We start from the raw sequence: 57136 nt of genomic DNA on the forward strand, positions 1-57136 counted from the left end.
AAACCCCCTTTTTCTTTTTATCATACCAGAAAAAGGGGATTTGTTCACAATTTATTTACTCATGCGTTTGTCCTGCAGCGGCATTGAAGCTCCCGAGGAATACGATGATGTTATGATCGTTCATCTGGAGGAGAGGGAACATCCGGGAAAAATGCGTCCCATGGGCGTAAACCGTCCCAATCTTCCGATGACAGCAGCCCATAACGAGGAGGAGGGCGTCTATGACGCCACTGTGGTAACGGAAGGCATAAAGGATGAAATTGAGAAGTCCGACAGGATCACCTTTACGGCAGAATCGTTTTCCTCTTATGTGATTACCTTTATTAAATCTGCAACGGAGTAACAGGCTGTGGATGTTTTCCTCATGGATACCCGGACAGGGGCCGAGTTTACAGCTGCTGCGGACAATCTTCAGATCACCGTCGACGATGACGGTATCGAAATCCTGAAGCTGGTGGAAGGAAACCAGATGGGACAGATTGCAAAAACTGACGAGGTGTCTCCTGACGGAGAAGCGGTCTATATGTCCTACGCCTATGCGTCCACGGATGAAGAGGGAAATGACCGTATTACCCATGTGAATTTTGCGGAGATTGAAGGGAAGGATCAAGCGGCGCTTTATCTTTGGTACGATCATCTGGGTACTCTCGAGATCCCCGTTGAAGTGTATCTGGAGGACAGTCCTGCCGATGAACAGTATGAATTTACGATCGTGGCAGGGACGATCCGAAACAATGCAGAGGCCGTTTTAAATGACGCAGATCTGACGGAAGATCTGGGAAACTACGCCTTTGAGAAGGCCGTTGTGCATAGGGAAGAGGATGGCGAGGAGCAGGAAATCGAAATCGTTTCCAGGATCGGAAACACGATCTATTACAGTACAAAAGTCAACAACGGCGTGGTTGGAAACTTTAAGGAAGGCAGCGGAAGAACGATCCGCCTTTATTATAAAGAGGCGTATAAGGTGACTCTTACTGTTACAGCCGCTTCCGGGACAGAAACTAATATTGGAAACACGGTGAATGGACAGTATGTGGGAGATACTATTGAGATCGACGTTGCGAAAAACGGAGCCTTCAATATCCCCATTACCATTGCCCAGGGATATACGGTAGAAGTAAATTGCGATGAGGATCCTGGACTGAACTATAATTCCGCAGCTGAGAGTAATCAGCAAAGGGAGTATACCATCACCGGCACAGGCCTTACAGGGAATAGGGATATCAATATCGCTTTTCATAAGCCGGAGCTGGCGTTTACGTATGATTTTTCAGAAGCGGCGTTTGGGAAAATTACAGTGAAAGCAGATACAGATGGAGACGGAAACTGGGAAACTGCGGATAAGCAAGGAACATTTAAGATTCCAGATGAAACGAAAATGCTTCAGTTCCAGTTAGAGCCTCAATCATCAACATTAGTCTGGGAAAATAGAATCCTTGATTCGTTTGCTATTAATGATCAGACTTTGACGATGCCGGCGGATCCGAGTATCATTTCTGAACCAGAAGCATACAGCCAATTGTTTGATATGGCTGGAGAACAGATCGCAGATGTTAAAATTAAAGCAGAAAAGAATTATAATTGGGGTGGCGCTAAATTCCAAAGGACTTATACGGTCACAATCAGCAATATTAAATGTCCTTTAACAATGACAGGAGGCGGTGTGCGTCAATACTTTGAAAATGCTATAATTTTATATGAAGTAGGAGACGGACTTAAGATATCCTGGGCTTACAACAATCAGGAAGAAAATAAAGTTGAGATTGACAAGGGCGATGCAGTTGAATTTTCGGATGATCTTACCTATTATATAGAACCTCAGAAGGGATATTATATCGATCAAGTGATCACAAGTGCTCAAAACGAAGGCGGTGAACCAGAGAATCTCACCAGCAGCCTTGAATCCATTGACCCGAATGGGCAATGGTATGAAGGAAAGAAGATTACCTTGAGTCCTAAAAACTGGTGGAGTCAAGAGGATGAAACGCTTGTGAAGATTACATCAAAAGAGACTAACTATCAGTTTGTATGGGAAAATAATAATAAAACAGTTCCCTTGAGCGACTCCTTTACCTTACCGGGAGAGGATGCCCTTTCCATGCCACTGTACAGTAATGTGGTTCCTGATGAAACAGCGATCCCAGAAGGGGCAGTATTCCAGGGATGGACATTGGGAGCGAATGATACACATATTCATTGGGGAAACGAGTCCATTTCCAGGCGGGAACTTCGGGAAGCTATGGAGGCAGGAAACCTTACAGTGGAGTATCCACTGACAGCGGATGAGGCTGTTAAAATCCCTCTTACTCCCAAATATGTGGCAGCAGATCTGGCTGATACCATTCCCTATTCGGTAAAGGTCTATCTTGGAAGCGAGAATACCGAACCAATCGAGTCTTTCGAGTATCGGGGTATAGCCGGTCCGGCTATTGAGGAAGGGGCCTACATTGAGCGGCCTGAAATCAAAGCGGTAATCGATCAGTATCAAGACGAGTATCCGGAGAAAGAAATCATAGGAATTGAAAGTCTTTCTAATACAGATAATGTGGTGAAGATCATCCTAAAAAAAGAATATGTGCAGATTCACACATTAGTAGAAGAAGAGGGGAGCGTAAGCCACGGAAATTATCAGTATGGCAGCGATACCTTCGACAATAAGGATTTGATGGTGCGGAGCGGTGATACGATCAGGTTAAAAATAGTTCCTGATGAGGGGTATACGATCGGGCAGCTGTTTATTGGCGGAACGCCCCAAACCATTGATCGCAGCAAAATCGATGAAGATGGAAACTATGAAATTGAATATACTGTTTCTGAAACTGCAACTATTTGGACTTCCTTTGCAGCGGACATAAACGGCAACGGAGAGCCCGATGAGACGGAAACCACATATTCTATCACCTACGCTGCCGGTACAGCTGGTACAAATGCGCAGAATATGCCGCAGAATAAGACAGACATCTTAAGCGGAACCACTCAGACTATCTCCGCTGCGGTACCGACCTGGACTGGCTACGTATTCACGGGCTGGACCAGTACAGACGTAACGGAGACTGCCGGAAGCTTTACGATGCCGGAGAAGAACGTAACCTTTACCGCCACCTGGAAAGAGGATGCAAATGGAGACGGTGAGCCGGATGATACGGAAACAAAGTATTCTATCACCTACTCTGATGGAGAAGCCAAGGGCGCAGCGCAGGGAATGCCTGCGAAGGCTGAGAATATCTTAAGCGGAACCACTCAGACTATCTCGACTGCGGTACCGACCTGGACAGGCTATGTATTTGCAGGCTGGACCAGCAATGAAGTACAGGCAACCAGCGGAAGCTTTATAATGCCGGAGGCTAACGTAACCTTTACTGCCACCTGGAAAGTGGACGCAAATGGAGACGGTGAGCCGGACGATACGGAAGCAAAGTATTCCATCACCTACTCTGATGGTGAAGCAAAGGGAGCAGCGCAGGGAATGCCTGCGAAGGCTGAAAATATCTTAAGCGGAACTACTCAGACTATCTCGGCAGCGGTACCGACCTGGACTGGCCATGTATTCACGGGCTGGACCAGTACGGACGTAACGGAGACTGCTGGAAACTTTACCATGCCGGAGAAGGACGTAACCTTTACCGCCGCCTGGAAAGTGGACGCAAATGGAGACGGAGAGCCGGATGAGAATGAGCAGAAGTATTCCATCAGCTACTATGACGGTGAAGCGAACGGAAATGCGGAGAAGATGCCACAGAATGAGACAGACATCTTAAGCGGAACAACGAAGACCCTCCCGACAACGGAACCGACGTGGACAGGCCATGTATTCACGGGCTGGACCAGTGATGAAGTACAGGCAACCACCGGGAACTTTATCATGCCGGAGGCTAACGTAACCTTTACTGCCGCCTGGAAAGTAGACGCAAACGGAGACGGCGAGCCGGATGATACGGAGACAAAGTATTCTATCACCTACTCTGACGGCGAAGCAAAGGGAGCAGCACAGGGAATGCCTGCGAAGGCTGAAAACATCTTAAGCGGAACTACTCAGACTATCTCGGCAGCGGTACCGACCTGGACTGGCTACGTATTCACGGGCTGGACCAGTACGGACGTAACGGAAACTACCGGAAGCTTTACGATGCCGGAGAAGGACGTAACCTTTACTGCCACCTGGAAGGTGGACGCAAATGGAAATGGAGAGCCGGATGAGAATGAGCAGAAGTATTCCATCAGCTACTCTGACGGCGAAGCGAAGGGAGCAGCGCAGGGAATGCCTGCGAAGGCTGAAAACATCTTAAGCGGAACAACTCAGCCTATCTCGGTTGCGGTACCGACGTGGACAGGCCATGTATTCGCAGGCTGGACCAGTACGGACGTAACGGAGACTACCGGAAGCTTTACGATGCCGGAGAAGGACGTAACCTTTACTGCCCTCTGGAAGGAGTATAGCAGTGGCGGATCCAAAGAGGAAGATGACGATGATGCGTCAGAAGAAAATGGCAGCGGCAGCTCCAGAAAACCCGTCGAGGCTCAAAAGGGCCAGGTTGTCAATGCGGCGGGAAAGACTGGGGAGTGGGTCCTGGAAGGAAACCAGTTCACAGAACAAAATGGGTATATTCCCTCGAGAGAATATCTGAAAATTGATGGAAACATTTACGGCTTCTACTCCAGAGGATATGCCATTGGATCTGAACATGGCCACTACTACACCAGTGAAGCCATTGCGGCAGCCGGAGGCTATCGAGATGCTCAGGGAGCCTGGAATCTGAACGGCTGGTGGGTCCGTTACAGTGATGGTACGTATCCACACGGACAGTGGGAGTACCTGACCTACAATGGACGTTCAGACTGGTATTACTTCGATGAAGACGGCTGGATGGAAGACGGCTGGTTCCAGTGGGAGGATCACTGGTACTATCTGCATACAGAGTATGACGGCTTCCGGGGCCATATGTATACAGGCTGGCACGAGATTGGCGGGAAATGGTATTATTTCCGCACAGATCAGGACGGCGGCACGCCTGGAGCTATGATGACCGATGCAAGGACGCCGGACGGCTTTTATGTTGGAGAGGATGGCGCCTGGATTCAGTAATGTTGAAGGTCTGGAACTGGTAAAACAGGCGGAAGAGGCCCTTTTATGGCAAAGAAAAGTCCATAAAGGGGCCTCTTCCCTGTTCCTGGTGATAAAAACGCCGTTTGTTTTTTGGGAAAAGTAGTTGACAACGCATTGGAAATATAGTATAGTTACATAGGTTGTGAAAGCAGCCCACAGGAAAGCAGGTATCCGCCTCACCCTGGCACGAGCAAGTGACCCGGGTTCATACAGAATTGGTTTCATAATCATGCAGCAGCATGCAGAACCGATGCAGTTAATGAGCGGATAGTTTACTATCTGCTTTTTCTTTTCTATTTTGTCGATATTAAAATGAGTATGGAGGTGCACGGCTATTAGCGAGTTAATGATTAACGAACAGATTCGTGATAAGGAAGTTCGTCTGATTGGTGAAAATGGAGAGCAGCTTGGGATCATGTCTGCAAAGGATGCCTATAAGATGGCCAGAGATGCAGAGCTTGATCTGGTGAAGATCGCGCCGACAGCAAAGCCGCCGGTGTGCAAGATCATTGATTACGGCAAATATAAGTATGAGATGATCCGTAGGGAAAAAGAAGCGAAAAAGAAGCAGAAGGTCATCGAAGTGAAAGAAGTCCGTCTTTCTCCTAATATCGATACCAATGATCTTAACACGAAGGTTGGTTCCGCAAGAAAATTCATCGAAAAAGGCAATAAGGTCAAGGTTACGCTCCGGTTCCGCGGACGTGAGATGGCCCATATGAATCAGACCAGATACATCCTGGATGATTTTGCCGAGAAACTTGCTGATATCGCAGTCGTTGACAAGCCTTCCAAGGTAGAGGGAAGAAGCCTGGTAATGTTTTTAACTGCAAAAAAATAGGGATAATTTTAAGGAGGAATTTACAATGCCTAAAATGAAAACAAGCAGAGCAGCTGCAAAGCGTTTCAAAAAGTCCGGAACAGGTCTGTTAGTAAGAAATAAAGCTTACAAGTCCCATATCTTAACTAAGAAATCTACAAAGCGGAAAAGAAATCTTAGAAAAGACATCGTTACTGACAGCACAAACAGCAAGGTAATGAAGAAGATTTTACCGTACTTATAATAGATTCGGGATTAAGAAGGAGGAAAATAAGCAATGGCAAGAATTAAAGGCGGCTTAAATGCCAAGAAGAAACATAACAGAGTGCTGAAGTTAGCCAAGGGTTACAGAGGCGCACGTTCCAAACAGTATAGAGTAGCAAAGCAGTCCGTAATGAGAGCTTTAACCAGCTCCTATGCAGGAAGAAAAGAGAGAAAGAGACAGTTCAGACAGCTGTGGATCGCCCGTATCAACGCTGCTGCCCGTATCAACGGTCTTTCTTACAGCAAATTCATGTATGGCTTAAAGCAGGCCGGCGTTGTTATGAACCGTAAGGTATTATCCGATATGGCTATCAACGATGCAGAAGGATTTGCAAAGTTAGCAGAGCTTGCAAAGAGCAAGCTGGCTTAATAAGAAAAAGAAATACGCCGTTTCCTTTTCCGGTGAGACTGGATCAGGAAGCGGCTTTTTTTAATCCTGTATTTCTTCAAAAAAATGTGTCCAGACACGGAAAAAGCTTTGGGGCATCCGCTCGAGGGGGCTCTCCGGGGTCCATAGGAGCCAGATGGTAAAATTTCCCTGTTCCTCCCGGATCGGAAGGCTCACCAGCTCTGGATCGCTGCTGGGGAGTTTTTTGTTCAGAAATGCGATCCCGGCGTTGTGTTTTAAAAGCCGGAGCAGACTGGAAAACTGGTCCACATGGAAGGCATAGGAAAATTCCTTTCCGCGTTTTTTATAAACGTACTTCAGAAGCTGGGTATTCAGATCGTCACCGGCGTATCCGATGACAGGGCAGGTGATCAGGTCTTCATAGGAAACCTGGCCTTTTTCTGCCAAAGGATGGCGGCGGGACATGGTGACATATCTGTGACGGCTGGTATGCAGCTTCAGGCTCCTCAGATCGGGATCCGGCGCATCGCGCATGGCCAGGACCGCGTCCAGGGAGGAATCGCGCAGCATAGATAGAAGAAGCGGAACTGTACGGTTAGTCGTCTGAAATTCCAGATCGGGAAGCTGTTTTTTTAACTCGAAGTAAAGATCCAGCCAGTAAAATTCGTTGAGCACCACTGGAACGCCCAGACGGAGAGGACGGCTGATGGAGAGGAATTGCTTCATCTCCTCTGCCAGCCGTTCGGTCTTTTTCAGGATCCCGCTGCATTGATCCAGAAAAAAGGATCCGGCGGCGTTGGGGGCAAGTCCTTTGGAGCTCCGGTCAAACAGCGGGATAGAAAGCTCTTTTTCCAGAGCCCGTATGGCCATGGAAATGGTGGATTGGGAAACGTTTGCCGCCTGGGCGGCCTTTAGGGTACTGCCGCAGCGGCAGACCTCCATAAAATACTGCATTTGTAAAAGAGTCATAGCGTTCCTTTTTGCCGGGAGAAGATCTGAATACATTTATTATACAGGAAAAAGCCTGTGGTATCAATAGAATTGATACTATTATGAATTATATATGTTTCACAAAGCCTGGGAAATATGAGATAATATGCACATAAACAAAAACGAAAAAGCATAAAAACTGTGCACTTTCACAATGCATGTACCCGGGGAGAAAGGAAGCAGCGGTTATGCAAAAAACAAAAGGAGAAATGTCATGATTGCTGTAATTGGCCTTATTATGTTTGCGGTGTCCTCATATCTGGCGCTGAGCAAAAAGATGCATCTCATGGTACCCTTTGTGGTCGTACCTGTGATCGCCGGACTTTTCTGCGGTTTTTCTCTCCCGGAGGTTTTGAATTTTGCCGCCGAAGGAGTTACGGGAACCTTCAATTCGGTCCTTCTTTGTATCTTTGCAGTCCTGTATTTCAGTGTGCTGTCCGAGACGGGGATGTTTGATATTATGGTAAACCGTCTGGTGGGGATCACCAGGGGGAATATTTACATCGTTATGGTGGTAACGGTCCTTGTGGCTTTCATCGGCCATCTGGATGGAGCCTACAATACCACATACCTGATCGCAATTCCGGCTCTGGCCCCGCTTTATAAACGACTCAATATAGACCGGCGGAGCCTGGTGCTCCTGGTATCCCTGGCGGCAGCGCCCATGACGGCCATGGCCTGGGGACAGCCGGCGAAAATGACGGTTTTTGATCCGTCCATCGATCCGGTGGTCATGGCTTCCAGCCTCTATCCGGTGGTGGCGATCATGCTGGGGCTTGCTGTGGTCACCTCTCTGGGCTTTGGCTATTACTATTCTAAAAAGAATGCCTCTGAGATCGCTCTGCTGAGAAAGAGCTTTGAAAATGGAGGCGGAAGCCAGAAGGTGGATTTTTCGGATAATCCTCTGGCACGTCCAAAGCTTTTCTGGGCTAATTTTGCGCTGTTTCTTGGCTCTCTGGCCTGCTTTATGTTCATGACCGGCGTAAAAACATATGTGCTGTTCATGGTATTCTCATGTGCGGCGCTGCTGCTCAACTACCATACCCAGAAGGAGCAGAGCCAGATCATCCGCAAGCATTCGGCTACCATGCTGGCCCCGGCGATCCTGTTTTTGGGGATCGGAATCATGGTCGGGATCCTGAACGGAACGGGAATGGTAACGGCTATGGTGGATGCTGTCCTTGGCATCGTTCCGGAATCCATGGCAAGATGGACGCATGTTTTATACGCGATCCTGATCCTGCCGCTGGAGATCTTCATCCCATATCAGGCCTTCCAGAGCATGAACCCGCTGCTTCTGGGTATTGGAGCAGGCTGCGGCCTGACTGGCTACCAGGTGTTAACGTGTATGAATATTTCCTATCTGAACCCATGTTCTCCGCTGGTGGCTGCGGCGAACCTGGCCTGCGAGCTGGCAGAGGTGGATATCATCAAGCAGGTGAAGTTTTCTGTACTGTTCTGCCTGGCCTTTAATACCATCGGAGTTCTGATCTGCGTGGCCCTTGGACTGGCGTAAAATATAATGAACGAATGTCCGGCCGGCGCTGCCGGCCGGGAAAAGAAAGGAATGATAACGATCATGAGTAAAGAAGTAAAGGTAACGCCAATGGATACTGTAAATAATGCCAGGACCATGCCCTGGAAGGTGGCCATCGAGCCGTTCCGGGTGGCTCCGAGGGTCTGGTATGTGGGGAATACCTGGGTAGGGAGCTTTCTGATCCAGACCAGCGAGGAGCTGGCGCTGATCGATACGACAGTGATGGAGGATCTGTATCTTCTGATCGATTCCATCCACCGCCTGGGCTTTGATCCAAAGGATCTGAAGCATATTTTTCTGACCCATGCCCATATGGACCACGACGGGGCGGCCAGGGCCTTAAAGGAGCTGACGGGAGCAAAGGTATGGCTGTCCAGAGAGGATGAGGAATGGCGTCACCGCCCGGAGGCGGATATGAGCGACACGGGATTTGCCATCGTTCCTTATGAAACAGACTGCTTTTATGAGGATGAAACGCCCATTGTCATGGGGGATGTGGTCATCCGCACCAGACTGTCCGCTGGCCACACGCCGGGAACCACTTCGTTTTTTGTAGAAATGAAGGACGAGGAGGGAAAAACGGTGGTATGGGGCATGCACGGAGGCGTAGGGATCAATACCATGAATACGGACTATCTTCAGAAGGTCCGCCTTCCCCTGTCCCTCCAGGAGGATTTTTTTCGGGGCTGCGAGGAGATGAAGTCCATCCATGTGGACATCTGCACACCCAGCCATCCATCCCATTCAGATATGCTGGAAAGGATCCCGGAGGATCGGAATGATTACCGGCCTTTTGTGGATGAGGGAAAATGGCCAGCCTTTCTGGAAGAACGGGCAGAATCCTTGAGAAAGGTCCTGGAACGGGGCGTTTACCAGAGATAAGGGCAGCCTGAGAGAGGAGAAGAAGATGGATACACTGCTGATCAGAAATGGAACGGTCGTGAACGCGGAGGATGGGACCATGGTCCAGGCGGATATCCTGGCCGAAGGAAGCAGGATCCGGAAGGCAGAGCCGGGGATCTGCGACCGGGCGGTCAGCGAGATCGATGCGACAGGCTGTTATGTGACTCCGGGACTGGTGGACCACCATACCCATATCTATCCCATGGCGTCCATCGGGATCTCTGGAGAGGCCGCCTGCTTTGGTTCTGGAGTCACAACGGCTGTGGATGCCGGGAGCACGGGCTGCGGGACCTATGAACGATACCGGCCCTGGATCCGTGCGTCCAAGCTGGCTGTCTGCCCTTACATCCATGTGAGCACCGGGGGGCTTTCCAGCCTTCCGGAGGCCATGGAGGATGTGGATCCGCACCATATGGACGCGGAGGGGATCCGGGAGCTGTTCCGGCGGTACGGGAATGAGCTTGCGGGACTTAAGATCCGGATCAGCCGGAATATCGTAGGAGATCTGGGATTGGATCCTTTAAAGCGGGCGGTGGAGATCGCGGAGCTGACGGGGGTTCCTTTGATGGTCCATATTACGGACCCGCCGGCACCGATAGAAGAAGTTCTTTCTGTCCTCCGGCCTGGGGATATCGTTACCCATATGTATCAGAACACCGGACCAACGATCCTGGATCGCGGCGCCGTCTCGGACGCCGTAAAGGCGGCGCGGGAAAAGGGGATCCTGTTTGAGGCGGCGGATGCCCGGGCCCACTTTTCCTTCGAGGTAGCGGAGCCGGCCATCGGAGAGGGATTTTATCCAGATCTTCTGGGAACTGATATCACCAGGCTCAGCATGCATCTCAGGCCGACGGCCTTTAATCTGGCCATGCAGCTCTCCAAATACAGCTGCCTCGGGATCCCTTTTGGGACGCTGATCCATATTGCGGCCTGGAAAAACGCAGTCAACCTGGGGCTTTCGGACCAGATTGGGAGTCTGAGGCCTGGAAAACAGGCGGATATCGCTGTATTCCGGCCCTGCCGGAGGCGGAATGTATTCGGCGACCGGCCGTTTTCCAATAAAGATGCGGAATTCCGGGAGGGGGATCTGATCTATGAACCGGTGCTTACGGTAAAGGTCGGGGAGATGGTGTGGAGAAGTGTGACTTTTTAAAAGAGGGAAATGAAAAGCCTGGCTGGGCGTGCGTCAAAACACGCTTCCTGCCAGGCTGATTTTTGTTTGAAGGTATGCTGTGGAGCGGGAGCGGATCTGAAAAATAAAAAGCCTGGACTCTTACGAATCCAGGCTTTATGCGGAAGATGGGACTTGAACCCACACGATGTAACCACCACAAGATCCTTAGTCTTGCTCGTCTGCCAGTTCCGACACTTCCGCGTATCGTTCTGAGCTTTTGTTGTTCAGCTCTCACCGACGTGTTATAATATACCACAGCCTGAAGGATTTGGCAAGTACTTTTTTGAATTTTTTTAAAAAATATTTTTTTGAAAAAGTTGTTGACAAAATGACAGTTTTATAATATAATTCAACATGTCGCTGAGAGATATAAACAAAGCGGCAGAGAAGAAATGCAGAAGTGGCGGAATTGGCAGACGCGCACGGTTCAGGTCCGTGTGGTAGCAATACCATGAGGGTTCAAGTCCCTCCTCCTGCACTGGCAAAGAAACCTGTTTCCAAAACCTGTTTCCAGAAGGGAGCAGGTTTTTTCGTATTCTGGACAGAGTGGACCTTTATACAAAAACGTCCCCTGAGGATCCGCTCGGAGCAGAAAAGGGACCTGCTGGAGGCGGATGAATTTACGCGTACTTGTACTGGCAAAAAAAATAAAAAAAAGAAAAGAAAAAAGCTTGACATTTTGAAAAAAATGTGTAAAATAATACGTGTCGAGTGAGAAAAACGGCAGAAAAGGAAATGCAGAAGTGGCGGAATTGGCAGACGCGCACGGTTCAGGTCCGTGTGGTAGCAATACCATGAGGGTTCAAGTCCCTCCTCCTGCACGAACAGAGAACGGAAACAGCCTCCCAGAAAGGGAGGCTGTTTTTGTATCAGGAGATCCGGACAATGGAAAGTCCGGTCCTGGCTTCGAGAAAACGGGAAAATTCCTCCGGCATCCCGCCTTTTAGTCTGGCCTTGTCGTAGGCCTGGGCATGGTTTTCTCCCAGTATCAGGATAAAATAGTCCGGAAGCTCAGCAATGGCTGCAATCCGGTCATAGGGCCAGTCTGTCTGCCCGCTTCTGGTTTCCGTATGGTAGGAGTCCTCCTTAAAGACGGAGACGGCTGATTCTGTACCGGGAAGCAGCCGCTTTCTGGCGAAATAGCCGTTGAGCCTGTCCTCAAAGAAAAAGGTTAAGAGGATGGCGAGGACAGCCGACAGTGTAAGGAGCGTCCTTCCATTAATGGAAAAGGAGCTGCCCGCCGGAGGAAGGAGAAGGAAGGTTCCCAGAAGGACCACGATCCATCCAAAGATATGGGCGCGGCGGCTCCTCTTTTTCCTTACGGTTTTCCGCAGGGCTCTGGCCATGGCGGTCAGAGTCTTCATGTCATAATCAGTGGTGGTGGTAAATTCCATACGATCATCTCCTTGTTTTTTATAAAGATATTATAGCGGATAGAGACGCCGGTTTTCAAGAGAACTGAAAAAATGAAAAGAAAGGGTAAGGAATCTTAAGATTCGTTTAATTTCACAGGGGCTTGTAAAATTCAGGGGAAACGCATCAAACCCCTGATTTTACAAGGAAAATACAACAAAACAAGAGGCTGAAAAGGATGGGGCAGGAGTGGATAAAACGGGACGGTTTGTCACACACTTGTCACAACCTTAATCCTCTCGATTTCTGCCCGGAGGGCAGACAGATCGCGGTGTCCATAGACCTTATTGGTTACGTCCTTAAAGCTATGTCCCATTAGCCGCTTGCGGTCATTATCACTGACCTTAGCGTCTTCCAGCAATGCCGAGAATGTGTGCCGGCAGTCATGGGGTGTGTGCTTGGGATCGCCAAGGATTCCCAGATTATCTAAAGCAGCAGTACATCTTTTACGATAGGTGTTTGTGGATTGGCACAATAACGCCCCATCCCGGGCTAAACGGCGTTTTACAAGTGGCAAAATTGCGGAATGAATGGGAACAATCCGTTCCCTGCTGGTTCTTGTTTTAAGGCCTCCGCGGAAGCAGTAGTCGGTCAGATCGACTTCAATAACCTTTAATTCCGATATACGGTGTCCAGAATAGCACATGATCAGTAAAAGTTCAATGATAGGATCTTCATTATGAGACCAGAGCATCTGGAGCTCCTCTTCGGTGAAGGGGACTCCGTGTTCATCATCATCGGGTGTCTTGATCGAGACAAATTTGGAATAATCCTTGTCACACCATCCGCATCCATCTGCGTAATGATACAGGGAATGGTACAGATTTAAAATCTGCTCAAGGCTGGAATGCTTGAGAGGACAGGCATCCAGAGTGTCCTGCAGATCTTTCGCAGTGATAGACCGGAACTCACGATCATGCAGATTGGCACTGTGCTTGAATCCCATACGGGCTCCGTATATGCAGGATTTAGAATACTGATGTCCTTCGTGGAATTTGTTTGCATAAAAAGCCTCATAGACTTCAGCATAAGTTGGGGACTTTGATTGTTGCTTTCCGGAATAGTCGGACAGAATGTGCTTGATGATGGTATCTGAGTTTTCAAGACTATCCAGGGAAGACTTCAATGTTCCCTCCATGCCAGGGACGTATGTACCGGCCTTGTAGGCCGTGAGGACGGCAAAGCCGACATACCAGTCATCCACATAGCAGAGAGCCCGCGGAACGACGTACATGCCGTTGACGGGGTTTTCATGGGCGGGTGGATGTACCGCGTAAGGATTCCTACGGCCAGATCCAAGATATCGGATGCTGCCATAGCCATTTGGTAACTTCGTGTGTTTTTTCCGTTTAGGCATAATATTCCTCCTTGCATTGGTTTGGGTATAAAAATAACACCTGCTTGCCAGATGCATAAGGAGTATGGTATAATCTGAGTGGTTAGGTCAGGTTATTTCTCCCGGCATCGGGTAGCAGTAACCGGTCTGTGGGCCGTCTCCAGTTGGCGCTGGGGGCGGCTTTTATATTTGGCATATCGAGTTAGTCTCTATTTCTAAAAATCCAATATAAAAATAAGAAACTTGCACAAAACCAGGCAAAGGCAGACAGGATAGAATAGGATCCGCCTTGAAGGTTGATGTCGTGCATAAAATAAAAACAAGTCAAAACAGAGTTAATTAAGCAAGTCATCAGAATCAAAGGTGTGTCCATCTGGCGGAAAACGCATATACAGATGATTGGGATGAACATATTGATAAAGAAAGTATACCCAAATTCTACTACGCCCATAATCGTAACAGAAGATGTACTAAAAAGTACGGCGTAAACAACAACAAAAATAAACACTAGAGCCATACATTTACCTGCATTTTTCTTGATACAAGGTCCTACTTTTTGGCGGATTTTATACGCTAGAAGGACAAGTAAAATATAAAACGATACTATAACAATACAAGCTAAAACTGATACAAGGATTGGATATAGAAAATACGATAACTTTTCCCATTGCGAACTGTTAGCGGTTTGAATGGGTGCAGCAGTTGTTTCTGTATTAGAGAAACTTTCTTCATAGGTCTCATCATCTCGTTGTGGGCTGTCGGTGGTTTGAATGGGCGCAGCAGTTGTTTCTGTATAAGAAGAACTTTCTTCATAAATATCTTCATCCCATTGTGGACTGTCAGCAGTTGTTTCTGTATAAGAGAAATTATATTCATAAATATCTTCATCATCATAGGGGCATTTCCCGTTAGGATGGTCATGTGCCGGTCGTCCATGATGGTAATGGTATTCGCCTGTGCTCCGGTCATAATGTCCACCGTCTGAATCCGTTCTTCCAGGGTGGGCATTTGCGTTGAATGCAAATACAAGAGTCAGTAGAATTAGTAATGCAACAGATATCAGCTTTTTCATTTGTGTATCCCCCCAAACACTGTCATGCTAAAGAAATACATATATTTTCCGGATCACAGAATCCGTGGAATATATTACAGATCGAACCGGACTTTATATATAAATCTTTGCTTTAAAAATAAAATCTATCTTTACATACTACAATAAGATGTTCAAATAGCCTTATGTGTGCTATCAGAAACTGGTGGATACTGGCTTTCCAGTTCCTCGGGAGTTTTTGGGATCATTCCTAAAAAAGCCCCCATAGTATTGTTTGTAAGAGATTCTATAAAGATGGTTACGGCCTCTCTTTCTTGTTTGCTTAATTTCAGATATTTTTCCAGAAAATTCCTTTCAAAGTCATTTAAATTAAAATTCTTAGCAAAAACATCGAATTCATTTTCTGGCTCAGGTGTAAACATTTCGCCTTGACCAGTTTTTATCCAATTCTCATTCACATTAAACTCTCGACAAATAGAGAGAATCATTTGATCGGTTAAATTTCTTTTTCCATTTTCAATGTTGGAAATGGCCGAACGAGTCACACCGACACGTTTGCCAAACTCTTCCATTGTTAGAGATAGAGTTTTTCTCAATAATGCAATTCGGTTATTCATTGTAAAGTTCCTCCTTTGATAAGAAAAGTATAATACATTATGTTGTCAAAGTCAACAAATGTTTTCAAAGAAAACAAATAATGCTTGACATTGTTTTCTTCGTGACGTATGATGATAACAGAGAATACAAAGAGAGGTGATTGCAGTGTCAAAAGAAACGAAAAAGGATTTAGGTAAAATTGAAGATTTAGAAAAAATAGTAGTAAAATTTCGCAATTTACCGCGAAATGAGCAGGCCATGGTATCCGGGTTTATTGCGGGCCTGGAGGCACAGAAAGCGCTTAACTCAGAGCCAGAGAAAAAAGGAGCCTAGTACCTGTTCAGAGAGGAAAGGAGAGAGAATAGATGAGTGAACCACTTAAACCATGTCCATTCTGTGGTGGAAAAGCCAAAATACATATGGAACATAAAAGAATAGGACTTACCTTATGGGGACGGTGTGAAAAATGTCTCGCGGAAACTGCTGGATATTGTCCCAAAGATGACCTGGAAAGTTTTGAAGAATGCAAAGAGCTGGCGATTAAAGCATGGAACAGACGGACAGAGGGTTCGAAACCGGAGAAAAAAGAAGCCTAGTACCTGGGGAAAGGAGAGAGAATGGAAACTTTATATTTAGCATTATGGAAGGTGATGTCGTTTTGTTTGGTGATCGGGATAGCTCTGTTTTTGATAGGAGTACTCAAGTTTTTCATATTCGGTGATCCCTGTCCGTTTGGAATCATAGGAGCCCTTTTAGTTTTAGGAGCAGTCATTTGCCTTGATCTTATAGTGGTAATGCAAAGGATCATGAAAGCTGGAAACCCACCCAAAGCAGTCACTGCTTTATATATTATGCTTGGCTGTGCGGTGATTAGCTATATTCTGCTTTGGGTGGGCGGTGCCTTGATTGAATATGGATTAGGTTTTTTGGTAGGAGTTGGCGCCATCGGACTGGTGATTAGCTATCTTATCGGATTTGCTGCTGTTGACATATCGAAAGAATCAATGATTCCCCCAGATGCTGCAAAGCTGAAGTATGAAGCTGCCGAGTGCAATGCATGTAGTTACAATCCATGGGAACCAGAAATTCCATCTGGAAATTGTTCTTTCACTGACCATGGTGGAGCCTTTGAGAGTCAGAAGGATTCCCATATTTGAATCAATAGACACAGAAAAGGTATACTGATCGGCTTTTATATCGTTTCGGACAGTGGAGGGAGAAAAAGGGACGTAGATGATAAGTCCTTCATCCTTTAAAAAGTCGATATGCTGACAAAGCCGGGGACGGCTGAATGTACCGACCGACCTATGGGCACCCCTAAAACGTTGCCAGGGCTTTCGACAGTGCTTTTCGATGCCATCAATCGTTGTGTAGGGATGCTTATAAATGAACCGGAGCAGATCCATCCGGTAATCGAAGGGGCCTATTATAAACATAGTACTGATTCCTTTCTATGGGATTTTAGGCATGCTGATAAAGCAATTATAAGGGTGTAGAGGGAGAAAGGCAATATCAAGCGAGGAGAAAGGAGGCTGCCATATGAAATTACAGATCACATTTCCGGACAGGACCCAGGAGGTCATATTTCTTTCGGATCAGGAAGTAGTCCTTGGAGAGGGACTATAAACACTACTACTTTATAATACAAGGAGTTGTGATTGCATGGCACCTAAAGAACTGACTGAAAAACTGCTGTCTGTCCTGGAAGGAGATATCCCATGCGAAGGAGAAGACCTTGCAGAGGCAGACAGCGTGATTGAAGGACTGATTGAAAATCTCATCCGGGGATGGGGACTGAACCAGTTTGAAGCAGGGGATGCGCCGGTACTGCTGATACTGTGTCTGATCTGCGCAAGGGGAGCATTGCAGCAGACGGGGATCATCGGTGAGGGGATTAAAAAAGTGAAAGAGGAAGTTCGCGGCTTCTGCGAATTGGAAGGAGGAAAATGGATTGAGAACGAAAATGAAAATGGTAAAAAGCCGGGAAGAGAAGTCCAATCAGATCACAGTGATAATACGGGCCTGTGACAATGAATCTGCGGAGACTCTTATGGAAGAGATCCAAGCGGCGCTTCGCAGACTGAACCGCCGCATGGAAAAAACGGTAGGATACGAAATTATCACTGTACCTAAACCTATTTACAGTGAGAAAGAAATTTGTTCAATTTGGCCTGAAGGTTACGCACATCCACAGAAGAGGCCTTGATATCGTCCCGTTCTTCTCTGGAACAGGATGGCTCCTTCAAATACGCTTTGAAAAATTCAAGGACATTGTCAATGGCGTAACGCGTAGTAAGTATTTCGTTGTAGGTAAAAAGAAGGTCAGAACAAACATCATTGCCAGAAAAAATGCGTTCAGATGTTTCCGGATCATAATCGGATGGGATATTTACCGACTCAACAGGATTATAGCCAATGGAAAAACCTCCTAAATCAATGGCAGAGAAATCCAGGGACGCGGGAAAGTCATCATTGGCTTCAAGAGATGTGAGATCCACATAATCATATCCATCAGAAGTAATTTGAACGAGCTGGTTGAGAATATCAGTAATCCTATAAATCGCCATATAGTACCTCCAAATAAAATTGATATCTGGTTGGGAAGAACCAGTAAATCAATTATAAGGGCAAAGAGAGGGAAAGGCAATATCGAGCAAGGAGAAAGGAGGCTGCCGTATGAAATTACAGATCACATTCCCGGACGGAACCCAGGATGCCATATTTCTTTCGGATTCAGAGGTCCGGAAGCTGGAATACCAGGTAAAAAAACAGCACCAGTACATGAAAGAACGGGGAATCCAGAAGAATTATACGCTGGTGGATGAGCTGTACTTTGCAATTCACATGTATGCGTTAGATCTCAAGGAGATTCCGGAAGAGGAGGAAACCAGATGAAGGAAAAAGAAACCCTGTCAGAGCGTGTGAGCGTGAATGAAGCGGCACGGATCCTGGGAATGTCACCGACTTCGGTGCGCTTCCAGATGAAAAAGAAGACATTGCCCATTGGACGGGCGGTGCCGCCGGAAAAGAACGGATCAACCCGATGGGCATTTTATATCTACCGGAGGATGCTGAACCAGGTGATCGGGAAGGAAGAAGATGAAAGGATATAAGTGCGACCGGTGCGGCTGCAGGATCTACGTGGATCCGGGAGAAAAGAGGGTCTGCGAGGCCTGTGAGGCGGAAATGGAAGAAAAGACGCCGGATATCCGGCTGGAATACTATGAAAGGTGGAAAAGGACATGGAGAAGATCACGTGCATCGTAATAACAGAAAGGAACCGGTTTCAGGAGGCCAGAAGGAGAAGGAACCGGAGAAGGCTGTTGGCAGCCGCTCAGGCGGCAAAGGAAATGGCCGTGTATGCGCTTATCCTGGCGATCCTGTTATTTTTCGGGGCCGGCCTGGGAGTGACCGTGCTGATCCTTACGGACCGAATGGGGATGAGTTTGGTTGTAGCTATCATGGGAGTGTTTCTGATCTCGGGAGTGCTCTCAGAAGCGATTCCACGGGTATTTTTCCGGGAAGACCGATAAAAGAAGGACAGAAAAAAAGGAGCCGGGGAAACGGCTCCATGGGGCATATGAACAGGAGTTCATATACGAATCATCGTTCTTGAAGTATAGCACATATGCTCCATAAAAGCAAGGAATTATCGCGTTTTCGGACTCGATAAAAGGATTAAACTTAGGAGCATACCATGCACAACAGGATCACATATAAGGCAGGAGCAACGAAGGAGATCATCCACTGCTATCCCAGGGAGGACCGGAAAAGTACCCAGCGGGAGCCAGTAAAGAAAAAGACGCCGGAGGAGATCCGGGAGGCCAATAAGAGGCAGGCGGCCAGAAAATTAGAACGGCTGATGAATGCCAACTTCCGGCCGGGGGACTGGCATATCACACTGACATACCGGAAGGAGATCCGGCCATCCCCGGAGGAGGCCAGGGAGGAGCTGAAGAAATTCCTGGGCTGCCTGCGGCGGAGATACCGGAAGGCCGGTCATGAGCTGAAATACATAGTGGCCACGGAATACCGGTCAAAGCATATCCATCATCATCTGGTGGTCAATGCCATCAATACGGGAGGGGAGATGACGGCCGCCATGGTCCGGGAACTGTGGGCGGTGCGGCGGGGCCAGGACGGGATCCGCGGCAATCCCAAATTCGTGATGCTATACGACAGCGGCGAATACAGCCAGCTGGCCGATTATCTCATAAAAGAGACAGAGAGAACTTTCCGGGATGAGGACAGCGCGGTCAAACAGCGGTATTCCTGTTCCCGGAATCTGACCAAGCCCAAAAAGACCGTGGAGCGGATGCAGGGCAGGACCTGGAGACGGGATCCGCGGCCGCAGAAGGGATATTACATATTGCCGGACAGCGTTTTTAACGGATATGACCGGATGGGCTATCCATACCAGCGGTATGTGATGGTAAAAATAAAGCCCAGCGATTCAGACTGGGAGCAGAGGGGCAGGCCCTCCGTGGGTATGTCACAGGATACCCGTTCACATAAAGACAGCCACCGGCCCCGCGCCGGTGGGGAAAGGAGAGGTCATGAAAGACATAAACGTAATGATCAATGAGATCACTGAGAACCTGATGGATGTTACGGGCTATGAAAAGGCTCTGGATATCCGGTCAGTGCTGTATATGCACCTGTCCGGTTACCAGCTGTCAGAGGCATGTACGGACGTATCTGCCGGAGGAGTGGCCTTTCCGGAAGCGGTCAGAGACTGGGGGATCGAGCTGCAGCTGAATGGCTGCACAGAGGAGACCCTGCGGACCTATGCCTATAATATGTCCCAGTTTCTGCTTGCAGTAAACAAGGATCTGAAGGATATCACGGAAATGGATATCAAGAGATATCTGGCAGAGGGAAAAATGATCCGCAAATGGAAGGACAGCACCTATAACCTGAGACTCCGTACCGTCCGGAGCTTCTTCCGGTACTGCGCAGATCAGGGTTATGTAGATGTGGACCCGTGCCGCCGGATCCGGGACACCAGGACTGCGTATATCATGCAGCCGGTACTGACTGCGGAGCAGCGGGAGCTGATCCGGACGGCGTGCCGGACCGAGCGGGAGCTGGCCCTTGTGGATCTCCTGTACAGCTCCGGGATGCGCGTCTCCGAGGTGATCCGGCTGGACCGGGCCGATATAGATCTGCGCCGCCGGAGGGCAAAATGCTACGGAAAAGGCCGGAAGGAGCGGGAGGTCATGTTTTCGGCCGAGTGCGGAGTCCATCTGGCCCGTTACCTGGAGGAGCGTACCGACACAGATCCGGCGCTCTTTGTCAGATCCAGGAGGCCGTATGAGCGGTTAAGCCGGGATGCGGTCGAGGGGATCCTGCGGACGATCCGGAAGAGGGAGCCGGGCCTGGCCCATGTCCGGCTGACGCCGCATACGTTCCGGAGGACCCGCGGGACCGATCTGATCAACCGGGGGATGCCGGCGGAGCTTGTTGCAAAAAAATTCGGGCACGAAAAGGTACAGACCACGCTGGACTGCTATGCGGCGATCAGCCGGGAGACGGTCTGGGCCGCAGAGGAGAAGTATGGATAGAAGGAGAAACATGAAAGGATATTATCAGAAAAGGATCCATCAGCTGGAGACAGAGCTGGAAAGAAGGCAGCGGGAAATCGCAAAGGAGCGCAAGGCCAGGGAAGAGGCTGAACGGTATATTTATGAGCTCCTGCGGCACATGGGAGGACATGCCCTCATCTGGACCAGGAATCTGGGCCGGCAGAATGGAAAGGTGATCTGCAACGTGGACCAGAGACGCGGAATCGTGCGTATGAAAATTGTATAAGATGAGAGGAAGGAGAATCAGAGATGTTTGAAAAATTCGGGGAATTTGACAGTGCTGAAGAGATAAACCGGGCAGCAGAGGCCCAGAAGCGGGAAGGTGATACTGAGGCTGTCCTTGTGATCGCGGAGGAAAACGGAATCGACCGGGAGGACGCAGAGGATTTTCTGGATGGAATCGTTCCGGAACTTGCCAGCCCTCTGATGGCTGCCATGGGAAAACTCCGGGTAGAGGAAGCAGACCTGGAGCCGGAAGGAATCATGAAAGACTGGCTCTCTTATATACAGATCCAGTGTACGGAAGACGAAGGAATGGCAAAAGCCGTGCGGAGAAAGGGAAAGAGCCTGAAGAAATGCATCGGGGCCCTGCTTAAATGGAGTTTTGAAAATGCCAGGGAGATCAACAAGGAGGTGGCCGGGTATGCAGGTATCCCGAAAAATGTCCGGGTGACGCTCGGGATCCCGGATATGGGGACTGCAAAACGGATAATTATGGAGTATTACGGATCATGATTGTATACAAAGGAATGCGGGGAAATATGACGTGTACCATGGGGAAGGGAATATACCAGTATGAGGTCGGGAAAACGTACAGGGAGGAGCAGTCAAAGGCTGCAAACACCGGTTTCCACTCGGTCGAAAACCCGCTGTATGTCCTGCACTGGTACGGGACAGGAGACAGCCGGTATTTTATGTGCGAAGCAGGCGGAAGCATTGATGAGGCGAAAGAGGACAATAAGATCGCCAGCACCGAACTGACAATCTTAAAGGAACTGACCATCAAGGAACTGGCCGGCCACGGGATGATGTGGATGGTCAACCATCCATCCAGGGCATGGGAGCATGATATCTGTTGCTGTCAGGTCAGAAAAGACCAGGCAGAAATGAAATTGAAAGGCGGAGTTGCCATAGCCAGAGGGGAAAATCCCAGGGTGCGCGGTGTGGCCGGAGCTGTCCTGGGACTGATCCGGGAGGAGGAAGGGGTGATAACCGGGGCCAGGCTGCTCGAAGTAACTGGGGGTGTCCGGCCATGGACATGGTATGTCCTGGATGGGGATACGCCCAGAGAAGAAAAGGAGACGGGGAAACATGAAGAGGAAATTGGTCATGCAGCAGAAGCCAATATGGCCGAAGGAAGCGAATTGGAAAAGCCAGATCACAGCCCAGAAGGCAGGAGATATCCTGATCCTGGACTGGTTTAAAAAAGAAAAATGGAAGGGGCGTCATTGCCTGAACTGCACATCCGGAGAGTATGAAGCCTATGATCCGGAAACGGGAGAGTGGACCAGGGACAAGCTGGAAACGATGCTGAATGAAAGAAAAAACTGGTATTATTGCGGGATCTTGCCAGATACGCACATCGACAGCAAATTTAAGCCTGTTATCGTAAATACCATGGACTTGAAACCAACCACATCATCTCTGTTGCGGGAAATCCAGTGGAAGGAGGATGAATACTCCAGGGATAAAAAACAACGGGCATATTATAAACGGGTACGGCGGATTGAAGAACTGATGGCACAGGTCCCGGATCTGCCAAAGGAACTTGAAGACGGGAGCTGGCTGCACCGGCTCCTGGATCCGGATGGATATTATGCTTTTTACAAAAAAGGGGAGCTGACAGGGAAGACGTGTTGCTCCGAAGAAGCAGAGCCATATAGAGAGGATGGAGGAAAAAAGATCCGACATAACGATATACTGGTATGCCCGGCCTGCGGGAAGCGGCTGACAGCCAAGACCAGAACCGATGCGGTCTGGAAAAAATGCCGGATCCATGTGCTCCAGAAGATAGACGGAGAAAAGAGCGTGGCAAGGCACTTTACAGCCGAGTTACAGCAGAGGGGAAGTAAGATAACATCCTTTATGGACGAACAGGTACGGCTGATCCTGTACCGGGATCCCGCGAAGAACTGTAGAATCTATTACCAGATCGCCAATATGAACCGGTATGAGGACTGGTGGGACCAGAATCCGGAAGGCCGGCACATAACAACATGTTATCTATATGACAAAGGCATATCAGAGGCATTGGAAGGGACCAAGTACAGTGACTGCAGCAGGATCTTTGAGCGAATGGCGGCCGATGGATTTCTGGCAGACTATAACATGATCATGCGGTGGTCGAAAGATTATGCAGGCCCGCTGGAATATCTCTACAAAGGACGGTTTTATCGCCTGGCAAAGGATATGGTGGACAACATATCCGGATATAACGGAAGTTATTGCGGAAAGGGCTTAGATCCATTTGGGGAAGATATCCATGAGATATTCGGCCTGGAAAACTGGCAGAGGATCAACCGGATCCGGGATATGGATGGAGGAGAAAAAGAACTCCGGTGGCTCCAGGAGGAAGAGGAGAGCGGGGAGAAGATCAGCCAGGAAACCTTGAAGTGGATGTGTGCATATAAGATCAATCCGAGAGATATCGAGTTTATCCGGGACTTGATGCGGCCGCAGCAGGTCATGAATTATCTGATCAGGCAGAAACAGGAGTCGTATCCTTCATTGGGGTATAAGGAGATCCTGGAACAGTATGCAGACTACATATCCATGAGCCTGGCAGCACAAAAGGATCTGACAGATCCGATGGTGTACCGTCCAAGAGAATTAAAACGGAGACATGATGAGCTGATCGCGTACAAACAGAAAGCACAGATCCTAAAGGACCTGGATAGGGATCCAAAAGGGGCAGCAGAATATGCGGCGCAGATGAACGAGAAATTCCCTGGGGCAGAAGAAGCACTTGCGGAAGCCCGGGAGAAGTATACATATCAGAGCGAGAAGTACATGGTGATGGTCCCGGAAACGCTGATGGATATCGTGCGGGAAGGGAATGCCCTGCATCACTGCGCAGGATCCTCAGAACGGTACTTTGAACGGCTGATGAGTCGAGAAACATGTATATGTTTTCTGCGGCGCGTGGATGAGCCGCAGATCCCATATTACACAATCGAAGTGGAGCCGAATGGGACTGTGCGGCAGAGCCGGACATATCTGGACGAGGAAACCGGGATTGAAGAGATCCGACCATTTTTAAAGGAATGGCAGAAGCATGTGAAAAAGAAACTGAAGGCGAGCGACCTGGAAGCCCAGAAGGCAAGCGCAGAAAAGCGGGAAAAAAACCTGGAAGAGCTGCGGCAGAAAGGAAATACCAGGGTACTGAAAGCCCTGATGGAAGATTTTATGGAGGCGGTGTAGATGGAGGAGCTTGATTTAAAAAAAGAAATGGGAAACCCATGTGTGTCATACCGGGACCTTAAGGTGGCTATGGATGCGGAGATGGGCCGCGCAGCGGAGAGCTTTGTGCGGATCGGATATCTGTTCAAACTGGCCAGGGATACGGAGATCCTGAAAGAATCCGGATACACGGACTATCTGGAATTTGCCAGGGCCGAATACGGCATGGATAAGTCGCAGGTATCCAGGTTTATCAATATCCATACGGAGTTTGCGGACAGAGAGGACCCGACGAAGCTCCGCGCGGAGTACCAGGGATTTGGCTATGCAAAACTGGCCTTGATGCTGACGCTTCCGGACACGGTGATCGAGGAATTGTCCCCGGAGTACAGCAAGGCAGAGATCCAGGCCGTGAAGGATGAGATTGAGGCAGAAAAGCAGGTATCAGACCTGGAGGTACTTGCGGAGCAGGCAGAGGGACCGGAAGAGACAGCCCCGGTGTTTGTCCAGGCAGTCCGTCTGATGCTGGATGGGGACGTGTATCTGCGGCTCAAGATCCGGAAGGCCCTGAAAGAGGAGCGGCAGATGGAGGCAGTCCAGGAGGCCCTGGCGCCGGCAGGAGAATCCATCTATACGGTCAGGATCCCTGGAACCGGAAGGATGATGATATCCATCAAAGGCATTGATCGGGAGATTGCCTTGATTAACGTCCGGAACCAGGAAAAGGAGATGTATCCATGGTCCTGCCTGCTGGAGGAACTGGAGATCTATCTGGAAAAACCGGAAGAAGAGCCAGTTGCACCGGTGCAACCGGAGAAAAAGAAGGCAGAAAAGAAACCGGCCAGGGTTGTCAAAGCAAAAGAACCGAAAAAGCCAGAAAAAGAGCAGAAAAAAGCCGATGAGAAGCCGCAGGAGAAGGCAGCGGAAGCACTGGATACGATGCCGGATGGGGATGGGTGCCAGATGGAGATCGGGGACTTTCCAGAGGTGCTGCCGGATGATTATGTGGTAGCGCATGATGGAAGTGAGGTCCTGGCCAGCGAGCAGGAGAGGATCAGAAACGAGAAGCGGAAATACATCGAGCGGCTGTGCGCCGGAGCATATGCCTACCTGCAGGGCAACCGGGATGCGATCCATGAGGTAAGGATCACCATAGAGGGAATTGAGGTGAAATAAAATGAAGAAAAGTATAGTGGAGCAGAATCCCGCAGAGGAATGTTACCTTTGCGGGTCCCGGGGATATCTGGAGAGGCATCATATCTTTGGCGGGCCAAACCGGAAGCTGTCAGAAAAATATGGTCTGACCGTGCACCTGTGCTGGATGGATCATCAGGATTCCCGGGAGGGCGTCCACTATAACCGGGAAAAGATGCGGAAGCTGCAGAAGATCGGGCAGCAGGCATTTGAGCAGACGTATCCAGGAAAAGATTTCCGGCAGATTTTCGGGAGGAATTATTGAGGCGGAAGATACTGGGGAGGTTGATTTTTTTGCAAAAAGCCACCTGGGCATGACCCGGGTGGCTAAAGATTAAGAAAGGACAGTTAAAAGAGCATCCTGAAGGACTTTGGAACAGTTGATCCCACGTTTATCAGCAAGACCGGCCATCCAGGCCGGAAGAGAAACGTTTTTGCGGACAGCCTTTGTATCAGTCCTGGCACGATATAAGATTGTGTCGGCCTGGATGATCGTAAGGATATCATCTGGGGTATGAGGGATATCTGCCTGTGAAGTTGGAGGCTTCGGACAGATATCCTCATCCTCTAACCCTACAAGACATAGATTCAAAGCATCCGTAATAAGGCTGATTGCCTCTGGGAGGCTGTTTCCAGTCGTAATGCATCCATCAATATCCGGAACCTTTGCATAAAAGATTCCATCAGATTCAGTGATGACAGCAGTGTAAGCATATAACATAAAAGATCACCTCCTTAGGAGCAGGAGTTTCAGTCCCTGTCCTGTTTAATGTTGGCTTCTTTGAAGATATATTTCATATCATTCTCATTGAAGTCATGCCGCTTTACGGGAATTGTCTTTTGAAGTTGGGGATTGTAGTATAGATCATGGTTTGCTCCATGACGTTTAAATACATATCCATTTTTTTCCAGCTCCTTGATAGTGATTTTTCTTGGATGCATGGTAGAACTCCTTTCTCAATCTTATTATACACAAAATTGTGTATAATGTCAAGAATCTAATACACAAAAATACACAAAAACATGAAGGCTGGTGTGATAAATGGAACGATTAACAGAATATCATTGCGGAGTAGCGGTGATCCGAAATAAGGATCGGTTGTCCGAGGCCATGAGTAGGCTGGCGGCCTATGAGGATATTGGACTGGATCCGGTACAGGTAGGAAAACTGGCAGAATTAAGGACAGCGAAAGCGCCTGTGTTGCATAAGAATGAGCGCAGTATAGTGTTTGTTGACTATAAAGACGGACATGGAGAGGCACAGGAACAGCGTAATAACTGGTGGAGGTGTCCGAATTGCAGTGCAATAGTGGGAGAGAGAGTCTTTTTGAGGGGGAGAAGTCATGATCAGAGAAAACGAAGGAGCTGTGAAAAGTGTGGGCAGAAGATTATGTGGTGGGGGAATGAGCCGAACAAACTTTAACACGTTTATTTATGGCAAACCGGCCGGAGGATCCGGAAGGTTTGCGGGCAGCAGGAAAAAGAAAAAAAGGATAAAGAGAGGGAAATAACATGAAAAAGTACATAGGATGCAAATTACTGAAAGCGGAACCCATGACCAGAGGAGCATACAATGAATACCGTGGATGGACTATTCCAGAGGACGAGGATCCGGAGGATCCGGGATATTTTGTCCGGTATCCGGAGGGATATGTAAGCTGGTCGCCCAAGCATATTTTTGAGCAGGCCTATATGGAGGTGAACGATAATAAGGATCTGCCATCTGGAATATCAATCGGCCAGAAGATGGTGGATGAATTTGTCGCGTACACAGAGACGATCACGATGGGGGACCGGACCACGGTGGTCCGGTGTGTGCTCCGGAACGGATTTGAGATCGTGGAATCAAGCGCATGCGTGGATCCGCGGAACTATTCCGAGGAGCTGGGACAGAAAATCTGTATGGAGAAGATCAAGGACAGGATATGGGAGCTTCTGGGATTCCTCCTGCAGACTGCATGGCATGGAATAAGATAGAGAAATAGAGGTAGGGACATGAATGATAATATCGCAAACAGGATCCAGTGCCCATTCTATGTGGCTCATAACAGCGGGACCGGGAATAACATCACCATAACCTGTGAGAGGATCAAGACCAATATGGGATTCAATGTAAAAAACAAGCTCTTTTTTGCTAACCAGAAGCAGCGTCTGGATTTTATGGAGCTGTTTTGCATGGATGCGAAAACCTGTCAGAATTGTCCCTACTACGAGGTGATCTACAACAACAAATACAGGGAGTGTTAAAATGGGAATCGTAAAGGACCTGAGAAAAGAAAAGGAACGCTTGGAACGGAAAGTGAAGGCAGCAGAACATTTACGGAATACCTGGAAACAGGAATACGAAAAAGAAAAGGCCAGAGGAGACCTTCTGGAGATCGTGCTGGCCGCTTCAGTGATCAGAAATGGAGGTGTCCTGGAACTGACCATGGAGGATATAGGTAAAACAGATGGGAAGCTGATCCGTGGGGAACTGCTGGACGGATCGGACGGGAGGATATACAGGTACATTGTCCAGAGTGGGGAGAAATCATAAGGGTGCAGGAATGGGGCTGTAAAAATATAGCCTCATTTCTTTTTTATAGCTAAAATAAAGAAAATGTATTGCATTTTTATTTAAAAAAGAATATAATCGAATTAAGAAAGGGGTGTTTTATATGGCTCAGGCTGTGAATGTGAATTTTAAGCTGGACGCAGATGTAAAAAAAAGCATGGAACAGGTATGCTCGGATCTGGGACTTTCCATGAGCGCGGCATTTACCATATTCGCCAAAAAAGTAAGCCGGGAGAAACGTATTCCATTCGATGTTTCAGTAGATCCGTTTTATTCTGAAAGCAACATTCGTTATCTTGAAAATATTGTACGTGACGTAAAAGCGGGCAAGGCCCATTTTGCTGAGCATGATCTGATCGGGGTGGATGAATGAGACTGCTATGGGAAGACAGGGCATGGAGTGACTATCTGTACTGGCAGGCACAGGATAAGAAAACGCTGAAAAGAATCAATGGACTGATCAAGGACATTCAGAGAAATACTTTTGAAGGCCTCGGGAAGCCGGAACCGTTAAAGGGAAATTTAAGCGGTATGTGGAGCAGGCGCATTGATGATACCAACCGGATCGTTTACTATGAGAAGGACGGTATTGTTTATATTATTTCATGTAAAGGACATTATGAGGATTGAGGACAGGAAGCTGTCCTCTTTTCTTTTTACATGGCGGGAGAAATCCCGTCTTTTTTTGTGCAAAAATAAGGGGAAAGGCAGGTGAGAAAGATGGCCAGGGGCAAGTACCAGGAATGGATTTCGGATCCAGACAAGAAGATTCTGCTGTCCGGATGGGCCAGGGATGGCCTGACGGACGAGGAAATCGCGAAAAACATAGGAATATCGCGGTCTACGCTGTCCGAATGGAAGAAAAAGTATCCGGACATATCGGACACCCTAAAAAAGGGGAAGGAAATCGTCGATAAAGAAGTCGAGGAATCCCTGTTAAAAAAGGCGAAAGGGTACACTGTGAAGCTTAAGAAGACGTTCAAGCTAAAAAAGGTTACCTATGGAGCGACCGGAAGGAAAGAAAAGGAGGAGGAATATCTGGAAGTCGGGGAAGATGAGGTACATATCCCTGCAGATACGCTGGCCATCATTTTCTGGCTTAAAAACCGGATGCCCGACAAGTGGAAAGACCGGAAGATTGAAATGGCCCGGGACTCCAGCGATGGGGAAGGCGGCGGAGGCCTGCTGATCCTGGCCGATGTAGACGACAGTCTGGAGAATGAGGATATGGAAGAGGCAGAGGAGGCGGATCCCGATGGCGGATAGGAGTGTGATCTGGCGGCCGCAGCCGAAGCAGGCGGTCATGATGGCCAGACCGGAATATGAGGCCCTGTACGGTGGAGCTGCGGGCGGGGGAAAAAGCGACTATCTGATCATGGAGGCCCTGCGCCAGGTACATATCCCACATTATAGGGCGATTATCCTGCGTAAGACGTTCCCACAGCTCCAGGACATCATCAGCCGGTCCATGGAGCTGTATCCATATGCGGACAGGAGAGCCAGGTATAACTCCACAGACCACTGCTGGATCTTTTCCTCCGGGGCACGGATCTATTTTGGATCCATGCAGCACAGCCAGGACAAACATAAGTACCAGGGGCGCCGCTACGACTTTATAGGCTTTGACGAGCTGACCCACTTCCAGTACAGCGAGTACAGCTATCTGATCTCTCGAAATCGTCCTGGAGGCCCGGGAACCCGGGTATATATGCGGGCAACAGCTAACCCGGGAGGAGTCGGCCATGGCTGGGTAAAATCCTATTTTATCACGGTTGCAAAGCCTATGACGCCGGTGCGGACCAGATTAAAGATCAAAACGCCGGAGGGGAGTGAACTGATCCAGACACGGACCAGGATCTTTGTCCCCAGTAGCGTGTTTGATAACAAGGAGCTCCTTAAAAATAACCCAAACTATCTGGCCTCTCTGGCCATGCTGCCGGAAAAAGAGCGCAATGCGCTCCTGTACGGTGACTGGGACAGCTTTGAGGGACAGGTATTCGTGGAGTTTACCGATGATCCAGATGGATACGAGAGTCAGGTATATACACATGTGATCGAGCCGTTCCGGATCCCGGCAGACTGGCAGATTTACCGGGGATTTGACTTTGGATATGCAAAGCCGTTTTCCGTGGGATGGCATGCAGTGGACCATGAGGGATGCATATACAGGATCCGGGAGCTGTACGGATGCACAGATACGCCAAACACCGGTATTAAGATCGAGCCGACGGAGATCGCCAGGCAGATCCTGGAGGTGGAGGCAGCAGATCCAAACATCCGCGGCCATAAGATCATCGGGATTGCGGATCCATCGATCTTTGATGAGTCCCGCGGGGAATCCGTTGCGGCGCTGATGGAGAGGAGCCGGGTATACTGGGCCCCCGGAGATAACACGCGGCTGGCCGGGAAGATGCAGTACCACTACCGGCTGGCATTTGATGAGCATGGCCGGTCCATGTTCTATGTGTTTAATACGTGCAAGGACTTCATCCGGACCATTCCGGCGCTTGTATATGACGAAAAGCGGGTGGAGGACATCGACACAACGCAGGAGGACCATATCTATGATGAGTGCCGGTATGTGCTGATGGAGAACCCGATATCACCCCGGAAAAATGAAAGGAAGCATGTACCGCAGGAAGATCCGCTGAACATGCACCAGAAGGAAAAGGAAAATTATTATTTTTACAGGATCTAAAGGAGAGATATGTCAAGAGAAACAGAGGGACTCTGCGTTAAGGATGTGGAGCGTGTCAGGAATTGTGTCCAGATTGGTGACAAGATCCGGATCCATACGCAGAAAACAAATTTACTCAGAGATAAAACATCAAACAAAGCCAATATCAAAAGGATTGGGACTGTGATTGCAAAGTATCCCAGATTTGCCTTGCTAAGGCTGGAGAATGGCGTGATCGATACCATGATGTGGGTCGATCTGCTTGAGAGGAGGATGAGTTGTGATTAAGGATAGCGGAGACCGCACACAGTTTGACACCGGAGCCATCCTGGAGGCCCAGCAGTCCGCACAGGAGCCCCAGGAATACGCAGATGATAAAATAATGGCCGGAGCCGGAGAAACGCGGGGAAAGCCCGTGAGAGCCTTAGAAAGGATCGCAGACGAGGATGCCAAGAAGGCAATGGAGATCCTTCAGAAGTATAAAGAGGGAAAGCGGCTCCTGGATGAACGTGTGCTTGAAAATGAGCAGTGGTGGGAATTTAAAGAGTGGGAGATCTTAAACTATGGGCGGACAGAGCGGAGGGATCCGGAGCCGGTCAGTGCCTGGATGTTTAACTCCATCATCAATAAGCATGCGGATTTTATGGACAACTTCCCGGCTCCGAATATCCTGCCGAGAGAAGAGAGCGACAAAGAGGCGGCCAGGATCCTGAGCAGCGTGGTCCCATGCATCCTGGACCAGTGCGATTATGAGGCAGTCTATAACGCTGAGTGTTGGGACAAGTTAAAGTCGGGAACAGGGGTTTACGGGATATTCTGGGATCCCTATAAAAACGGGATCGGGGACATCGAGATCCGGAACTGCGATGTTTTAAATCTGACCTGGGAGCCCGGAGTGGAGGATATCCAGAAGTCCCCAAGCCTTTTTTACCAGTCCTATGTAGATAACAGCATCATAGAGGCGGATTACCCAGAAATGAAAGGGAAGCTGGGAGATGGGATCCTGTCCGAAATCCCAGATTATATAGGCGAGGGACGGGCTTATACGGAAGGAAAGAGCCTGGTGACAGACTGGTACTATAAAAAGTCAGTCACGAGAATCGACGAAAACGGGATCAAGATCAGAAAAACGGCCGTGCATCTCTGTAAGATCTGCCAGGGAACTGTGCTTTATGCCACAGAAAATGACGACAAAATGCCAGACGGCCTGTATGAGCACGGGCTGTATCCGTTTGTATTTGATACGCTGTTCCCGATCAAGAAATCTCCGGCCGGAATGGGATATGTAGACGTCATGAAGAGCTGCCAGATGTATATCGACAAAATGGGACAGTCCATGCTTAAAAATGCAGTGGCCGGTGCCCGTCCAAGATACATGAGCAAGGACGGCGGTGGGATCAATGAGAGTGAGTATACAGATCTTTCCCGGGATATCGTGCATTATGTGGGGAATCCGGATGATATCAAACCGATTGACCATTATACGCTGGATGGAGCCTATATCAATCTCCATCAGCTCAAGATCGACGAACTGAAGGAAACCAGCGGGAACAGGGACTTTTCCCAGGGATCTACGGCTTCCGGTGTGACCGCGGCGTCAGCAATCGCGGCGCTCCAGGAGGCAGGAAGCAAGCTGTCCAGGGATATGATCAAGACCTCTTACCGGGTCCACAGGGACCTCATCTACCAGGTGATCGAGCTGATCCGGCAGTTTTATACGACGGAGCGGGCCTTCCGGATCACGGGAGATAAGGGACAGGAGAATTTTGTGACATTTGATAATCGGATGCTCCGGCCGGATCCGGTGACCAATGATTTCGGGATCCGGTTAGGAGGCCGGAAACCATATTTTGATATCAAGATCGTGGCCCAGAAGAGCAGTCCGTTTACAAAAATCGCCCAGAATGAGCTGGCCAAAGAGATGTATAACCTGGGATTTTTTAATCCCCAGCTGGCGGATCAGGCGCTCATGTGTGTGGGAATGATGGATTTTGACGGGAAGGAAGAAATTGAACGGAAGATATCTGAGAACGGGACCATGCTCCAGCAGATGATGCAGATGCAGTCCCAGATGGAGCAGATGGCGATGCTGATCGCGGAATCGACAGGGGACACAAGGATCCTGGACGCACTGGCGGCCAGAGGGCAGCAGGTCCCGGGGACGGTGATGCCGGAGGGGACACAAAAAGAAGCCGCAGAGACCGATGCCATGGGAAATCTGTCAAGAAAAAATGAAAATGCCGTGGCGGCCAGGGCGAGAAAACAGGCCGCCACAGCATCAGCGCCGAAAGCATAGGAGGGATATCATGACAATCATACAGCTCAAAAACACACCGGGAGCCTATAAGCTTGTTGCCATCGGCCACGCGGGAAAAGGCGAAGGAGAAAAAGAAAACCTGGTATGCGCGGCAGTATCCATGCTGACACAGGCGCTGGTACAGTTTTGCCGGGAGCGCTCATACCGGGCCAGGGCATACAGCGACCGGATCGGTGAGGGAGACATTTTTTTGAGATTTTTATCCAATGGAGAGGACCTGGAGATATCAGGGGCTTTCCGGCTCCTGGAGACTGGCCTGGACATGATCGAGCAGTCTTACCCCGGCCGGATCCAGATTGTAAAGATCAATGAGGAGTAAGGGGAGAACTGAAAAAAGCCTCTATGGTAGGATGAGACAAGAAAGACGCGTGGGAAAGACCATGGAAAAGGAGTACATATGAAATTAGATCTCAGATTATTTGACGGCGGCGCTGGAGCTGCCGGAAGTGCAGGTGCAGGAACAGGCACAGAAGGTGCGGCAGCGGCCGTACAGGCGGAAAACACGGGCGCAAAAGAAGGTCTTCAGGACGCCGCTGGAGATGGGGCGGAAGGTGATGGTGTCGCCAGCCGGGAATCATCCGCAGAAGACACAAGGACCCCGGAGGAGCGCAGGCAGGCATACCGGGACATGATCAACAGCGACGAATACCGGGATTTTTATCATGAGGACGTTGAGGGGATCATTGACCGGAGACTCCGCGGGAGCAGGGAAAAAATGGCAAACTATGACCAGGCCATGGAGCTGATCAATTACCTGGGAAGCCGTTATGGGATCACGGACGGGAATGTCCAGAACATCCAGAAGGCAGTGGAACAGGATGACGCATACTGGGAGGATGCAGCGGCCCGCGAGGGGCTGAGCACCGAACAGTATAAGCGCATGAAAAAACTGGAAGCCGAGAACCAGACCATGCGTGCGGCCAGGGAGAATGCAGAGAGACTGGCGCAGAAGGAACAGATCTTTGCAAAGTGGAACACCGAAGCGGAAGAGCTGGGCCGCCTGTATAAGGGATTTGACCTCCGTACTGAGGTAAACAATCCGGACTTTGTAAAGCTCCTGGGAGCCGGGATCCCGATGCGGACCGCATACGAAACGCTGCACCATGACGAAATCATGTCCGGAGCCATGGAATACACGGCCAGAAAAGTTGCAAAAAAACAGATCGACGCGATCAAGGCAGGCCAAAGCCGGCCGGCCGAAGGCGCTGCAGGGAGCACCACCGCCTTCCAGGAAACACAGGATATCAACAAACTGAGCGGGGCCCAGATCCGGGACCTGGCCAGGAGATCCCTGGAGGGGGAGACGATCACGCCGAGCAAATTTTATGAGAGGTAAAGAGCATGGATGATAAAATGATCCGGTTAGATCTGAGGCTGTTTGCGGAGACACCCGTAAACACGACCGGAAGCGGCGGAATGTCCGCGGAAATGAAAACCTATTACTCGCGCTATCTGATCGAGAACGCGAAGCCGAAGCTGGTGCATGACCAGTTTGGACAGAAGCATAACATACCGAAAAATGGAGGTAAAACCACTGAGTTTAGGCGTTATGCTCCGTTAGCAAAGGCAACGACGCCGCTGACTGAGGGAGTGACCCCGAAGGGACAGACATTAACCGTAACGACCGTGACCGCCGAGGTGCGTCAGTATGGCGGATTCGTACCGCTGACAGACATGCTGCTGTTAACGGCCATTGATAACAACCTGGTACAGGCCCTGTCTCTGCTGGGAGATCAGGCCGGAGCCACCCTGGATACGATCACCAGAGAAGTCCTGGCAGGCGGAACCAACGTGCAGTATGCGGAGGGACAGGTGGACAGCCGATCCGCATTAACAAAGGACATGAAGCTGACGGTAAAGGCGGTACGTTTGGCCGCCAGAATGCTTAAAAAGCAGAATGCGCCGGTGATCGATGGAAGCTATGTGGCCATCGTGCATCCGGATATTGCGTATGACATCCAGGATGATCCGGAGTGGAAAGACTGGACCAAATACACAACGCCGGAGCACATGTTTAACAACGAGATCGGTAAGATCGCAAATGTCCGCTTCGTGGAAACGACAGAAGCAAAGATCTTTGCCGGTGAGGGATCTGGAAGCCAGGATGTATACAGTACCCTGGTCCTGGGTGCCAATGCCTACGGCGTGACCAACATCGAGGGAGGCGGCCTGGAGACGATCATCAAGCAGCTGGGCAGCGGCGGAACCGAAGACCCGTTAAACCAGAGAGCAACGGCCGGCTGGAAGGCCACCAAGACAGCAGAGCGTCTGGTCGAGCAGTTTATGGTCCGCATTGAGACCGGATCCAGCTTTAACGACGGTGTTGCAAACTAAAGGAGGGCTATAATGGCAAGACGAGCAAGCGAAGAAGAGCAGGTACTGGCGGAACAGACGCCGGTTGAAGAGCAGTCCCAGGAAACACAGTCCCAGGAAACGGAGAGTTGCACCGGTGCAACTGAGCCGGATGAGGTAGAGGTCGAGCTGTTTAAGGATAATGGCAGATATAAGGATGACGTTGTGGTAGGCGTCAACGGCAAACTGTACGTGATCAAGCGCGGAGTTCGTGTCAAAGTGCCGAGAGCAGTCAAGGAGATTCTGGACCACTCAAGGGAGCAGGATACCCAGACAGCCCTCATGATGGACAGTCTGGAAAACCACTACCAGGAGGAGACACGTAAATATAATGTGTAGTAACGGAGGGGCCGCAGTGTAAGCGGCCTCTTGCTTTAAGGAGGGACAGAATCAGATGATACTTGTAGAGCACAAAGAGCTGGTATTTTTAAACCGGGAACAGTATCTTGGTGCCGTGGGGGATAAAAATGCCGCAAACCGCCTGTTCCGGATCAAGCGGGTAAACGTGGATGGAGTGGATCTGGCTGATCTGTCCTTTCGGCTTAACGCAGAGCTGCCGGATGGGACACCAGATACAGCCTACCTGGAAAAAGAAGTAAGAGAAGAGGAAATCCTGCTCACCTGGGCGGTGTCGGATAAGATGGTATCCCAGCCTGGGACCGCATGGATCAATCTGCGGGCCCATGATGACACAGGAGCCGTCAAGTGGAGGTCCTTCCGGGCCGCGGTGTACACAGAAGGGACCACGGCGGAACCGAGCGGACCCCAGCTCTCAGAAGTGGAGCAGCTGGAGAGAGCTATCGATAAAAAACTGGAATCCGTAAACGCCGCAGAAGAAGCCAGAAAAAAGGCGGAAAAAGAAAGGGAGCAGGCGGAAGCAGACCGGGTGGAAGCAGATCAGGCCAGGGAAGAAAAGACAGATGCGGCGATCAAGACATTTGAAGGGCAGATCGAGGATGCAAGGCAGTATGCAGACAAAGCAAAGTCCTATGCGGTCGGACAGACCGGGACCAGGCCGGGGGAAGACTCCGACAACGCAAAGGAGTATTGCCGACAGTCCAATATCCATAAGGGAGCCGCAGAAGAGGCAAAAGAACAGGCAGAAGCCGCGAGGGACGATCTGATCAAGAGGATCGACAGTGGGGATTTTACGGGGCCACAGGGGCCGCAGGGACCGCAGGGACCACAGGGAGAGTCCGGGATTAATATTCCGGCCGCAAGCGTGATGTATGTATATACCGACTCTGCCGATAACTGTGCAATCCATTGTGTGTATGATGATGCGGTCCATACAGTGCCGCCGGTTAAATACCGGGAGTCTGATGGGGCACTGTTTTGGCAGTATGATGACGGCAAATAAGGAGGGGATAAGATGGCAATCAAAGATGTTATTTTAGGATACGCAAAAGGAGACAAGGGAGATCGAGGCCCGCAGGGAGAAAAAGGGGCCACCGGTGCCACTGGCCCTAAAGGAGAACCGGGAAATATCGCAGATGCCCAGATCACAGACACAGAGGGCCTGGATGTAGCCAAAGGCCAGAAGACCACGGCGCAGAAGCTGTTTGATGCAATCGCAAACAGGATTGTCACCAAACTGGTCACAAATGATGCGCTCACGAAAAAACTTGCGGACTATATGCTTAAAGGCATGATGAGCAATACCAACGTCAACAATACAGGAACAGTCCCGACAAGTGCGCTGATGTACAGCATGTTTGAGCAGATAAATAGTGATTTAACCATCAGTGATGCCAAGATGGCTGTCGAGCGTAATTCCAAAGGTGTTTACTTAATGCTACGGAACAAAATCACAAATAATAGGCTTTCTTTGCTTTTGGATGAAGGTACTAAAAAACTTGTCTTAGATTCCGAAATATCTGGAGAATGGACAGGTGCTGACCCTATCGTTACAAAGTCCGATTTGCAATCCGATTGGATTCCGCTTAAGCCATATCTTGTAAACAGTTGGGAAGATAATGGAGCCAGTTTGTATCGCAAAATAGGAAACTGTTACCTGATAAAACTCTCAGTAAGATATGGGAACTATGAAACAGACCTTGATATTTGCCGTAACCTTCCGTTTTCTGGAGCCGGCGTTTGTACAAATTGTTTTTACAATTCATCTGAGGTTGGTAACGCAATACAAGTAAGTGGGAATAGGCTATTCATAGTGCGAACCCCAATAGCGAAAATGGATACTATTTTTGCAAATTTCATAGTTGGCCCAAATGTATAATTTTTATCCTATGGCTATTGCCATGATATGTATAATCCCGTTATAAGAACTTCCATCATTTGCATTCCGGGCGTATATTATCAGTTCGTTAGGTCTTACCTGGGCAGTAAAAACAAGATTTTGAACACCCGCCGAACTTTTGTATTCTTGGTTAATACATACAGCGCTGTCATATGTTAATCCAGGAAATGAAATCTCCGCGAATCCGTCAGAGAATTGGACATCCGTTTTTTTTAGGACTTTCATATCGGACTTAAAAACAGGTATATCCCATTGTGCGTTACCACTAACTAACCTTCCAAATAGAACAGATTTTGGGTTATCAGAACGTAACATTATCCATCCATAAGAAGCAGATGAGAGATTCCAGAGAATATCAAATGAAGAATTACCAAAATAACCGTCTGAATCGGTCGGTTCCACTCTGACATAATTATACACAAAGAATTTTGTAGTGTTGCTTTTTAACCACTCTATAATAGAATCTAACTGACCACTCATTTTAATTGTAGAGGATGAATATTTATAGACTGAAAAATCACTATTTAGATGTTTTGAAAGGGTGGATTACACTTGAACAGGAAAATATGATTGTGTTCATGAAGGAGGCATAATTATGGAAACGTTAAAAGGCTTGATCGAAAAGGGAATAGCAGAAGAGGGATACGTCGAAAAAGCCTCTGAAAATAACCTGGATTCCAAAACGGCAAATAAAGGACGTAATAATTACACAAAATATTCCAGGGATATAGATTCTTTGGGGCTTATGGGATGCCAGGGTCAGCCTTGGTGCTGCACGTTCCAGTTTTGGCTGGAAGTTCAAGAATTTGGTCTTGAAACTGCGCTGAAGCACTGGAATATGACAAAAAAATCTTATGTGGGATATAATTGTTTTGCCACGTATAATGCTTTTAAAAAAATGGGAAAAGTGGGTATGACACCAGAACTGGGCGCGGTTTCTATTTTTAACTTTTCTCATGCTGGACGTGTAATAAGAATATATTCGGAAAATGGTCAAAAATGGTGGGACTGCTTGGAAGCCAATACATCCAGCGATTTATCAGACAGAAATGGTGGACAGGTTAAAATTAAGAAAAGACCTTGGAATGATTCAACGGTAAAGGGCTTCTGCTATATAGACTATTCAGAACCTGTATATGGATGGATAAAGGATTCTGGAAGATGGTGGTATCAAGATCCGGATGGAGGATATCCCAGAAGCGAGTGGAGGTTAATCAATCACTATTGGTATTTATTTAACAAATATGGATATATGCGGACCGGTTGGAGACGATGGAATTCTTCAACGAAAGAGGTGGATCCAGAAGATGGAAGCGGAGAATACTACTACCTAGAAGAATTCGGAAACTATGAGGGCGCTTGCTGGCATGAAAAAAGAGGCTGCAATGGAGCAATGGAACGCTGGTATGTCGAATGATTTTCGGGGAATCTTTATCGATTCCCCGAATTTTCTCAGCTAAATAGTGATTTGGGATATTACATTACATCGGAAGATGATTTTTCCCATACCTTAATAGGAGGAGCAGCACAAAATATCACCCTAAACTCAAAAATTACGCTCGAACAATACACGAGAATTTTATTCCTTAACTATCCAGGTAGTAATGATGGTGCCTTACTGGCTATTGCTCCAGGGGATAAGATAATTACTGCTTTTAGAAATAATGGAGTTTGGGAAGAAAAATCCTCGCAGTTCATTGCCACAAAGTCCGATTTATTTTCCAATCTTATCAAAGTGACAGATATTCATAATATTAGGAAAAGCTGCCTTTTCCGGGCGGAGTACGGAGCCGCAAATACACCTACCAAAAACGTGGGATATATCGGACTCAGTGTATACGTTGACCGAACCTGGCATTTTGTCATCTGCTCTCCCTATTCCGGAGGAAAACTCTTTTTTGACAGTGTTAATACAAGTGGTTCGTGGATTGGTTGGAAGGAAATAGCATTCAAGTAATAATTCACGCGCAAAACCATACTGCGTTTACCAAAATGGGGGATGTCCCTGTATAATTGATTTTACCTTCCATAGTTACATCGCAATATGATCCGTCATTAAAATTTTGTTGCGTAAACGGGATGCTAATATTTTTAACTGGTCTGTATCCTGTCGGTATTGTCACCCCAGCAAGTTCTTCCTTTCTTACCCATGACGATATACTTAACATAGCTATATTCCCGATACGATATATTACGACGTTTTTGTGTAATTTCTGGGTTTGCAAATCTAAATCGGACTTTGTAACGAGTTCGGTTTCAGTCCCCCATTGTCCATCAACCTCAGAATTAAATGCAAGTTTTTTATCGTCCTCATTAAGCCTAAGCATCAGCAAGTTATTTGTAACTTTGTTACGGAGATATATGTAAGCCCCTCGCTCAACCTGGCCAATTTCCAGGGAAGCATCCCTTGCTTTAAAATCACTATATCTCCGAACATACGGGGAGAAAAGCATACAGGGATACAGTAAAATCAAAGAAAAAAGGAGAAAGTGCCATGGAAAAAGTGATTTTAATGGACGGGACCGAATACACGCTTGCGGTCAATGGATTTTATTCTAATGATCAGGAAGTAGCATTGAAACTGATCACAGAGGACTCATTGGAAACGGTTGCCCGGGCATTCCGGGCTGAAAATGCAGAGACTATGACGATCAAGGGGGACACATTCCAGACCGAGGCCCAGGGATATGTACGGCTGGGAAGCGTAATGACCCGTGACACAGACGCAGTCGTAGAGACAAGGATGAAGGATCCGGAAAGAGATGAAACAGGAGAACTGGTCCATCCGATGCCGAAGCTCGAAGAGATCCGCGGCACTGTGGTATCTCTGAGCATGTGCAAGGAGCGTATGGAGGACCGGGTAGAAAGAAACCGTGCGGATATTGATTATCTGCTTATGATGGAGGGATAGAAATGAGCAAAAATTATGACAAGGTAAAAAACTACTATGACAAAGGCCTTTGGGATATGAGCAGAGTGAAAAAAGCTGTGGGGCGCTGGATTACAAAGGATGAATACCAGAAGATCACAGGAGTACCGTATCAGGAGTAGAAGGAGGTGATCCAACTATCTCCATTTGGGCAGCAGGGTGACGTTGCCCATGTTACAGAACGTAGAACAAAAGGAGCTGGAGAAGTCTGGCTTCTTTTTTTGTTACGGGCGAATTATAGGCATAAAAATGGGAAAATGCAGGAAAAGAAAGGAGGAACGGGGATGAAAATAGCGGAAATCATAGGATTGACAGATGAGCTCAGACCCAATGAATATACAGCGGAAATGAAAACAAGATGGCTGTCAGAAGTGGAGGGGACGGTGGTGGATGAGATCTTGAACCGTGCGGAAGGGAACAATATTAGCTTTGAAGGATATCGTTATGCAACGGATCAGGAAAGGGAGCTGCTTGTTCCGGACCGTTTTTCCGACATCTATATCCAATACCTTATTGCAAAAATAGAGCTGCACGATGAAGAGACACTGAGCTATAACAATGCGGCCGCACTGTATCAGACGGCATTTGACCAGTATGCGGCATGGTATAGGAGGAATCACATGCCCAAAGAAATGGGATATTTTGATATCTGGGGAAGGGGGAAAAGAAATGAACCGGCTGGCATTTGTGACGGAGATCCCGGTCAGAAAAAAGATGATAACGAACTTCGGAGGAATCGATGAGAGAGAAGTGATCCAGGAAAATGCTTTTGCGGATATGCAGAATATGTCTTCTGACATGTTCCCGGCCATCGGGCCCCGGGGCGGCCGCGGGAAGGCGATCCGGAAGCTGGAAAAACCGAATGGCTTGATTTTTAATAACGGTCTGGCGTGGGTGGATGGGACGGATTTTTATTTTGATGGAACGAAGGCCGGAACGGTAACGGACGGAAAAAAGCAGATGGTGTCCATGGGCGCATACATCCTTATATGGCCGGATAAGAAGGTTTTTAATACGAAAAATAAAGAGTGGAAGGATGTAGAAAAAACCTGGACACAGGGCGCACAGGCGTCCATAGGGCCCACCACGGACGCGTCCACATTCATAAAAATTTCGTGTCCAGGGATCGGGGCGGAATTTGCCCAGGGAGATGGAGTAGAGATATCCGGATGCACGAATACGAATCTCAATAAGTCCGCAGTGATCCAGAGCCTTGAAAAAGATCATATCGTGGTCATCGCAGACGTAACAAAGAGCTTTACCCAGGATTCGGGGTTAACGGTCAAGCGGAAGGCACCGGACATGGACTATCTCACAGAGCTGGATAACCGGGTATGGGGATGCAGTTCTGCGGCGCATGAGGTATATGCCTGTAAGCTGGGGGATCCCTTTAACTGGAACTGTTTTGAAGGGATATCCACGGACTCTTACGCGGCAACCATCGGATCGGATGGAGACTTTACGGGGGCAATCACGCATCTGGGATATGTCCTTTTTTTTAAAGAGGATGTACTCCATAAAGTCTACGGATCCAGGCCAAGTAATATCCAGATCAACACCTATCCGGTCCGCGGGGTGATGGACGGATGCGAACACTCCCTTGCAGTAGTAAATGAGACACTGCTGTACATGTCCAGGGAAGGCGTGTGCGCTTATGACGGCGGGATGCCTTATCTTGTATCACAGGAAATAAGAAAAGGGCATACAGGAGCCCGTGGGGGCCCATATCAGGGGAAATACTACATATCCATTGACTGGGGAAGCAAAACGGGACTGTATGTATTCGATCTGGAAAAAGGCCTCTGGCACAGGGAGGATGACACCTCACTGACATTTCCGTGTTCCGGCGCAGGAAATTTGTATTATGTGGACGCGGAACGGCAGATCCGGCCGGCAGCAGGAGGGGAAGAACAGATATCATGGTATCTGGAAAGCGGAGACCTCCTGGAAGACAGCCTGGATAAGAAACGGCTGCACCGGCTCCAATTTATGATGGAATTAGACCGGGGGACCATGGTGGAGATCTGGCTGCGGTATGACGCAGACCCGGCATGGCGGCGGGTCAAGACGTTGTCTGCGATAAATAAGCAGTCCTACATGATGTCGGTGAGGCCGAGGAGATGCAGCCGTTACCGGTACAGAATCACTGGTAAAGGCCGAGCAAAACTGTACGGACTGAGCAAAACATATACGCTGGGATCCGGGAGGTGATCGGATGGCAATTTTTATGCAGGGCAGCCAGAACATGAACTTTGAAGATGCAAAGGATATGCGGGAATTGAAAGCCTATCTGTTCCAGAACAATGAATGGCTCCGGTACATGTTTAACAATATCGATGAGGATAATTACTCGCCGGATATGCTGAAAAAGTATATTGAGCGTGGAAATGCAATCGCCACACTGGAATTTGACGTGAATGGACTGCGGGTGGGTCTTAAGGACCTGGAGGAAGATGTCAATACCAAATTTGAATTGGTTGACAGCAGGATCACCCTGGAAATCAGTAACGTAAAAAAAGAGATCAGCACAAAGGTGGAACTTCTGGATGGAAAGATTACACTGGCGGTCCAGAATGCTAAGACGTACACAGACACACAGGTCCGGATCCTCGACGGAAAAATCGAGTTAAAGGTCAGTGTTGGAGACGTGTCAAACCAGTTATCAGTGGAAAAAGGTGGGATCACGATAAAAGGGGAACGTCTGACGATTGATACCAAAAACCTGCAAGTCTCGCCGGATGGAAAGCTGAGCTGCAGTAATGCCACTTTTGATGGGCTCATCAAAGGTGGAGAGATAAAGATCGGATACACCGATGAACTGGACAGACAGTGGTATATGCTCCATGTAACAGAACGGTCACTGAATATCGGAAACTGTGAGATCGTGTTTTACAATGACCGGTATATCTGGCAGACCGATGACGAATGGTGCGGGATGTCCCCGGAGATGGCAGACCGGTACAAGCCGGAGCGGCTGTCCCTGTGGGCCAATTATGATATAAGGACAAAAAAGGCAGCCTTCTCGGTATCCCAGCAGGGAAACACCAGGATCAAGACCTTGTATGTGGAAGGGACCCAGCACTGGCCGGATCAGACGCTTGCAAGCGTGCTGGATTACATCTGGGAGGACCCGGACTATGGGATCCGGATGCTGGGACATGAGGTAAGATCCCTTCAGGATCAGGTAAACGAACTCTATAATATGGTAAACGGCGTTTAGGAGAGAGAAATGAAGAAGATAAGATATGACTACAACGTGATCCAGACAGTGATCCAGGCCCTGGAGACATTAGAGGTGCAGGGACTCAAGAATGCAGAACTGATCACGATAGCAGGGAAGCTCTTAAAAGAACAGGGAGAAGAGGAGGAGAGCGATGGCGGTAAGCATTGTTGATTATCTGAAGAAGCAGGGAAAAGACAGCTCATACGTGGCCAGGAAACAGCTGGCGGCCCAGAACGGGATCCAGGATTACCGTGGGACGGCTGCGCAGAATATGAACCTGTTATCCATGCTGCAGAAGGGGAATACTCCGCCTGCGGCAGAAAGCAACACAGGCGGAGTATCCGCCAATGTGACTGCGGGGACCGGAGCGGGGAACAGCCCATCCCCATCGGGCGGGAAGGTAGCCATAACCGGAAAACAGACGCTCACAGGGAACTCGGAGGAAGACTTCCGGAAGTCGCAGAGCACACAGGACTATTATGACCGTCTGCATGCGGCAGAAGGGAAGCGGCCGGGGCCATATGAAGAATCGGACCGTGTGAACGATTATATGGACCGCCTGGATGAACTGGAAGGAAATAAGCCAGGGAAATTTGAGAGCAAATACGAGGATAAGATAAATTCTCTGGTGGATCAGATCCTCAACGGAGAAAAATTTGAATACACATCGGAGGACCTGGCCAATGACTCCCTGTACCAGCTGTACAGAGAGAATTTTATGCGCCAGGGAAACCAGGCCATGCGTGATACCATGGGAGCCGCAGCGGGGCTCACCGGGGGCTATGGGTCCACCTATGCGGCGGCGGCCGGGCAGCAGGCATTTGATAATAAGCTGGCCGGACTTAATGATATGGCCCTGGAATTTGCGGACCGGGCCTATGCACAATATCTGGATGAGATAAAAAACAAATATAATCAGATGGACATGATCACCGGCCTGGATGACCGGGATTATGGAATATACCGGGACACCGTGGCAGATTATTATAAGGATCTCCAGTACCTGGCAGGCCGCCTGGACACGGAGAGAAACTGGGATTATGGGGAGTATCGGGATCAGATTGCGGATTATTACAACGATCTCCAGTATCTGGCAGGCCGTTACGACTCCGAGTACGGCAAAGACTGGGAAAGCTATCAGTCAGACCTGGCGGCCAAAGAGTGGGCGGAGCAGTTTGGATTCCAGCAGTCCCAGGCAGACCGGGATTACGCATTCCAGCAGTCCCAGGCGGCACAGTCCCAGGCCAGATGGGAAGCGGAAATGGCATTCCAGAGAGAGCAGTTTGAGTTCCAGAAGGCGCAGGCGGCGAAAAAAGGATCTGGTGGAGGTAGTGGATCTGGAAGAACGTCATCAAAGAAAAAGGCATCCCCAGCGGGAGGATATGCACCGCTTGCCGCGAAATTAGGACAGGAACTGAAGGCTGGGAAAGTTACAGATTATGATGCCATGGAACAGGTCATGAAAGAGATGGAAAAAGGGAATCTATCTGTGGATGAAGCGGAAGCCGCTATACAGTATGCAGGGATTGATAAGCAGAAAGCAATCCAGGAAGAAGTGAACCGGCGGGTGCCCAAAAATATTTGGGATCTCCGAAGAAAACAGTTATCTGGTATTTAAGGAGGAAGTATGGCAAAAAAAGCGGCGACAAGAGAAGATTACATGAAAAAATACGGGCTCACCACTGGTCTTACGGAAGATGAGGAGCTTAAAACGGTGTCTGACCGCATGATGGAAAATGCAAGGGACTATACGGACCTGGAAAAAGCAGGAAAGAAGTTTGCAGGATCCAGGCCTGCAAGGCAGGCAGCAACACGGGAAGATTATGCAAGGCAGTACGGACAGACGGTTAGAAAAGAAGATGGTTTTTTGTCTTTGGGAAATTTGAGAAAACAGTATAAAAAAGACAAAGAAGCCATGGAATTTGCTGAAAAAATCAAAAACCAGACTCCCAAATACGGCGGGACAGTGTTAAAACCGGCAGAATCAGACCGCATGATCTCCGGAGCAAAAGCAAATTATGGGGTTGGAGCAGACTGGGACCGTATGATCGGAGAGGGAAGGGAAAAAGACAAAAATAAAAACTATACGATAAGCGGGATCCGGTCTGGGAAAGTGGATCTGTCTATGGTTGATTCAGGAGCAGACCGGTACAAAGACATGACGACCGAAGAGGAGGACCAGTACTATTACCTGTTGGGGAAATACGGGGAAAAAGAAGCAAAAGATTATCTGAACGGAATCGATAATGCGCTTCAGGCACGCAGAATGGAGCGCGAAAAAGCGGCAGCGAGAAAGCTGGCCAAAGAACATCCTGTAATCGGGACCTTGGGAAATATCAGCGCCTCAATGCTGAGTGGATTGGGTTATTTATCGGATGTGACAAAGAAAGAATATGATCCGTACAGTGAGGGGCACTATGCATCGGCGCGTGAAGCGGCAACAAGAGAAGCGTTGAAAGAGACTGTCAGGGAAAAGATCTGGGACAGTGCAGCCACGGACTTCCTGGTAGATACGGGGCTCTCTATCGGGCAAAGCGTAGCAAGGCTTCCGATGGGCAAGGCGGGAGCTGCACTCGCAGGTCTGGGAGCCGCCACAGGGGGCGTAGAGGATGCCATGGAGCGCGGAGCATCATTTGATCAGGCTGTAGGCCTGGGCCTGGCCTACGGGGCCGCAGAGACGGGAATGGAGCGGATCAGTATCGGCGGCCTCCAGGCTATGAAAGAGGCACCGGTCTATGGTCTCAGGGATGTTGCGAAAAATTTGGGGAAGCAGATGGCCACGGAAGCATCGGAAGAGATGGCCACTGAATTTGCTAATACACTCTCAGATCGTTGGATCATGGGAGATAAGTCCAACCTGTCACAGGCAAAAGAAGCCTACCAGGAGGCCGGTAAGAGCCCCTGGAACGCATACCTGGATATAGCAAAGCAGATTGGTCTTGCAGGCCTGGGAGGAGCCATTTCCGGCGGCGTGATGGGCAGCGGGGCGGCCGCCATTGGCGTTGCGAACCAGAATCGACTGGGAAAAGGTGACATGGATTTCCAGGAGATTGCAGATACCATTGACACGGACACGGCAACCTATAAGGACGCAGAAAGCCTGGAACGGGCCAGGAACCTCCAGGGCTTGGCACAGTCCTATGCAGACATCCAGAGCCGCGGGGAAACGCTTACAGGACTCCAGAAGGGCGGATTTATGCGGGATTACTATGACCTGGCCCGTGGAATGGAAGAAGCAGACCAGCATGTTCTGGAAAAGAATGTCCAGGAGGACATGAAAACAAACCGGGAGAATGAAACCGGAACAAAGCCCCAGGGCGTGATCCGGGAGCCTGAAACTGACACCATGGCCCGTACAGAGACTCTGATCCGGCCGGATCAGAAGGAGGAGAGAATCCGGGAGGCGGAAGAGCCAGTTGCACCGGTGCAACCGGATTATACCAGGGAAGAAGTGGCGGAACATGGAAATTTCGGGGAAAATGGACAGAAAGTATTTGCGGACAGCTACGATGGGATGAGCACCATTGACGATTATCGGAAGGCATTCGGCCGGTATTATGATGCAGGCCGGTATAATGCAGAGATGGAGACCGCGGAGAAGGCGGCCATTGCCTCTGTATTGACACCGGACCAGGCGGCAGCAGCATATAAGGCAGGAGCCCAGGACCGGAACCTTATAGCCGGACAGCGCCCGGAATATGTCCAGGGAGCGCCGAAAACTGGAATGGCCTCGGATCTGAGCGGAATGGCCACAGGGGCCCAGATGCAGTTTGCAGAATCCGTAGGAAAGAAAACCGGGTTAAAAATCGAACTGGTAAGCAAGGCGGACGGAAAAGCCGGCGCGTATGTTCCGGAGAAAGGCGTGATCCGTCTGGCTGTGGATTCCGGGAACTTCCTTCAGACCACGTCCCACGAGCTGACACACTTTATCAAGGATTATGCCCCGGATTACTACGAGGGATATAAGCAGACGGTGATCCAGGCCCTCATGAATGCGGATAACGTGTCATATGATGGGCTTGTGGAACAGTATGAGAGGCGATACCAGGAGGCGGGACAGAACCTGAGCCGGGAGGAGATCACGGAGGAGATCGCGGCAGACGCAACAGGCCGATTCCTGAACGATGAGGTGTTTATTGAGAATTTGGCCAGGGATAACCGGACTATTGCTGAGAAAATCCGGGATTTCCTGTCAGACATGGTTGACGCCATCAAGAAACTTATTTCGGGAAAGGGAATCTCGAAAGCAGCAGAAGGTCTTCATGAGCAGTTGGATTACTATGAGCAGGCCAGGGATATGTATGCCTATGCGTTGGATGAGGCTTCACAAAAAAGGAAAAGTGGGGTAGAGGTCTCCAAGAAGAACAGAGGATCAGAACGGTTCCAGATAGAAAAACCAGAACTGGTGACAGAGGAACAGATTGAGAAAAATTATGATGCTGTAAGGAATATGGATAGCCTTGTGACGATAAAGGGGGATGAGTTTCAAGGGACGGCGAGAGAAATACGTCCGCAGATTTTAAAACTGTACGATTCTTATGAAAATAAAATTCATAATGAAGTTGTCGGGGATATTTATTTAACAAATAAATCTGTACGGGATGATCTTTCGCATGGATTTGGACGAAAGAAGGCAGCTGCGTTTGCATCGATAAAGGATGTACTCGAAAACGGGTTGGTTTTGCGCCATTCAAAGAACTGGAAAAATCGTCGTTATGATGCTGTTGTAATCGGCGGGAAAATCACCATCGAAGAAGGAGAGGATGCAGGCGAATATTATGAGGTCTGTGTTGTCCGTGTGGGAGAAGATAATCGTTTATACTTACATGAAGTTGATATAGAAAAGACGGATAGCGTCCCGTTCAACTACGCCGAGGATTTCTCCAGGGACAGTAGCGGCTACGACTATCCGTCTATAAACAGTGTATTCGAAAAGTTAAGGGAAGTCAATAGGTCTGTTGAAAAATCAGAAGGAACAAGTGAGGGAGACCTGGAGCCAGATACATCCGAAAGTAATGAAGTTGACTCTGCTCCAGGAGACAGTGTTCGACTCCAGCTGGAGGACGTGGACCAGGAGCAGTATGACAGTCTGACTGCAGAAAACAAGGAACTCCGGGAAGCGAATGAGGAGTTAAAGAGGCAGCTGACGCTTACAAAGGATTATGCCCCCAGAATAGAGGATATAAAAAAGACCGCCAGGGAGCTGTTAAAGACATATAATTCCGGGTACTCACAGAAAAGCCTTGAAAATAACCTGTCCAAGCTCTATACATACATGCACTCGACCGGAGGATCGGATATGGAGGAAACCGACCGGGCTGCCCTGGCAATAGCAAGAAGCATCGTAAAGAATGCTAGATTGGAAGATGATATTAGGGAGGAGTATAAGGGAATCATATCCCATATGAGAACGACCAGAATCACGTTGCCAGCAAATAACCGTGCAGATCTGGACGCGGAAGGAGGATATGAGACCTTCCGGAAGAAATACTTCGGAAAACTTCGGATTGGAAATGAAGGAACCGGAGTAGACAAGGTTTATGATGAGTTGGCCGGGATGTCGCCGGAACTGTTTCCAGCAGAGATCATCAATCCAGCAGATCAGCTGATCCATATCGCCCAGGTATATGACAGCCTTCAGCCGCAGATCAGGAACCCGTATCATGCCAATATGGATGAGATAGCGGAGATTATTGCCCAGGAGATCAAAGGTAAGTCCGTGGATATCCGTGCACTGCCGCCAACGATGGCGGACAGGATGCAGGCTGAAGTATTCCGTGCAAACCGCAAGTATCTGGAAAAGACCGAAGCCTACAAGAGTCGTTTAAAAGGAGAATATGAATCAGACATCACCGCGGCGGAGAAAGAAGCCAGCAGGCAGAGGCATGAGATCAATCTGAAGATCCGGAGCCTGGCCGAACAGTACCGTGCGTATGGAACAGGGAACACGGATGAAGAAAAGGCCGAAATCCGAAAACTGAAAAAAGAGAACTGGAAGAAGCAGGAGGAGCTCCGTGCAAAGCGTAAGGAGTTAGAGGACAAGGTTAATTTTGATCTTCTGGCCGGAAAAATGAAGTACCAGAGGAGGAGGGACGCCGCAGAATCCAGGAAGCATCGGGAACATATCATCCGGGATGTAAATGAAATGGGCCGGTGGCTGGACACGCCGACGGATAAAAAGCATGTACCGGAATCGCTCCGTGTTCCATTGGCGGAGTTTTTATCTGGTATGGATTACAGCTCATTCAGAACAAACACAGAGGGGAAGCCAACGAACAGAACTGTGCAGTGGTTGAAGCTGAAGGATCAGTTCGCACAAATTGCGGAGGCTGGAAGCACTCTGGAGGAAGGGGAAACGGTATATATGGATGTGGATCCGGATCTGGCAGAGAAAATGATTAAGCTGACAGATCGGGTCGATTCCTTTGACCGGCTTGAAGATCTGGAACTTAAGGATCTGCGGATACTAAGAGATGTTGTGGCATCAATCAAGCATTGTATACAGGATGCCAATCGGCTTTTTGAAAACAAAAATTATGAAAAAGTTGAAGATGTCTCAAAAATGGTCTTAAAGGATCTGAAGGACAGAGCCGGAAAAGTAGAGTTTGCCGGTGTAAGAGGAACCGCATCCAGCCTGCTGAACTACGAAATGCTGGATGCAGGAACAATGTTTGAGCAGATGGGACCGGCAATGGAAACTGTATACAAAGAGGCGAGAAGGGGATTTGACAAAAAAGTAGAATATACCAGGAATGCACAGGATTACATGGAAAAGCTGCTTAAGGATAAGAATATCTCGCAAAAAACGTTGAAGGAATGGACCGGAAAGAAAGCGGAACAGAAAACGTTTGAAGTCGGAAGTGGAACATTGACATTTACTCCAGCCCAGATAATGAGCCTGTACGTCCTGAATAAGCGAGATGCAGCCAGAGAACATCTTTACAACAAAGAAGGAGGAATCCGACGTGATAAAACATTGACATATGATAAAGAAAAGCGCGGGTATGTATTCAAAAAGGATGAAAAACCTATCGCCGTAACTCCGTTGGAAGTGCAGAAAATCACAGATACATTGTCACGGGATCAGAAAGATATTGCAGATGCCATCGTAAAATATTTCACGACGGTAACAAGCGAATGGGGAAACGAGGTTTCCATGCGTCTGTATGGATATAAAAAATTCAATGCCAAAAACTATTTCCCGATTGTATCAGACAAAAACTATATTCCGATAAAAGAGACAGAACTGGGTGCAGTAATTACGACATTAAAAAACATGGGATCAACCAAACATACAACCCCTGGCGCAAACAATCCGATCATCATTGAGGACATTTTTGACGTGTACACGCGACAGGCGGACCAGATGGGGAGTTACAATGCTTTCGTGGTACCATTAACAGATCTGCAAAAAGTTTTCAACTATAAGGAACCGGGAGGAGGAAGCGTAAGAGAGGCCCTGGAACGTGTATTCGGAAAAGGTGGACAGGAATACATTAAAGGTCTGATGATCGATCTGAACGGAACAGCTCCATCGGAAAGGAATTTTGTAGCGGAGCTGACCAGAAATATGAAATCGGCTGCAGTCGGCGCCAACCTGCGGACCGCGATCCAGCAGCCAACTGCGTATGTGCGTGCGGCCGCAGAAATCAGCCCAAAATACCTTGCGAAAGGATTAAAACTCCATGTAGGGAAGGAAGAATGGGAACGGTGTAAGAAATATGCTCCGATCGCACAGTGGAAGGACTGGGGATATTTTGACATCAATACCGGGCGATCCATGAAAAATATCATGATGGGACCGGAGAATCTGAAAGAATCCATCATCGAAAAATCAATGTGGATGGCTGGGAAGGGAGACGAGATTGCATGGGCCAGGCTGTGGATGGCCGTTCAGAAAGAAACAAAGGATCTGCATCCAGAGATAAAAGAAGGGAGTGAGGAATTTTACAGGATATCAGGAGAGCGTTTTTCCGAAATCATAGATAAAACGCAGGTAGTCGATTCAGTTTTACACCGCAGTAAGCTGATGAAATCCAAGGATGGCTTAAAGCAGATGTATACGTCATTTATGTCTGAGCCGACAAAGACATATAACATGCTGTACAGGGCAATCGCAGACACCCGTACTAAGCCCACGAGCGAGAATAAAAAGAAACTGGCAAGAACGCTGGGGGTTTATGTTATCAACGCAGCAGCCACCGCCCTGGCGGCCTCTGTGGTGGATGCGCTCCGGGACGACGATGAAGACAAGAACTTCAAGGAGAAGTACCGGGCGGCCCTGTTTGGAGATCTCTGGCAGGATGAAGAGCTTTCATGGCCGGAAAAGATTGCGGTAGCATGGTCCGGTAACTTGGGAAGCAACCTGGATCCGGTCGGGATCCTGCCGATTGTAAAAGACATTGAGAGCATCTTTATGGGATACAGTATTGAAAGGACTGACATGTCAGCCTTCCAGGAGCTGTATTACACGATCCAGAAATGGCAGAAAAAAATAGAGGGAGAGTCAGACCGGACAATCCCGGAGTTGCTAGTGGAGACCGCAAAACCGCTTAGTACAATTACCGGAATACCGGCCGGAAATGTCCTAAAGGATCTGAAGGCCGTGGTAGGCACATTTATCCAGTCCTTCGGGAGCCCGGAGATGAATTATGCCAGGAACAAGCTGTTTAAGGACATCGACAGCCCAGATAACCTGTCAAATTATGTTGCAATGGCCATGAAGCAGTATGCGGACGGAAATGCAGATATGGGGGACCGGATCATACAGGATCTGAGGGATCTCGAGATCGAGGAAGTAGATAAGAAGATAAAGTCCAGGTATACAAAAAAACTAAAGGAGGACCCGCGGGTGATCCAGGCAGCCGAAAGTAAACGGAGTGGGAAGACTGTGGAATACAGCCAGGCCGTGAAGGAGCTGGAGGAGGCTGGATTCGAACGGGAATATGTTGTATCCGCAGTCAAAAGCCTGGTCAATAAAGCTGAATCAAACGAGGAAGAGGAGAGTATAGGGGAGGACAAGGAAGAGACGGAGAAGGAGGAGAAAAAGCCGGAAAAAGGGCTGTATACAGCAGGAGATGCAGTAAAAGCCGCAGAATCGTCCGTTGCAGACTTTAATGTGGTTGTAGACGAATTGATCCGGATTGAAACCGAGGAAGCGAAGGCAGAAGGAAAGAGCAGTTCAAAGGCAGATATTCAGAAGGAGGTGAGAAGCAGGGTAAAGTCTGCTTTCACACGTGAATACAAAAAATCCTATGTATCCGGGACGAATGCGGACAGGCAGCAGATCCGAAAAAAGCTCTATAAGATCAAGATCGATGGGAAACAGCTGTACAGTGACACAGATTTCAAAAACTGGATCAAAGAGAAATAGCAGCACGGGCCATGGGGGGAGAAATTCTTCCGTGACTCATGTTATATTGAGAAAAAGGAAGGGGGCTGAGGAGATGGACGAGACAACGCGGGTAGAACTGGAACGGATCCGCGACGAAGACAATCGACAGAATAAGCGTCTGGAGATTTTGGAGGGTGCCATGGAAGAGACGAGGACGCTTACAATTTCCATCCATGGATTGGCTGGAGATATGAAACAGATGTTAAGCGAGATGCAGAAGCAGGGAGAAAGTCTTGAAAAACTGGACAACAGGCTGGGGGCCCTGGAACAGGAACCTGGAAGGAAATGGAAGAGGATCGGAGACAGTATCCTGGATACTGCGGTCAAGTTGCTGGCTGGTGCGGCGATTACAGGTATTATTCTCCTGGCGGCGCAGCATATTTAAGGAGGCGGAATGGATGCGGGAAAAACTGGCAAAGCTGATTGATGTAAAGTCGATTATGACACTGGCCCTGACCGGTGGCTTTATTGGCCTGACCTGCGTGGGAGAGATTACGGGCGATCAGTTTCTGACGATCTATACCGTGATCGTGGGTTTTTATTTTGGCACTCAGTTTAACAAAAAAGCCCCCCCGGATGCGGCAACATCCAGGGGGAAATAGACGTAGGTTGCACCGGTGCAACTTACAAGTGCGACTGAAAGGAATCCCAAAGAAGCAGGCGGTTAGTCACACACTTGTCACAGATCATACCAAAACTCCTTGATTTTAATAGGTTTTTTAAAAGAATCTCTTAAGATTCGTTTAATTCCCTGTATTTCCAACGGTTCCGGCTTGCGTTATCCGGAAACTTCTAGTATAATCAGAACAGAAATGAAAATAAAAATCAGGAGTGAGGTTTATATGAAATTAAGAAAGGTATTATTACTGACAGCAGCAACGGCAGCCCTCGGGAGCATGAACGTGATCTCTGCATTTGCAGACGCAGTGGTTGTGGAAGAGGACGGAAGCATCCGGAATTCTTCTCCGGCGGAGACCACAGAGGGAGCCGCAGATACGGAATCCATGTTATACGGCTGGACCGAGCAGGGCTCCAACTGGGTGTATTACGATGGAAAGGGAAATACCGTAAAGGGCTGGATCAAGGCAGAGGGCGGAGACGGCCGCGGAAATGAGGTATGGTTCTACACAGATCCGGAGACGGGCCTTATGGTAGCAAACCAGACAAGAGTGATCGATGGCGTATCCTATTCCTTCAATGAGGATGGAAGCTGGGTAGCCCCTGTTCCCACAGCACCCAAGGGAAAATTAAGCGGCGGCGTGTTTGCAAACACATGGTCCAATATCCGCATTCCCCAGGTGATCGGCTCCACCAATACAGAGGTTGAAGCAGAGGAGCTGTTCTCCGACGATATTTACGGCACCATTGGAAATCCCAAGGTGACCTATGATTTCTCCATGAGCACAGATTTTGGTGAGCTGGAGATCTACTACGCCAATATGGCAAAGATGCCGGAGATGGATGCGGCAACGTTTGCAGCACAGTTGGGAAATGCTGAAAAAGGCAAGACTGGCCAGGTGGGTGCCGTTGAGACCGTTACCGTAGGCGGCCAGAACTATTCCAAGGTCTCCATCACCAGGACAAACAAGAAGGGCAAACAGAACCAGACCTCTTTCTACTGCAGAAAGCAGGAGAGCTTTATGGTGATCTTAGCCACCAGCTGCACTATGTCGGATGCAGGCGCTATGGCAGATGTTGTAAATATGATCACAGCAGCCCAGTAACAGGAAGAATAATAAGGACGCTCCGGGAGATTCCCGGGGCGTTTTTGCGTCATGGGGAAGGCGTCCTGCAGCAGACAGAGACTCCGCAGGCAGGCTTCCTTCTTATGTCTGCAAAATTTTCCATATGGGATAGTATTTCCTTGGAAAATGGTTTATAATAAACAGGCGTGTAAAAATACGGAAACATACAATCTGGAGGAATTATGTTAGAATTGCAGAATATTTCCTTTGGCGTGTCGGAAAGCCAGGGGAAAAAGGAGATTTTAAAGGATATCAGCCTGACGGTCGGTGAAAATAAATTTGTTGTGATCACGGGGCCCAACGGCGGCGGAAAATCGACCCTGGCTAAGATGATCATGGGGATCGAGAAGCCCCGCTCCGGGAAGATCCTGTTTGACGGCCAGGATATTACAGAGAAGACCATCACAGAAAGAGCCAACCTGGGGATCAGCTTTGCCCTTCAGCAGCCGGTGCGCTTCAAGGGGGTCCATGTGCTGGATCTGATCCGCCTGGCAGCCAGAAAGGACCTTTCTGCCGCAGACGCCTGTAAATATCTGTCCGAGGTGGGATTATGCGCCAAGGATTATATCAACCGGGAGGTCAACGGAAACCTGTCCGGAGGAGAATTAAAGCGGATCGAGATCGCCACAGTCCTGGCCCGGGGCACAAAGCTTTCTGTGTTTGACGAGCCGGAGGCCGGTATCGATCTCTGGAGCTTCCAGAACCTGATCCAGGTGTTTGAGAAAATGCGGGAGACCACCAATGGCTCGATCGTGATCATCTCCCACCAGGAACGGATCCTGGAGATCGCGGACGAGATCGTGGTGATCTCTGACGGCTCCATCTTAAAGCATGGGACCAGGGATGAGATTCTGCCGGAGATTCTGGGAACGGCCTCTGCGCCTTCCGGATGTCAGTTTTACAGGAGGGAGGCATAAACATGGATAAGATCTTACAGACGCTTTTAGAAAAGGTGGCCGACCTGCACGGGGTACCGGAGGGGGCCTATAATATCCGAGCCAACGGCCAGATGGCCGGAAGAAATACGACGGCCAACATCGATATCGTCACAAGAGAGGACGGAAAGGGCATCGACGTACATGTTAAGCCGGGAACGAAAAAGGAGAGCGTGCATATTCCGGTGATCTTAAGCCAGACGGGCTTAAATGAAACGGTGTGCAACGACTTTTTTGTGGGAGATGATGCGGATGTGACCATCATCGCCGGTTGTGGGATCCACAACGGCGGCGATATGGAATCCCGCCACGACGGCATCCACCGGTTTTTTGTGGGAAAGAACGCGAAACTTAAATACGTGGAAAAGCATTACGGTGATGGAGACGGAAAAGGGGAACGGGTCATGAATCCCCGGACGGAGATCACCATGGATGAGGGAAGCTATATGGAGATGGAGAGCGTCCAGATCAAGGGCGTGGACTCCACAAAGAGGGATACAGTGGCCCATCTGGCGGCCGGGGCCAAGCTGGTGGTCCAGGAACGTCTTATGACCCATGGACGCCAGGATGCGGAAAGCCGGTTTGACGTCTGTCTGGATGGGGAAAATTCCAGCGCCAACATCATTTCCCGGTCTGTGGCCAGGGACCAGTCCCACCAGGCCTTCTACTCCAATCTTCAGGGCAATAGCCTGTGTGCCGGTCATACGGAATGCGATGCGATCATCATGGACGAAGCAAAGATCAGCTCTCTTCCGGAGATCACGGCAAACCATCCGGATGCGGCCCTGATCCATGAGGCGGCCATCGGAAAGATCGCCGGAGACCAGATCATTAAGCTGATGACTCTGGGACTGACAGAAGAAGAAGCGGAAGCCCAGATCGTCAATGGATTCCTGAAATAGGGGAAGGAAACGCAGCAGATAAAGTCTTTAGGGGGAAAGCATGGTACTGGATTCGATAAAAAGTGTATTTGCCCTAATGGCGCTGATCGCTTCGGGCTTTTATTTCGCCGGGAAACCGTGGTTTGGAAAGCAGGG

At 48.9% G+C, this 57136-nt stretch carries 64 protein-coding genes and 3 tRNA genes (1 of these 67 cut by a window edge); 58 read left to right on the top strand and 9 right to left on the bottom strand.

The genetic code is table 11. The features are described from left to right. The 5 genes from OCV69_RS02625 to rplT all read left to right on the top strand — a co-directional run. On the top strand, positions 1-343 hold a 343-nt coding region (locus tag OCV69_RS02625), incomplete at its 5' end, for a hypothetical protein (protein ID WP_262562945.1). 21 nt (positions 344-364) lie between these two features. Continuing rightward, entirely contained in the window at positions 365-5083 is a 4719-nt protein-coding gene (locus tag OCV69_RS17170) for an InlB B-repeat-containing protein (protein WP_158357633.1), read from the top strand. Between the two features lie 367 nt (positions 5084-5450). After that, complete coding sequence (gene infC, locus OCV69_RS02635) at positions 5451-5945, top strand: translation initiation factor IF-3 (RefSeq protein ID WP_022272783.1); 495 nt, start codon at positions 5451-5453, stop codon at positions 5943-5945. Positions 5946-5970: 25 nt separating this feature from the next. Beyond that, positions 5971-6168, top strand: coding sequence for a 50S ribosomal protein L35 (gene rpmI / locus OCV69_RS02640; RefSeq protein ID WP_022272784.1), 198 nt, complete (start codon positions 5971-5973; stop codon positions 6166-6168). Between the two features lie 33 nt (positions 6169-6201). Next, entirely contained in the window at positions 6202-6558 is a 357-nt protein-coding gene (gene rplT / locus OCV69_RS02645) for a 50S ribosomal protein L20 (RefSeq protein ID WP_022272785.1), read from the top strand. A gap of 60 nt (positions 6559-6618) precedes the next feature. On the opposite strand, the gene OCV69_RS02650 is transcribed toward rplT, so the two are convergent. After that, complete coding sequence (locus tag OCV69_RS02650) at positions 6619-7506, bottom strand: LysR family transcriptional regulator (protein ID WP_262562946.1); 888 nt, start codon at positions 7504-7506, stop codon at positions 6619-6621. Positions 7507-7741: 235 nt separating this feature from the next. Here OCV69_RS02650 and OCV69_RS02655 point away from each other — a divergent pair, with 235 nt between their 5' ends. The 3 genes from OCV69_RS02655 to OCV69_RS02665 all read left to right on the top strand — a co-directional run bounded on the left by OCV69_RS02655 (position 7742) and on the right by OCV69_RS02665 (position 11120). Further along, a complete protein-coding gene (locus OCV69_RS02655; protein WP_262562947.1) occupies positions 7742-9043 on the top strand; it encodes an SLC13 family permease in 1302 nt (433 codons plus the stop codon). A 63-nt stretch (positions 9044-9106) separates the two neighbouring features. After that, entirely contained in the window at positions 9107-9946 is an 840-nt protein-coding gene (locus OCV69_RS02660) for an MBL fold metallo-hydrolase (RefSeq protein WP_262562948.1), read from the top strand. Positions 9947-9971: 25 nt separating this feature from the next. Next, positions 9972-11120: an amidohydrolase family protein gene (locus OCV69_RS02665; protein ID WP_158357625.1), complete on the top strand. Its 1149-nt coding sequence runs from the start codon at positions 9972-9974 to the stop codon at positions 11118-11120. 138 nt (positions 11121-11258) lie between these two features. On the opposite strand, the gene OCV69_RS02670 is transcribed toward OCV69_RS02665, so the two are convergent. Further along, positions 11259-11342: transfer RNA gene (locus tag OCV69_RS02670), tRNA-Leu, on the bottom strand. Positions 11343-11535: 193 nt separating this feature from the next. Here OCV69_RS02670 and OCV69_RS02675 point away from each other — a divergent pair. Next, positions 11536-11619: transfer RNA gene (locus OCV69_RS02675), tRNA-Leu, on the top strand. 259 nt (positions 11620-11878) lie between these two features. Continuing rightward, positions 11879-11962, top strand: a tRNA-Leu gene (locus OCV69_RS02680). Between the two features lie 48 nt (positions 11963-12010). On the opposite strand, the gene OCV69_RS02685 is transcribed toward OCV69_RS02680, so the two are convergent. From OCV69_RS02685 to OCV69_RS02700, 4 genes are all read right to left on the bottom strand, one after another. Further along, the gene (locus OCV69_RS02685; protein ID WP_158357623.1) at positions 12011-12535 is read right to left on the bottom strand and encodes a YcxB family protein; all 525 of its coding nucleotides are present in this window, start codon (positions 12533-12535) and stop codon (positions 12011-12013) included. A 230-nt stretch (positions 12536-12765) separates the two neighbouring features. Then, entirely contained in the window at positions 12766-13911 is a 1146-nt protein-coding gene (locus tag OCV69_RS02690; protein ID WP_262562949.1) for a tyrosine-type recombinase/integrase, read from the bottom strand. A gap of 181 nt (positions 13912-14092) precedes the next feature. Continuing rightward, positions 14093-14962, bottom strand: a complete 870-nt coding sequence (locus tag OCV69_RS02695; protein WP_158357621.1) for a YHYH domain-containing protein — start codon at positions 14960-14962, stop codon at positions 14093-14095. A gap of 152 nt (positions 14963-15114) precedes the next feature. Further along, positions 15115-15558, bottom strand: a complete 444-nt coding sequence (locus tag OCV69_RS02700) for a helix-turn-helix domain-containing protein (protein ID WP_158357619.1) — start codon at positions 15556-15558, stop codon at positions 15115-15117. 145 nt (positions 15559-15703) lie between these two features. On the opposite strand from OCV69_RS02700, the gene OCV69_RS02705 reads away from it, so the two are divergent. From OCV69_RS02705 to OCV69_RS02720, 4 genes are all read left to right on the top strand, one after another. After that, on the top strand, positions 15704-15871 hold the full coding sequence (locus tag OCV69_RS02705) for a hypothetical protein (protein ID WP_262562950.1): 168 nt from the start codon (positions 15704-15706) through the stop codon (positions 15869-15871). A gap of 32 nt (positions 15872-15903) precedes the next feature. Further along, the gene (locus tag OCV69_RS02710; RefSeq protein WP_158357617.1) at positions 15904-16134 is read left to right on the top strand and encodes a Lar family restriction alleviation protein; all 231 of its coding nucleotides are present in this window, start codon (positions 15904-15906) and stop codon (positions 16132-16134) included. Positions 16135-16155: 21 nt separating this feature from the next. Next, positions 16156-16695: a hypothetical protein gene (locus tag OCV69_RS02715; protein ID WP_158357615.1), complete on the top strand. Its 540-nt coding sequence runs from the start codon at positions 16156-16158 to the stop codon at positions 16693-16695. Positions 16696-17200: 505 nt separating this feature from the next. After that, entirely contained in the window at positions 17201-17566 is a 366-nt protein-coding gene (locus tag OCV69_RS02720) for a hypothetical protein (RefSeq protein WP_158357613.1), read from the top strand. Between the two features lie 107 nt (positions 17567-17673). Here the strand turns inward: OCV69_RS02720 and OCV69_RS02725 are convergent, their stop codons facing one another. Continuing rightward, complete coding sequence (locus OCV69_RS02725; RefSeq protein WP_158357611.1) at positions 17674-18105, bottom strand: hypothetical protein; 432 nt, start codon at positions 18103-18105, stop codon at positions 17674-17676. 109 nt (positions 18106-18214) lie between these two features. On the opposite strand from OCV69_RS02725, the gene OCV69_RS02730 reads away from it, so the two are divergent. From OCV69_RS02730 to OCV69_RS02785, 12 genes are all read left to right on the top strand, one after another. Then, positions 18215-18433 (top strand): hypothetical protein, encoded by a 219-nt coding sequence (locus OCV69_RS02730; protein WP_158357609.1) that lies wholly within the window; start codon positions 18215-18217, stop codon positions 18431-18433. Next, on the top strand, positions 18430-18651 hold the full coding sequence (locus OCV69_RS02735; RefSeq protein ID WP_158357607.1) for a DNA-binding protein: 222 nt from the start codon (positions 18430-18432) through the stop codon (positions 18649-18651). The genes OCV69_RS02730 and OCV69_RS02735 overlap by 4 nt, the downstream gene beginning before the upstream one ends. Beyond that, positions 18638-18805: a hypothetical protein gene (locus OCV69_RS02740; RefSeq protein ID WP_262562951.1), complete on the top strand. Its 168-nt coding sequence runs from the start codon at positions 18638-18640 to the stop codon at positions 18803-18805. The genes OCV69_RS02735 and OCV69_RS02740 overlap by 14 nt, the downstream gene beginning before the upstream one ends. Next, positions 18781-19071 (top strand): hypothetical protein, encoded by a 291-nt coding sequence (locus tag OCV69_RS02745; RefSeq protein ID WP_158357605.1) that lies wholly within the window; start codon positions 18781-18783, stop codon positions 19069-19071. The genes OCV69_RS02740 and OCV69_RS02745 overlap by 25 nt, the downstream gene beginning before the upstream one ends. 164 nt (positions 19072-19235) lie before the next feature. After that, positions 19236-20123, top strand: coding sequence for a rolling circle replication-associated protein (locus tag OCV69_RS02750; RefSeq protein ID WP_262562953.1), 888 nt, complete (start codon positions 19236-19238; stop codon positions 20121-20123). Beyond that, a complete protein-coding gene (locus OCV69_RS02755; protein WP_158357603.1) occupies positions 20095-21102 on the top strand; it encodes a tyrosine-type recombinase/integrase in 1008 nt (335 codons plus the stop codon). Before OCV69_RS02750 ends, OCV69_RS02755 begins: the two co-directional genes overlap by 29 nt. A 10-nt stretch (positions 21103-21112) precedes the next feature. Next, positions 21113-21349, top strand: a complete 237-nt coding sequence (locus OCV69_RS02760) for a hypothetical protein (protein WP_158357601.1) — start codon at positions 21113-21115, stop codon at positions 21347-21349. A 23-nt stretch (positions 21350-21372) separates the two neighbouring features. Beyond that, positions 21373-21858 (top strand): hypothetical protein, encoded by a 486-nt coding sequence (locus OCV69_RS02765; protein WP_158357599.1) that lies wholly within the window; start codon positions 21373-21375, stop codon positions 21856-21858. Continuing rightward, on the top strand, positions 21855-22547 hold the full coding sequence (locus OCV69_RS02770; RefSeq protein ID WP_262562954.1) for a DUF7666 domain-containing protein: 693 nt from the start codon (positions 21855-21857) through the stop codon (positions 22545-22547). Before OCV69_RS02765 ends, OCV69_RS02770 begins: the two co-directional genes overlap by 4 nt. Further along, a complete protein-coding gene (locus OCV69_RS02775) occupies positions 22435-24543 on the top strand; it encodes a PcfJ domain-containing protein (RefSeq protein ID WP_262562955.1) in 2109 nt (702 codons plus the stop codon). Before OCV69_RS02770 ends, OCV69_RS02775 begins: the two co-directional genes overlap by 113 nt. Next, positions 24544-25698: a hypothetical protein gene (locus OCV69_RS02780; RefSeq protein WP_158357596.1), complete on the top strand. Its 1155-nt coding sequence runs from the start codon at positions 24544-24546 to the stop codon at positions 25696-25698. A gap of 1 nt (position 25699) precedes the next feature. After that, a complete protein-coding gene (locus OCV69_RS02785) occupies positions 25700-25981 on the top strand; it encodes a hypothetical protein (protein ID WP_158357594.1) in 282 nt (93 codons plus the stop codon). A gap of 69 nt (positions 25982-26050) precedes the next feature. Here the strand turns inward: OCV69_RS02785 and OCV69_RS02790 are convergent, their stop codons facing one another. Both OCV69_RS02790 and OCV69_RS02795 read right to left on the bottom strand, forming a co-directional pair. Then, the gene (locus OCV69_RS02790) at positions 26051-26437 is read right to left on the bottom strand and encodes a type II toxin-antitoxin system HicB family antitoxin (protein WP_158357592.1); all 387 of its coding nucleotides are present in this window, start codon (positions 26435-26437) and stop codon (positions 26051-26053) included. A gap of 29 nt (positions 26438-26466) precedes the next feature. Then, a complete protein-coding gene (locus OCV69_RS02795) occupies positions 26467-26658 on the bottom strand; it encodes a type II toxin-antitoxin system HicA family toxin (protein ID WP_158357590.1) in 192 nt (63 codons plus the stop codon). Between the two features lie 401 nt (positions 26659-27059). Between OCV69_RS02795 and OCV69_RS02800 the strand changes: the two genes are divergently transcribed. The 32 genes from OCV69_RS02800 to OCV69_RS02955 all read left to right on the top strand — a co-directional run. Further along, on the top strand, positions 27060-27227 hold the full coding sequence (locus OCV69_RS02800; RefSeq protein WP_262562956.1) for a hypothetical protein: 168 nt from the start codon (positions 27060-27062) through the stop codon (positions 27225-27227). A gap of 1 nt (position 27228) precedes the next feature. Beyond that, positions 27229-27693 (top strand): Gp49 family protein, encoded by a 465-nt coding sequence (locus OCV69_RS02805; protein WP_158357588.1) that lies wholly within the window; start codon positions 27229-27231, stop codon positions 27691-27693. Positions 27694-27711: 18 nt separating this feature from the next. After that, a complete protein-coding gene (locus OCV69_RS02810) occupies positions 27712-27963 on the top strand; it encodes a hypothetical protein (RefSeq protein ID WP_158357586.1) in 252 nt (83 codons plus the stop codon). Position 27964: 1 nt separating this feature from the next. Further along, positions 27965-28252 (top strand): hypothetical protein, encoded by a 288-nt coding sequence (locus OCV69_RS02815; protein ID WP_158357584.1) that lies wholly within the window; start codon positions 27965-27967, stop codon positions 28250-28252. Positions 28253-28373: 121 nt separating this feature from the next. Next, positions 28374-28643: a type II toxin-antitoxin system RelB/DinJ family antitoxin gene (locus OCV69_RS02820; RefSeq protein WP_158357582.1), complete on the top strand. Its 270-nt coding sequence runs from the start codon at positions 28374-28376 to the stop codon at positions 28641-28643. Then, positions 28640-28900: a Txe/YoeB family addiction module toxin gene (locus tag OCV69_RS02825; RefSeq protein ID WP_158357580.1), complete on the top strand. Its 261-nt coding sequence runs from the start codon at positions 28640-28642 to the stop codon at positions 28898-28900. Before OCV69_RS02820 ends, OCV69_RS02825 begins: the two co-directional genes overlap by 4 nt. Positions 28901-28990: 90 nt before the next feature. Continuing rightward, on the top strand, positions 28991-29536 hold the full coding sequence (locus tag OCV69_RS02830) for a helix-turn-helix domain-containing protein (RefSeq protein ID WP_158357649.1): 546 nt from the start codon (positions 28991-28993) through the stop codon (positions 29534-29536). After that, entirely contained in the window at positions 29526-30968 is a 1443-nt protein-coding gene (locus tag OCV69_RS02835; protein WP_158357578.1) for a terminase large subunit domain-containing protein, read from the top strand. The genes OCV69_RS02830 and OCV69_RS02835 overlap by 11 nt, the downstream gene beginning before the upstream one ends. Positions 30969-30977: 9 nt before the next feature. Then, a complete protein-coding gene (locus tag OCV69_RS02840) occupies positions 30978-31235 on the top strand; it encodes a hypothetical protein (protein WP_158357576.1) in 258 nt (85 codons plus the stop codon). Continuing rightward, positions 31228-33243, top strand: coding sequence for a portal protein (locus OCV69_RS02845; protein ID WP_262562957.1), 2016 nt, complete (start codon positions 31228-31230; stop codon positions 33241-33243). The genes OCV69_RS02840 and OCV69_RS02845 overlap by 8 nt, the downstream gene beginning before the upstream one ends. A gap of 10 nt (positions 33244-33253) precedes the next feature. Beyond that, on the top strand, positions 33254-33583 hold the full coding sequence (locus OCV69_RS02850; protein WP_262562958.1) for a ribosomal-processing cysteine protease Prp: 330 nt from the start codon (positions 33254-33256) through the stop codon (positions 33581-33583). Between the two features lie 78 nt (positions 33584-33661). Next, positions 33662-34600 (top strand): hypothetical protein, encoded by a 939-nt coding sequence (locus tag OCV69_RS02855; protein ID WP_158357572.1) that lies wholly within the window; start codon positions 33662-33664, stop codon positions 34598-34600. A gap of 5 nt (positions 34601-34605) precedes the next feature. Beyond that, entirely contained in the window at positions 34606-35598 is a 993-nt protein-coding gene (locus tag OCV69_RS02860; protein ID WP_158357570.1) for a N4-gp56 family major capsid protein, read from the top strand. Positions 35599-35610: 12 nt separating this feature from the next. Next, positions 35611-35955, top strand: coding sequence for a hypothetical protein (locus OCV69_RS02865; protein WP_262562959.1), 345 nt, complete (start codon positions 35611-35613; stop codon positions 35953-35955). A gap of 55 nt (positions 35956-36010) precedes the next feature. After that, the gene (locus OCV69_RS02870; protein WP_158357568.1) at positions 36011-36976 is read left to right on the top strand and encodes a hypothetical protein; all 966 of its coding nucleotides are present in this window, start codon (positions 36011-36013) and stop codon (positions 36974-36976) included. Between the two features lie 12 nt (positions 36977-36988). Next, positions 36989-37852 carry a collagen-like triple helix repeat-containing protein gene (locus OCV69_RS02875; protein WP_262562961.1) on the top strand — a complete coding sequence of 288 codons (864 nt, stop codon included), beginning with the start codon at positions 36989-36991 and terminating at the stop codon, positions 37850-37852. Positions 37853-38468: 616 nt separating this feature from the next. Further along, positions 38469-39290, top strand: coding sequence for a hypothetical protein (locus tag OCV69_RS02880; protein ID WP_158357566.1), 822 nt, complete (start codon positions 38469-38471; stop codon positions 39288-39290). 51 nt (positions 39291-39341) lie between these two features. Then, positions 39342-39830 (top strand): hypothetical protein, encoded by a 489-nt coding sequence (locus tag OCV69_RS02885; RefSeq protein ID WP_158357564.1) that lies wholly within the window; start codon positions 39342-39344, stop codon positions 39828-39830. A gap of 537 nt (positions 39831-40367) precedes the next feature. Beyond that, entirely contained in the window at positions 40368-40784 is a 417-nt protein-coding gene (locus OCV69_RS02890) for a hypothetical protein (RefSeq protein ID WP_158357562.1), read from the top strand. A 2-nt stretch (positions 40785-40786) separates the two neighbouring features. After that, a complete protein-coding gene (locus OCV69_RS02895) occupies positions 40787-40924 on the top strand; it encodes an XkdX family protein (protein WP_317258414.1) in 138 nt (45 codons plus the stop codon). A 6-nt stretch (positions 40925-40930) separates the two neighbouring features. Then, the gene (locus OCV69_RS02900; protein WP_158357557.1) at positions 40931-41545 is read left to right on the top strand and encodes a hypothetical protein; all 615 of its coding nucleotides are present in this window, start codon (positions 40931-40933) and stop codon (positions 41543-41545) included. Further along, positions 41472-43013, top strand: a complete 1542-nt coding sequence (locus OCV69_RS02905) for a hypothetical protein (protein ID WP_158357555.1) — start codon at positions 41472-41474, stop codon at positions 43011-43013. The genes OCV69_RS02900 and OCV69_RS02905 overlap by 74 nt, the downstream gene beginning before the upstream one ends. 4 nt (positions 43014-43017) lie before the next feature. Next, a complete protein-coding gene (locus tag OCV69_RS02910; protein ID WP_158357553.1) occupies positions 43018-44022 on the top strand; it encodes a hypothetical protein in 1005 nt (334 codons plus the stop codon). Positions 44023-44031: 9 nt separating this feature from the next. After that, positions 44032-44196, top strand: a complete 165-nt coding sequence (locus OCV69_RS02915; RefSeq protein ID WP_262562962.1) for a hypothetical protein — start codon at positions 44032-44034, stop codon at positions 44194-44196. Then, entirely contained in the window at positions 44177-45643 is a 1467-nt protein-coding gene (locus OCV69_RS02920; protein ID WP_158357551.1) for a hypothetical protein, read from the top strand. The genes OCV69_RS02915 and OCV69_RS02920 overlap by 20 nt, the downstream gene beginning before the upstream one ends. Positions 45644-48046: 2403 nt before the next feature. Continuing rightward, complete coding sequence (locus OCV69_RS02925) at positions 48047-53398, top strand: hypothetical protein (RefSeq protein ID WP_262562963.1); 5352 nt, start codon at positions 48047-48049, stop codon at positions 53396-53398. Between the two features lie 73 nt (positions 53399-53471). Next, a complete protein-coding gene (locus OCV69_RS02930) occupies positions 53472-53804 on the top strand; it encodes a hypothetical protein (protein WP_158357547.1) in 333 nt (110 codons plus the stop codon). A gap of 13 nt (positions 53805-53817) precedes the next feature. Beyond that, positions 53818-54021: a hypothetical protein gene (locus tag OCV69_RS02935; RefSeq protein WP_158357545.1), complete on the top strand. Its 204-nt coding sequence runs from the start codon at positions 53818-53820 to the stop codon at positions 54019-54021. Between the two features lie 240 nt (positions 54022-54261). Next, a complete protein-coding gene (locus OCV69_RS02940; RefSeq protein ID WP_158357543.1) occupies positions 54262-55143 on the top strand; it encodes a hypothetical protein in 882 nt (293 codons plus the stop codon). A gap of 203 nt (positions 55144-55346) precedes the next feature. Next, entirely contained in the window at positions 55347-56081 is a 735-nt protein-coding gene (locus OCV69_RS02945; protein ID WP_158357541.1) for an ABC transporter ATP-binding protein, read from the top strand. Positions 56082-56083: 2 nt separating this feature from the next. Then, positions 56084-57001 (top strand): SufB/SufD family protein, encoded by a 918-nt coding sequence (locus OCV69_RS02950; RefSeq protein ID WP_158357539.1) that lies wholly within the window; start codon positions 56084-56086, stop codon positions 56999-57001. A 40-nt stretch (positions 57002-57041) separates the two neighbouring features. Beyond that, positions 57042-57136: the start of an AEC family transporter gene (locus tag OCV69_RS02955; RefSeq protein ID WP_158357537.1), read on the top strand. 865 nt of this gene lie beyond the right edge of the window; the window shows 95 of its 960 coding nt (coding positions 1-95); the start codon lies at positions 57042-57044; its stop codon lies beyond the right edge, outside the window.

Source organism: Alitiscatomonas aceti (genome assembly GCF_025567195.1).
GTDB lineage: Bacteria > Bacillota > Clostridia > Lachnospirales > Lachnospiraceae > Alitiscatomonas > Alitiscatomonas aceti.

Coding starts and splice junctions, on each gene's coding strand:
- OCV69_RS17170 (WP_158357633.1), top strand. CDS start 365: ATGGATACCCGGACAGGGGCCGAGTTTACAGCTGCTGCGGACAATCTT.
- infC (WP_022272783.1), top strand. CDS start 5,451: ATGATTAACGAACAGATTCGTGATAAGGAAGTTCGTCTGATTGGTGAA.
- rpmI (WP_022272784.1), top strand. CDS start 5,971: ATGCCTAAAATGAAAACAAGCAGAGCAGCTGCAAAGCGTTTCAAAAAG.
- rplT (WP_022272785.1), top strand. CDS start 6,202: ATGGCAAGAATTAAAGGCGGCTTAAATGCCAAGAAGAAACATAACAGA.
- OCV69_RS02650 (WP_262562946.1), bottom strand. CDS start 7,506: ATGACTCTTTTACAAATGCAGTATTTTATGGAGGTCTGCCGCTGCGGC.
- OCV69_RS02655 (WP_262562947.1), top strand. CDS start 7,742: ATGATTGCTGTAATTGGCCTTATTATGTTTGCGGTGTCCTCATATCTG.
- OCV69_RS02660 (WP_262562948.1), top strand. CDS start 9,107: ATGAGTAAAGAAGTAAAGGTAACGCCAATGGATACTGTAAATAATGCC.
- OCV69_RS02665 (WP_158357625.1), top strand. CDS start 9,972: ATGGATACACTGCTGATCAGAAATGGAACGGTCGTGAACGCGGAGGAT.
- OCV69_RS02685 (WP_158357623.1), bottom strand. CDS start 12,535: ATGGAATTTACCACCACCACTGATTATGACATGAAGACTCTGACCGCC.
- OCV69_RS02690 (WP_262562949.1), bottom strand. CDS start 13,911: ATGCCTAAACGGAAAAAACACACGAAGTTACCAAATGGCTATGGCAGC.
- OCV69_RS02695 (WP_158357621.1), bottom strand. CDS start 14,962: ATGAAAAAGCTGATATCTGTTGCATTACTAATTCTACTGACTCTTGTA.
- OCV69_RS02700 (WP_158357619.1), bottom strand. CDS start 15,558: ATGAATAACCGAATTGCATTATTGAGAAAAACTCTATCTCTAACAATG.
- OCV69_RS02710 (WP_158357617.1), top strand. CDS start 15,904: ATGAGTGAACCACTTAAACCATGTCCATTCTGTGGTGGAAAAGCCAAA.
- OCV69_RS02715 (WP_158357615.1), top strand. CDS start 16,156: ATGGAAACTTTATATTTAGCATTATGGAAGGTGATGTCGTTTTGTTTG.
- OCV69_RS02720 (WP_158357613.1), top strand. CDS start 17,201: ATGGCACCTAAAGAACTGACTGAAAAACTGCTGTCTGTCCTGGAAGGA.
- OCV69_RS02725 (WP_158357611.1), bottom strand. CDS start 18,105: ATGGCGATTTATAGGATTACTGATATTCTCAACCAGCTCGTTCAAATT.
- OCV69_RS02730 (WP_158357609.1), top strand. CDS start 18,215: ATGAAATTACAGATCACATTCCCGGACGGAACCCAGGATGCCATATTT.
- OCV69_RS02735 (WP_158357607.1), top strand. CDS start 18,430: ATGAAGGAAAAAGAAACCCTGTCAGAGCGTGTGAGCGTGAATGAAGCG.
- OCV69_RS02740 (WP_262562951.1), top strand. CDS start 18,638: ATGAAAGGATATAAGTGCGACCGGTGCGGCTGCAGGATCTACGTGGAT.
- OCV69_RS02745 (WP_158357605.1), top strand. CDS start 18,781: ATGGAGAAGATCACGTGCATCGTAATAACAGAAAGGAACCGGTTTCAG.
- OCV69_RS02750 (WP_262562953.1), top strand. CDS start 19,236: ATGCACAACAGGATCACATATAAGGCAGGAGCAACGAAGGAGATCATC.
- OCV69_RS02755 (WP_158357603.1), top strand. CDS start 20,095: ATGAAAGACATAAACGTAATGATCAATGAGATCACTGAGAACCTGATG.
- OCV69_RS02760 (WP_158357601.1), top strand. CDS start 21,113: ATGAAAGGATATTATCAGAAAAGGATCCATCAGCTGGAGACAGAGCTG.
- OCV69_RS02765 (WP_158357599.1), top strand. CDS start 21,373: ATGTTTGAAAAATTCGGGGAATTTGACAGTGCTGAAGAGATAAACCGG.
- OCV69_RS02770 (WP_262562954.1), top strand. CDS start 21,855: ATGATTGTATACAAAGGAATGCGGGGAAATATGACGTGTACCATGGGG.
- OCV69_RS02775 (WP_262562955.1), top strand. CDS start 22,435: ATGAAGAGGAAATTGGTCATGCAGCAGAAGCCAATATGGCCGAAGGAA.
- OCV69_RS02780 (WP_158357596.1), top strand. CDS start 24,544: ATGGAGGAGCTTGATTTAAAAAAAGAAATGGGAAACCCATGTGTGTCA.
- OCV69_RS02785 (WP_158357594.1), top strand. CDS start 25,700: ATGAAGAAAAGTATAGTGGAGCAGAATCCCGCAGAGGAATGTTACCTT.
- OCV69_RS02790 (WP_158357592.1), bottom strand. CDS start 26,437: ATGTTATATGCTTACACTGCTGTCATCACTGAATCTGATGGAATCTTT.
- OCV69_RS02795 (WP_158357590.1), bottom strand. CDS start 26,658: ATGCATCCAAGAAAAATCACTATCAAGGAGCTGGAAAAAAATGGATAT.
- OCV69_RS02800 (WP_262562956.1), top strand. CDS start 27,060: ATGATCAGAGAAAACGAAGGAGCTGTGAAAAGTGTGGGCAGAAGATTA.
- OCV69_RS02805 (WP_158357588.1), top strand. CDS start 27,229: ATGAAAAAGTACATAGGATGCAAATTACTGAAAGCGGAACCCATGACC.
- OCV69_RS02810 (WP_158357586.1), top strand. CDS start 27,712: ATGAATGATAATATCGCAAACAGGATCCAGTGCCCATTCTATGTGGCT.
- OCV69_RS02815 (WP_158357584.1), top strand. CDS start 27,965: ATGGGAATCGTAAAGGACCTGAGAAAAGAAAAGGAACGCTTGGAACGG.
- OCV69_RS02820 (WP_158357582.1), top strand. CDS start 28,374: ATGGCTCAGGCTGTGAATGTGAATTTTAAGCTGGACGCAGATGTAAAA.
- OCV69_RS02825 (WP_158357580.1), top strand. CDS start 28,640: ATGAGACTGCTATGGGAAGACAGGGCATGGAGTGACTATCTGTACTGG.
- OCV69_RS02830 (WP_158357649.1), top strand. CDS start 28,991: ATGGCCAGGGGCAAGTACCAGGAATGGATTTCGGATCCAGACAAGAAG.
- OCV69_RS02835 (WP_158357578.1), top strand. CDS start 29,526: ATGGCGGATAGGAGTGTGATCTGGCGGCCGCAGCCGAAGCAGGCGGTC.
- OCV69_RS02840 (WP_158357576.1), top strand. CDS start 30,978: ATGTCAAGAGAAACAGAGGGACTCTGCGTTAAGGATGTGGAGCGTGTC.
- OCV69_RS02850 (WP_262562958.1), top strand. CDS start 33,254: ATGACAATCATACAGCTCAAAAACACACCGGGAGCCTATAAGCTTGTT.
- OCV69_RS02855 (WP_158357572.1), top strand. CDS start 33,662: ATGAAATTAGATCTCAGATTATTTGACGGCGGCGCTGGAGCTGCCGGA.
- OCV69_RS02860 (WP_158357570.1), top strand. CDS start 34,606: ATGGATGATAAAATGATCCGGTTAGATCTGAGGCTGTTTGCGGAGACA.
- OCV69_RS02865 (WP_262562959.1), top strand. CDS start 35,611: ATGGCAAGACGAGCAAGCGAAGAAGAGCAGGTACTGGCGGAACAGACG.
- OCV69_RS02870 (WP_158357568.1), top strand. CDS start 36,011: ATGATACTTGTAGAGCACAAAGAGCTGGTATTTTTAAACCGGGAACAG.
- OCV69_RS02875 (WP_262562961.1), top strand. CDS start 36,989: ATGGCAATCAAAGATGTTATTTTAGGATACGCAAAAGGAGACAAGGGA.
- OCV69_RS02880 (WP_158357566.1), top strand. CDS start 38,469: ATGGAAACGTTAAAAGGCTTGATCGAAAAGGGAATAGCAGAAGAGGGA.
- OCV69_RS02890 (WP_158357562.1), top strand. CDS start 40,368: ATGGAAAAAGTGATTTTAATGGACGGGACCGAATACACGCTTGCGGTC.
- OCV69_RS02895 (WP_317258414.1), top strand. CDS start 40,787: ATGAGCAAAAATTATGACAAGGTAAAAAACTACTATGACAAAGGCCTT.
- OCV69_RS02905 (WP_158357555.1), top strand. CDS start 41,472: ATGAACCGGCTGGCATTTGTGACGGAGATCCCGGTCAGAAAAAAGATG.
- OCV69_RS02910 (WP_158357553.1), top strand. CDS start 43,018: ATGGCAATTTTTATGCAGGGCAGCCAGAACATGAACTTTGAAGATGCA.
- OCV69_RS02915 (WP_262562962.1), top strand. CDS start 44,032: ATGAAGAAGATAAGATATGACTACAACGTGATCCAGACAGTGATCCAG.
- OCV69_RS02920 (WP_158357551.1), top strand. CDS start 44,177: ATGGCGGTAAGCATTGTTGATTATCTGAAGAAGCAGGGAAAAGACAGC.
- OCV69_RS02930 (WP_158357547.1), top strand. CDS start 53,472: ATGGACGAGACAACGCGGGTAGAACTGGAACGGATCCGCGACGAAGAC.
- OCV69_RS02935 (WP_158357545.1), top strand. CDS start 53,818: ATGCGGGAAAAACTGGCAAAGCTGATTGATGTAAAGTCGATTATGACA.
- OCV69_RS02940 (WP_158357543.1), top strand. CDS start 54,262: ATGAAATTAAGAAAGGTATTATTACTGACAGCAGCAACGGCAGCCCTC.
- OCV69_RS02945 (WP_158357541.1), top strand. CDS start 55,347: ATGTTAGAATTGCAGAATATTTCCTTTGGCGTGTCGGAAAGCCAGGGG.
- OCV69_RS02950 (WP_158357539.1), top strand. CDS start 56,084: ATGGATAAGATCTTACAGACGCTTTTAGAAAAGGTGGCCGACCTGCAC.